The following is a 57,671-nucleotide window of genomic DNA, read 5'->3' on the forward strand; positions in this document are numbered from 1 at the left end:
TAGACGCCATCAGCAAAAGGGCGCTCTCCTCCCCATTGTGTCGGCACCCACTCTTCGTATTCTTGCTCGGTTAAGTTGGCGTATTGAGAAAGATCTAGCTTCAATGGCGAATCTGCATTCATGCCTGTCATCGCGGCATATTCCCTGAATACCGCCCGCTCAGAAGTAAACGCAAAGCCATTTTGTGTCTTTTCCAATGCACACAGAGCTTGCCCAACTTGGCTTATCGCCCACCAATCTGATTTTGCTTCACCGGGAGGCGTTTGAAACTGGCGCTGCCTTGAAAGTCGACGCTCAGAATTGGTCACCATGCCTTGCTTCTCCCCCCAGCCAGCGGCGGGTAGCAATAGGTCCGCGTAATTCGCCACATCCGAATCCGCTGTGATATCGGAAACAATCACAAACGGACAAATCTCTAGCGCACGTTTTACCAATTGGTTATCTGGTAAAGAGACAACGGGGTTGGTTGCCATGATCCACAGAACTTTAATCTCACCACGTTCTACCGCCTCAAACAGCTCAACGGCTTTTAAACCGGGCTGAGTGGCAATTTCTGGTGAATCCCAAAACGCCTGCACTTGCTTGATAGACTCCGCGTCAAAAGCACGATGAACCGCTAACTGGTTGGCCAATCCACCGACTTCTCGCCCACCCATTGCATTCGGCTGCCCTGTAATAGAAAACGGCCCGCAACCTGACTTGGCAATTTTGCCTGACGCCAAATGTGCATTAATAATGGCATTGCCTTTATCGACACCATTTTCGGCTTGGTTAACTCCTTGGCAAAACAACGTGATTGCGGTTGGGCTTTGCGCAAACCATTGGAAGAATGTAGTCAGCTTTTCTTCTGAAATGCCAATGGAAGACGTCAAATTAGTGACATCGTAACGCAAATCAGAAACTTCTTCTGTAAGTGCATTAAATCCGTCGGTATAGGAGTTTATGTATTGAGAATCAATGCATTGCTGCTCAATAAGAAACTTAAGCAGCCCATTAAACAGTGATACATCCCCATCGTTTTTAATTGGTAGATGCAAATCCGCTTGCTGTGCGGTGACCGTTTCACGAGGGTCAATAACCACCAGCTTGAGATTAGGATTGTTCTCTCTCGCTTGTTGAATACGTCGAAATAAAACAGGGTGCGTCCAAGCGGTATTAGCACCGCAAATGACCAACAGCTCAGTCTTATCAAGATCGTCGTAATTGACGGGAACGACATCTTCACCAAATGCTCGTACATGAGCCGCAACCGCCGAAGACATACACAAACGGGAGTTAGTATCGATGTTTGCGCTGCCAACATAGCCTTTCATGAGTTTGTTGGCGACGTAATAGTCTTCCGTCAACAACTGACCAGAAACATACATAGCGACGGAATCAGGTCCAAACTCCGCTTTCGCTTGATGAATCTTTTCTGCAATTAGATCTGTGGCTTGTTGCCATTGTACTTCTTGCCCTTGAGGTCGCTGCTTGGTGACAAGCTTTGGATACAGCAAGCGCGAAGGCATATTCAAGCTCTCTGCCAACGCGACGCCCTTTACGCACAGTGAGCCCGCATTTGCAGGATGACACGCATCCCCAACGATTCCTTTCGCATTGACCTCGACACCACATCCAACACCACAATAGGGACAAGTGGTTTTTTTGCATCCTTGCGACATAACACCTCCAGTGCGATTCAGCCCAACTTACTAGCAAAAAAAAGCCTCTCCCGAATCGAGAGAGGCAGCAATGCCTTTAACGCTGTTAGTACATTTTCAAAAAGTAATACCCTATACCGCTCTCGCCTGCTATTAAGAGCGGCGCATCGAGTTATCGATGAACGTTTATGTAAAGCAAGTGAGGTGCCAAGATTAAAAACCCTTACCATACAAAGGGTTAGCTTAAAACCAATTATAGCAACGTAATGCTACGCACTGATTGTGTGCAAATTTCGGTCATTATCGTGCAGTATTACTTTACTAATTCCATAACTAACCTGGATTCTTCGTCACCAAAATAATGCGCTTCTTCTTCTAACGTTTTAAAGCCAAGGGAGAGGTATAAAGACAATGCAGGTTGGTTCTTAGGATCGACAGTCAATTTCACGCTTGAGCCTAACGTCAACGGCGCAATAACGTTTTCTAGGAGGGAACGCGCAATACCTTTACCTCTATGTTGAATATCGACGGCCAATGACATGATCCAATATTGATGTGCATTTGTGCTAGTCGTTAGCAATATATACCCTGCGACCTGCTCTCCCTCTTTTGCTACCAGTAAGGTCTCTCCCCAACAATCAAAAGCTTGCCGAAAGAAAAATTGAGGATAGGCGTGTTCTCCAAATAAAGTATTTTCGAGCTTATATATGGCAAATAAGTCCTCTTTTTGCGCAGACAAGATGTCCATTCAATGACTCCTTCTTTAACATGAATGGCAGCAGTATACCTAAATCTCATCTAAATGACGGGACACAAACATCTCAATTAAGTGCTTAAGAAATGTAATATTCTTCCTGAAAATTAGGCCTAACTCACTTAGAACATACATCCGTGATTAAGTTTTAACCGCAAAATCAAAAACCACACAAGATGAAAATTTCAACACATACAACCATTAAACGCATTAAATTTAAGAACTTTATTCTGGTTTATTGAAAAATTCATAGTTGGATAATTTACAACCACCCCAAATTCACAGCATTATTCACCAAGCTTCGCGTGTGATAATAAACACTAAAACCTTTACCATTTTCAGCATTATTATTTTTATAAAAGCGAGTTTTAAAGTGAAAGAATCTCGAAATGCCTTAAATCCTAGTGAAATAAACACAACCACAGCTTGGTCAAAACATGATACACATTGGGTTCTTAGCCTATTTGGAACAGCCGTTGGCGCAGGCATCCTGTTTCTGCCAATTAACCTTGGGATTGGTGGTTTTTGGCCTTTAGTCGCGATGGCAGTACTTGCTTTTCCAATGACCTATCTTGCGCACCGTGGCTTAGCTCGTTTTGTACTATCTTCTAAGATCAAAAACGCAGACTTCACTGATGTAGTGGAAGAGCACTTCGGCGCAAAAGCAGGCCGTTCTATTTCACTGCTGTATTTTCTTTCGATCTTCCCGATCCTGTTGATATATGGGGTTGGAATAACAAACACAGTAGATAGCTTCATGGTAAATCAGGCTGATATGGCTTCTTTACCTAGACCTTTGCTTTCTGGCGTACTAGTGTTTGCACTAATTGCTATTATGATGGCGGGTGAAAAAGTAATGCTACGGGCCTTTGCCATTATGGTGTTCCCACTTGTTGCCATTCTTGCCTTTCTATCATTTTACTTAATACCGAACTGGACCATGCCTGTCATGGATGTGCCAGAAGCGTCAGCTTTTGCTAGCACTATGTGGTTAGCAGTTCCTGTAGTGATTTTCTCGTTTAGTCACGCAGCTGCAATTTCAAGCTTTGCAAATGTACAACGTCGCCATTACGGTAAGCAGGCAGATGCCAAATCCGAAGTTATTCTTCGTCGCACTAGCATCATGCTGATTGCCTTTGTTCTTATTTTTGTATTTTCCTGTGTGCTAACACTGTCACCTGAACAATTGGCTCAAGCAAAAGAACAAAACGTATCCGTATTGTCTTACTTAGCGAACGCAACCGATAATCCATTTATTGCAACACTTGGTCCTTTAGTAGCGTTTGTCGCTATCACTTCATCTTTCCTTGGGCATTTTTTAGGTGCGCGTGAAAGCTTAAATGGTTTAATTAACAAGCATTTTAACCTACCTGAGAAGCGTGTTGATCGTATCAGCGTGGCAGCACTGTTCTTCTCAATCTGGGCGGCGGCGATCATGAACCCAAGTATTCTTGGTATGATGGAAGCATTGTCAGGGCCTGTTATTGCAATGATCTTATTTATTATGCCAATGTTAGCGGTGTATAAAATCGAGGCGATGAAACAATATCGAGGAAATATCTCTACTTACTTTGTTCTAGCAGCAGGCATTGTGGCGGTAAGTGCATTGATTTTTAGCTTCTTCAGCTAATAACTAAAGACTAGCTTGGATTTTCAGGGGAATACCTTACACAAGGTTAAGGTGATTCCCTGAATTTTCTTACTCTTTAAAAGGTAATCATCGTTACCCTTGGCTCTTAAATAAGAGCGAAAACACCCGCAATCATAAGTACTGAAGCGATGCAGGTACGGCCGATAATGCCGAAGTGCGAAGGTTGAATCATTTCATTATGCATAGTTAATCTCCTATTTATTATAAAAGCCATTTTTTATTGGCTTAATAACACTATGTCTAATATCCAGTTTTTTAACAACCCATACAAACATTAAATATTTATGACAGAAACGTAATTTTTTACACTTCACCCTGATTTCGAGCGATGAATCCGCGGCTTAAATCATTAGATTGAGTCCACCGAGTATGCTCACTTACCTTCCATCGTTACCCTACCTATGCCATCTTCCAATCATTACATAAGTTTTCAATAGATTTTGTTTTTATAAATCATAATATTATAGAGATCCTTCTCGGCACTCACTCCCAAAGCACTTTGCCACTGGGAATCCATCCGCACTTAACCAACAAGAAATGGTAGACTTAACTGGTATTCGGTTAAGAGATCACATTTTATTAATACGCTCATGCACTTCTCAATTAAAAAACTGGCTTGCGCACTTTGTACTGCACTTGGACTTTTCTTGCATCCGACCAACGTACTGGCGAGTACCGAAAAGCAAGCTTATCTGGAAGAACACATTTCAGCAGAAAGCAAGCCCATGTTAAAACTCTACTTTCGCTCGATGGGTAAGCCGCGATCAATTCAAAAAGATGAGTTAAATACGCCACAGAATGCATCAGCGGAGTCTCTTGCTCTGTATTACTTTGCACGAAAGTACCTTAAGCGTTACGAAGGCGTTCCATTACCGAAAGATATGCCCGATTTAATCGAATTCGGTAAAAAGCACCATTTGGAATGGGTCGTCGCTGAAGCACAACTCAATAAGGCAGTAACAATGATTGAGCAAGACGATAACTGGAACGCAGAATTGTTACTCCATGACGTTGTTTCTACAGCCCGTGATCTTGGTTATCTAGCATTAGAAGGCCGTGCTTACCGCTGGTTAGGCAATCTAGAAGTATCTCGAAATCAACTACGCAGTGGCCTAAAATATTATCGCAATGCCTTTGAGTTATTAGAAAAAACAGTATTTGAAATACAAGTCGCGATGACACTGAACAACATTGGGACGGTCTACATCGACGCATCAGATTGGGCTCGGGCCAACAGTTACCTAACGCAAGCTCTCGACACTTACCTAGAGAGCGAATATCAATACGATAATAGCTTTTTTATGGGGGTTATCTACGCAAACCTTAGCATCGTTCACTCGAGCCTCGGAGATAACAAAAAAGCGGAATATTATTTCAATGAAGCCATTCGACTTTCAATGCAAACGGGGTCGGACACAGTCAAGCACCACTCTTTATCCAGCTTTTCACAAATGTTGAGCTCGGTAGGAAAAATTGATGATGCATTAATGGTCGCACAACGTTGCGTAGACCTGCCCATTCCAAAAAATCTAGAAATGCTAAAAACGTCTTGTTACGAGGCATTTGCAGAGGCTTACCTCGCAAACAAACAATACGATAAAGCTATTACAACAGCACTTAACGTTCTAGAACAAACCAAATCAACCAGTGAATTAGAGCTGCGTCAGCGTATTGATATGCTTTCGGTACTGGTAAACGCTCATCAAATTCTTAATGACTATGAAGCGGCTTTTCATTATTTAACCCAATTAAGAGAGCTAGAGGCTGAGTTTTCTCATCATATTCATGGTGAAGAGATGATTAACATTAAGTTTGACCTCGAAGCTAAGTTAGCCCAGAAAGAACTCAAATTGCTAGAAACAAAAAATGCGCTACAAGCCTCTGAACTGCGTTCACAGCGCTATCGAGAAATGTTCTACTTTATCGCTATTGCGGCAATTGGAGTCGTTGGTTTTCGTTACGTACTGCGCGTTAGACGTATTAATAAAGCACTCACTCAAGAAAATACTACCGATCCATTAACTCAACTGCATAACCGTCGCTATCTTCACATTTGGTTGGACAAAATGGCTCGTAGAAGCCCAGATAGAACATTTGCCTTAGCCGTTTTAGATGTCGATCATTTTAAAACCTTTAATGATCAATATGGACACGATATTGGCGATAAAATGCTGACTCATATTGCCACGCTATTTAATGAATCCACTCGCTCTGGTGACCTACTCATTCGTTGGGGTGGAGAAGAGTTTGTCCTATTATTCGAAGTACAGCGAGCCGAAGATTGCACTAAGTTTTTGGAGCGATTGAGATATACTGTTGAAAACACGCCATTGGTGGTTGACTCTAAACCATTAAACGCGACAATTTCCCTTGGAGCAGTGGACAAACTGTCGGCACAAATAATTAAACAAGAATGGGATCAATGGTTTTTCTTGGCAGACCAAGCTTTGTATGATGCGAAGCAAGCTGGCAGAAACCAGTTCGTCATTCATCCTACATCATAAAAAAGCACACATGAAAAAACATCTAATCATTATTACTTTTGCGCCTCTATTTCTTATGGCGTGTAGTAATCAGCAAGCATCTCAACTGGGAATGCGCAGCAGCAGTGTCAACGTGTATGCCCAGCAAATGAGTAACACTCAACTATGTGAAACTCTCTACTACAACCGTGCAACTAACCAAACCAAAGTGGCGATTGGTGCTGAGTTCAATCGACGTGGATTAAACAAAAAGTGGTGTGATAAAGAATTCGATAAGTTGTACATTAAAAAGTGGATTGATAACGTGCTGCCTAAGGAAAAAGCCGAACCCAAGAAACCAATAGCAACTATTCAACCCGCTTCAACTAAATAACTCCCCTCTTGAAGCAGACGGTACACTCGTATTTTCTGCTTTTCACTTTTTCATGCATGCTCGATGCGACATATAAAAACCTCATGGTTTCAGTAAATTAACAAAGACTTATGTTGTCCATCGAACTTTTAATGTAAACAAGTTGTAAATGGTTTTCGTCCTTATTCTTTGTCGTTAGCTTTGTTTGTTCCTGTTAGCGGAATATGAAACAGGAACTAAAAAATTCCAAACAAAGACATGAGGTCAAAAATGGAAATACGCATTAATCGCCTATTTGCTGCTATGTTGGCAGTAGGCATTGCACCTGCCGTCTCGGCGTTTGATCCACTCTATTCTGAACAATGGCACTTAGACAACACGGGGCAAACTGCGTTTGCGGCTAATCCTGCTGTTGCTGGAAACGACTTAAACACTAAGCTCACTCAGGCAATGGGGATTGCAGGTGTTGGTGTGAAAGTTGCCGTTATTGATTCTGGAGTGCAGATCGATCACCCCGACCTTGCAGGTAATATAGTTACAGGTAGCAGAAACTTCGTCGAAGACTCTTCATTCCCACCAAGTTATCCGGTTGATACTAATGGTCATGGCACTGCTGTAGCCGGTTTGATTAGCGCCGTCGGCAACAACGGTGAAGGCGGACGCGGTGTCGCTTCTCACTCTTCCCTCATCGGTTTTAACTGGTTAGCCAACCAGACATTAGAAGGCTGGTTAATCTCCCATGGCATGGACCCAGCAACACGCGATGTTCGCGTATTTAACCAAAGTTACGGTTTCAGCCCTATAAACCCGATTACTTTTGATGAAAGCGACCCTCAACTAAAACTTGAAATGGACGTGATGAAAAACGTCAGCAACAGTAACGCCTGGGGTCGAGGTGCTGTATTTGTAAAGTCAGCAGGTAATGGTTACCGCTATTTCAATGCAGGGCGATTCTTCGTATTGCCAAGTAACTTCTTTTCTGGTGGAGACAATCAAGGCTTACCGATGCACAACTCTGCTCAGTCTTATGATAACGCCAATTACTTCAATTTAGTCACTAGTGCACTACGAGCGGATGGTACGCGAGCGAGTTACTCATCGGTGGGTTCGAACGTGTGGGTTGCAGCACCAGCAGGTGAATATGGGCAAGATTTCCCTGCTATGGTCACCACTGATTTAATGGGTTGTGAAGAAGGGCAAAATACCAGTGAAGGCCTTGGCATTAATGGGTTACACGGCGGAACGGAGCTCGATCCGAACTGTAACTATACCAGTACGATGAACGGAACCTCATCGGCTGCGCCAAACACATCGGGTGCCATCGCGGCAATCATGTCAACCAACCACGCACTTTCTGCTCGTGATGTACGTGCTTTACTAGCGGAGACAGCAAAAGTAACGGATAAAGCGCATCCAGGCGTACAGCTTGAATTTACTAACCATAAAGGTGAACAGGTTAGCTACGAGGCCATTGCCCCTTGGCAGAAAAACGCAGCAGGCGTAGATTTCCATACTTTTTATGGCTTCGGCGCTGTAGATTTAGATGAAGCGATGCAACGTGCTCGCATGACGAATCGTGTTTTACCAGCTCAAGTCATTACGCCATGGGTTAATAACGCTACAGAAGTAAGTGTACCCGATGCAAGTCTAGTTGGTGGTTCTTCAAGTATCGCCATTGCCGATGAGCTGACAGTAGAATCCGTTCAAGTGACATTGACATTGGACCACGCTCGTCTGCCCGACTTAGCTATTGAGCTCATTTCGCCATCAGGGACTCGTTCCGTTTTGCAAACACCGCGCAATGGTCTTGTTGGCCAATCTCTTGATCCAACGATTACAGGCTACAAAGATCAATTAATGTTGTCTAACCAATTTTATGGCGAAGATGCAAAAGGCGAATGGACGTTGCGAGCAATAGATACGAACGGCGATGAAGTCTATTCTTACATTGCATATTTCAACTCTTCCACCATCTATGACGTTCCGATGGCAAACAACGCTCAGCCCGGTGTTATTAAGAACTGGTCGATGCGCATATTTGGACACTAAGGAGTCAATAACATGAAATACAAATCATTTTCTATGCTGGCTCTCGTTATCATGACGTCGAGTGTATACGCTGAGCAACAGCTCTCTCAACAACCTGCACCAGAACTGTTTGTGCCATCAGAAGCGGTTGAGATTAATGGCCAAGATTATCGAAAAGTGCAAACTGGCACTGTTAGAACCCTATCTGAAGACGTAAAACTTCAAGCGGGTGATGAGGTGTTTAAGAATGCGTTTAGTAACGTATCCAAAGCCACTGGACTGGTTTATATCACCGTAAACAATCCTAACGAAGCGAAAGCAGTCGCCAAAGAGTTAAAATTAGAAGTTATCTTCGCAGAAGGGGAATCAGCGGTGTTAAAAGCATCTCAAGATCAAGATCTGCTAAGTATTAGCGACTACCTAAACGCAGACAGCCGGGTAAAAGCGTCTAAAATTGAACTAAACAGCGGTAAATACCGTGCACAATAATTCTCTAACAAGAGAAGTTGGCCTGTAAAACCATGCCTCAGCGATTGCTGAGGCATTTTTATGGGTAGGAACAGATACGCTATTATTCTTTAGTAACATTTCGCATAACTAGTATGATACCTAAACACCCTACTCGCCTGCGCCTGTCATTTCTTAAACAAAATAATTTCCGTTCTTAGCTCTTCTTCCGTGGTTTCCTTCGGACTATTCAGATAGCGTTCGATTCCTAAAGGACTGGTTTTGACTTTCATACCACTCTGATGAACCAAGTTCATCGCTAAAGCCCATGCATTTCCCAAAAACTGATATTCACCTCGGTGTTCAACGACAAATGTTTCACTCTCAGGAATGGTACCGGTAACCGCCCCTTGAGGCGCTGGTACTGAGTTATGAAGAGGAAAGCAAGTGATAAACTCGAATGTACCTTTCTGCATATCCATCGACTGGTAATAACAAAACAATTCACCATTCACGGATAGGGTTTCGTCACTAATTAACTGTTCTAGTTGCTGAACATGCTTATCAATTACCGAACCTAATTCCTGCAAGCTAGCCACACCCTTGATCCCAATATAATGAATTTGAGGCAACGTTCGGTTCCCAATTTCGACTAAGTCTGAATGCACTCTTCCGGTTTCAAGCTTACTTTTAAGCATGCGTAACCCACGTTGATAATCCATCTCTATCATCGACTTAAACATACTTTTCAGAAAGAACAGATACCAAGGGACGCGAGATTGCATTTGCCATTCGACTAAACAGCCATTTTGTGACGGCGTCACGATTAGAGTCACCTTTCCATGGCTCTTGATTGGACGAAAGAAATGCAGCTCCATATCTAATCGATGCTCTTGAGTACTTTCCAGTACAATCGCGCCAGTCCCAATACGCTGACCATTCCATTGATAACCAGCTCCAACGTGGCCCTGATTATCACTGAATGTCAGCTCGCAGCTTGGTTCAAGAATGATCCATGGTGACCAGCTGGGCCAGTGTTTGAAGTTCTTGAGATAGCCAATAATTTCACTTTGATTCTTATTAATTTCAATACTTCGGCTGACCTGATAAGAGAGCATAACGGTTCCTCGAGTTTCCGCTTCACTAACTTCAGTCTAATTCAAATTCCAGTTTTTTCTTGTTTGACTGCGGGTTAGATGCGTACGACAAGAAAAAGCCAGAGCGTTAAGTCTCACTTGAATCAATACGCACAAAGCTAAGAGCAGAACTCCACTTTTGCACTAAATCGAACACCATCATCGTCCAGTACTAACGCCCACCCCATCCGTTCACATATTCGTTGTACGATAACAAGCCCACAACCATAACCAGCGTTGTACGTCTCGTTGCCATCGTGACGGTTTAGGATCTTAAGCGCATGACCTTTCAACTCAATTTCAATATCTCCCACACTATAGCTAAAGGCGTTTTTAATCAGATTGTTGATTACAATGGTCACAAAACTCTCCGGTGCATTCACGACACCACTATGTTGTTCGTGCAAAGCGTAGTTCGAATCTTGCTTGGCAAATAAAGGAGCCAGCTCTTCCAGTTGTTTTTGTAAACAAGTAAGAAGCTGATGCTCTCCGTAATGCTGAGGCTCTATTTTCTCTTTACCAAGTAAGAGAAACGCTTCTGTCAGTACACGCATCTCGTCACAAGCTGACTGCATCCTCGTGATGGCTTTTTGCGCAACTCGAGGTTGATCAGGAAGACGCGTCAGAATGTCTGTTGAGCCTTTAATCACCATGATTGGCGTTCTCAACTCATGCGATGCAAAACGGCTAAATTCTTGTTCTCGTTTGAAGTAGCCCGCGATATCGTTCTTATTATCCAGCAAAGTCTGCTCTATCTGGCGTGTTTCGCTGAACTTAGTTTCAACTTGGAAAGCGGGTTGATCCGGTGACATTTGGCTAATTTTGTCTTCAATTTGCGCTAATGGCCGAGACAATATTCGCACCATGTAAATGCCATACCCAACCATGACAAATGAAAACAAACCACCGAGCAGCAGCGTAAACTGATGCAGCGAGCTTTCGTATTCGTCCAAGTAATCATCTGAGTCATCTTGAAATACAATGTACATAAGCCCCTTCCCTGAGGGATGGTTCAATACAACAAAGTGTTTATCTTCTTCACCAAGCAGGTATTCGTAAAAACCAGGTGAAGTAAAAGAGAGCAACCAATCCGGTGTCGGAGCTTCACTCCAATATGAGTTGAACTCCAATACGTTTGGCAATGGCGCATCCCAGCCCTGTTTCTCGAAATTCTCACTATAAAGCGCAGCTTCAGTATCGAGCCAGTGATGTAAACTCAGCACTTCCAGTTTGTTTTCTGCCACATAAATCAGCGACCAAAAAAGAGTAAACATCACAAACGTCATGACCCCAAAACCCCAACGGATCTTGCGATAAATGCTTGGATATTCGTTATGCTTTAAGTCGGTAACCTTGTCCATGAATAGTCTCTAATCGTGATTCTTCAAAACCTTTGTCTAGCGCGGTTCTTAAACCGTAAATATGGCTACGAAGTGCATCACTTCCGGGTGGTTCGTCTCCCCACACACTATCGATCACTTCTGTGCGCGAGACCGCTGCTGGAGCACGTTGGAGGAGCAATTTTAAAATTTTAGTTTGAATTCGACTCAGCTTAATTTCTTTGTCTTTTCTCGTTACTTTTCCTGTACGCGCATCTAAACAAATATCTGCAAATTTGAGCGCTCCGATATCTTGTCTTGGACCACGATTAGCCAGAGCATGAACACGCAAACTGAGCTCTTCCATCGCAAATGGCTTCATTAAATAATCATCTCCCCCCGCTTTAAAAGCCGCGATTTTGTCATCTAGCGTATCTTTTGCCGTTAGGAAGAGAATTGGCGTTCCACATAACTTATCTTGTCGAAGCTTCTGTACCGTACTGATGCCATCGAGCTTCGGCATCATGATATCCATGATGATTACATCGTAATGATTTTCCTCGATTAACTTAATCGCAGCCTCTCCATGAAACGCACAATCGATAATCATGCCTTCTAGCTCAAGATAGTCTGCAATCGTCTCCGAGACGTTATGGTTGTCATCTACAATTAAAATTTTCATAAAATCACATTTCTTCACGATCTCTTCACGATATGCCCAATAAGATACAGGCAATTTCCTAAACTCGCTCGTAAATTGAGGTTAATACAATGAAAAAACTCGCTCTTATTTCTGTAGTAGGTTTGGCATTGTCTGGTTGTGGTGGTTCAGGTGGTGGCAGCAATAGCGATAGCACATCAACTCAACAAGCAGTGAAACCAAGTGTAGCGATTGGCTCTGTTGAAGCGGTCAACGCTGAAGAAAGCACGTTAACCGTCAATGGACATACGTATCGTGTGTCTGAGGTGGTTTATGACGACACACAAGTGCAATTGGCCGATGTAAAACCAAAAATGGTGGTTCGCGTGGGGTCAGATATTCAGCAAGCTTCGGACAATGGCGTCCGAGTCACACTTGAACCAACCATTACAGGACGTGTCACAGCGATTGATCATGTGAAGAAAACATTTACGGTAAACGGCGTAGAGCTGCAGTTTGACGATTTAAGTGATGATATAGAAGTCAACGACTGGGTAATGGTGTCATCATTGCCAACTGCTGATGCGGGTTATCGAGTGTTGTCTGTGGTCGAACTCGACGTAGATAACGATTACCCAGTACTTGATAACGACTACGAACTGGAAGGCCGTATTACCAGTATCGATGAAAATGCTGGAACATTTAAGTTAGGTGGAAAAGTAACGGTGGCATATAACAACATTAGCCAACTTAGCATCGGCCAATGGGTGGAAGTAGAAGGTGAAATGCAAAACGGCATCTTCATGGCAAATGAGGTAGAAGTTGAAGGCTACGACGTCATAAGCAATGACAGCGATGTGGAAGGTATCGTGACTTGGGTTGCAAATGACTACAGTGAGTTCTCACTAAACTACCGAGGTGCATTCTTCATCGATAACGCAACACGATTTGAAGATGGCAGCAAAGCGAACCTAAAACAAGGCCAAGAAGTGGAAGTAACGTCTGTCGTGAAAAATGGCAAACGCATCGCTACCGTTATTGAGTTTGAGCAACCAGACTTTGACGATAACAACCAATGGCAAGGTAAAGAATTTGAATGTGAAGGATACGTATCAAACTACGATGCTGAAGCAAGAACATTTGAAATCGAGCATTGTGAGAATGATGCTGATCAAGTACTAAGTAACACCACCGTTGTGATTGATGCACAAACACGCTTCCAAGGCATTGAAGAACTTAACCTAAATGGTGCTCGTGTCGAAGTCGAAGGTGTGATCATTAACAACCAAAATATTGCCCGTGAAGTGGAGTTAGACGTTTACGACAACTAATCCCTTCTACGCTTAAGAAAAAGTGTCACTTCGGTGGCACTTTTTCTTTTCACCTTACTTTGCTTCCCAAGCTCAAACCAACAAATTCTCAGCCAAAGCCTTTTCTCTCCGTTACACTTTACCTATGTTCCACAAAATTGGTGACAACTATGAAAAAACGCAACCTCATTTTGTTAATCTTGTTTTTTGGTTCAGCCACGAGCTTAGCTAGCGTTATGGATCCTGACTGCGATGCAGAAAAGGCAGCTAAAGCCGCTGCGACAAAAGCCGTGGTTGGTGTTGGTGGTCGCTGTACGCCTAAAGAGGCACTGAAAGATACCGCAGTTGATGCAGGAAAAGACAAATTGCCAGATGAAGGGATGGCGGGTAAAGCTGTTGATGCAATGACACCGGAAAAAGAGAAGAAAACGGTGAAAGACGTAACCAAAAAGCTCAATAAAGATTGATACGCTTTCTTGTAGTTAACTTTAATAGCGAAAATCCCCCCCAAAAAAAAGAGCGCCGATTGACGCTCTTTCCGAACTTTAATAGATAACCAATTATGCGGTCTCTGCTTCACCTATCCAATGATAATGGTGGTTGGCTTTTTTCCCCACTAAACCGAGCTCTGCCAATTCTTCAAATACCTTGTCTACCTCTTCCGCAGACAGCCTAAACTGTTTAGCAACGGCTTTTTTGGTGCACGTAATTTGATGCGTTTTAAGTGCATCGCTAACTTGCTCTAACAAGGTTTTCGGTTCCTTTGGTTCTTCTGGCTCCGGTGCAGCTGGTATTTCTTGCTCTTCTTCCTCTTTTATATGAGGAAGATAACCCGCAGGCGCTGGATCTATATCGCGAACTGTTTTCAATATCATGCCCTCATTTCTGCGATAGAAATATCGGAACCGTTGCTCTTCACCAATCAAGCCAACAAAAAATGCAGCAAAGAAGTCCAACAGAATCGAAAGAAATACAACCAAGCCAAGCTGAGCTTGCTGAGAGGTGGTACCAAATGCGTTGGCTAGGCTATCAATCAAACCAATCACTGAGCCTTGCGTGACCGGCGGTAAACTATCACGCTCCATAGCCAAGCGTTGCTGCTCTTCACGTAAGGCTTTGTTTTGATCCTGAATGCGAGTTACACCAGTCGCGATACGCTCCATCTCGATGTATTTCTGCGCTGCCATATTGTTGAGCTCAATCTGCTTATCGATTGCCGCAATCTGACGATTAAACGCTTCCACTTTCGCCTGCTCTATCGAAATATGACTTTGTGCACTATTGGTTGCACTATTAATCCCACCAATACTACCGCCAATGGAAATCGCAGCTAAGACTAAATAAAACACGAAAGCGGTTGCTGCTCCTGTGTAGTTGCGATGGGCTCGGCGCTCACCGTATTCATACCAAGCGTAAAATTTACCCGCTTCAAAAATGATCGCTAAACCACCAAATAAGGTTTGCATCATCGGGTTTTCGTCGATCGACAAAAACAGCAATAGAGAAAAAATAGTCGATGCTAAAATCGCAGCACCGGTGAATGCATATACACTCACCATGGCAAATCGACCTTTAGGGTATCGATATCCAATCTGTTGTTCGTATTTCATTTGAGAAATTTCTTAAGATTAATCGCCCCTCCGACTAAGTAGGACGGACGTTTCTGGCATGTACAAAGGAGCGCAGAATACCGTATCCTTTATTAAATTACTGTCATAATTCCGTTAATGGAAAACAAGTGAAGATTCGGTGTGCATTTTGAATCGATATCAGCCAAATCTAGCACGTAAAAACACCACCACGACACCCACTAACCGAAGCTTCAGTGGCATATAAGAGAGATTAATTCGGTATCTTCAAAAGCGACTAGGCAAGACTGACAAGTTGAATTGGAGGTTGTGAATGTCAGCAGAATCAAGATATTAAAGCGTTAAAAATAGGCAATAAAACAAATAACGCACACTTGCATCACCTTTTAGTAAACTGATAATTACATTGTTTGGTTAATTTGTTAGTATCCCGCGCCGAAGAAGATAAGCACTCAATTGTATGGAAAACACTCTAATACAGCACAAACACCATCGCTTGCACGCTATTGCGGTTATTATCGCGGTGTTGTTTCAGTTGTATTTAGCGTCCACAGCCGCTCTTAACCCTACACAAGTTCACAGCACAACTTGGCTCAACAAAGTCCAAAGTGAAAAGGTTTTACTGTGTACCGCAGATGGTTTCAAATGGGTGGATATCAATACGTTGATTGAGGCTAACGCTCAATCTTCTTCTAAGCTCATCCAAGATGTTAACTTACACGACGGCTTTCAGTTTGAATGTCCGCTTCTTCAAGCTGTTCAATTCTTTCTTCTGGTTGCGATTGGGCTTTACCTGACAACCATCCATTGGCTGCGCCGAGTAAAGTATGCACTGAAGACTTATCATTTTTCAAAATGCGATAAGCTCGTTTACAAACACATCGCGCCTAAGCACTCTCCGCCGAGTGTTTTTCCTGCCTAACAGGCATCTAATCATTGACAACTTTATTCAAAAATAACGATGACTCTGTTTGTTGTCCATTCAGAGAAGCTATTCATTCAAAAGGAAAAGCACATGCTTAAATCATTTAAAACCGCCGCTATCGCGCTTATTGCTGTCATCGCTAGCCCACTGAGTTTAGCGCACGATTATGAAGCAGGAAAAATTCATATCGACCATCCATGGAGCCGCGAAGCGCCACCAAACGCACCTGTTATCGGTGGTTTTTTTCAATTAACCAACCACGGTGACAGTGAAGATGCATTGATCGCAGCAGAAAGCCCAATCGCAGGGCATGTCGAAATTCACACGCATAAGAAAGAAGATGGTGTGATGAAAATGATTAAGATTGACGAAGTGCGCGTTCCAGCCAATGACTCAGTGTTGTTTAAGCCAGGCAGCTTCCATTTAATGATTTTTAACCCAACACAAACTCTTAAAGAAGGCGACCGCTTCCCTATGACGTTAACATTCAAAAACGCGGGTAAAGTGGAAGTAGAAATGGCGGTTGAAAAACAAGGTCACATGGAAAAACACATGCACCATTAATGACGTAAACAAAAGTGCCCGCTGATTTAGCGGGCATTTTTATCTCAGCTTAGTCAAAATCATTATTCCGGTAGATCCTAACTCGACTCTTCAGAATAATGGTGATGAATAACGCTCGGCGAAACGGGGTCACATATCATAACAGCGTGCTCGGGCAAGAGATTCTAAATCACGCTCGTCCCTCGCTATTCAGAATGACCTTGAAAGACTTAAGATCCTAAAAAGGTTCCCTACCCGCTTAAAACTCAACCTCTCGACAAAGTTCTCCAACCATCACTTGGCAAGCCTGAATGAAATCATAAGTTTGGCAACAAAGACCCACGGTTAATCAGCTTTCTTTCTACTTGAAACAAACCTCAGCCCAACGAGCTAAGCCGGCAGTTACTGAGCCAAAATAGTTTCCACTGACAACCGGAATACTTGGCAGTACGGTTTGCACCGCATCGCGCAAGATTGGCGAGCGTGCCGAACCTCCAGTCATAAAGATAGCATCGGGTTTAACTCCAGCTTGCTCTACCGCTTCTGTCACCAACGCCGTCATTTTATTCTTTGGCGACTGGATCGCTTCGATCATTTCGTCACGTTGTACATCAACTTCAATCGTTTCTGATAGTAAGTTGATGCCAGTTCGGTAAGAAGCTTGTTCTGAAAGTGCCACTTTTGCCTCTTCGGCACGGCGAACAATGTTGTAGCCTAAAGACTCATGATACACCTCTAGCAAACGAGCAAGTTTTTCTGGCTCTTGAGCCTGCTTTTGAAGCAACTTTAACGCTGATAGGTTCTCTCGCGAATAGAAGTCACTCTGCGCTTCTACATTATTGATTGCTATCGGGTTCCAGAATTGGGTAGTCGGCATCACAATGCCTGACTCCATTTTACTTCCCATGCCAAAAGGGAACATGAGCTGCTTAAATGCTAGCGCGATATCAAGATCATTCCCGCCGACACGCTGGCCACTGTGAGCTAACAAGCTTGCGGTCCTATCTGCTTTGCCGCGCCAAGACGGTCCCATTTGGATCAACGAACAGTCCGTTGTACCACCGCCAATATCGACTACTAGAATGATTTTATCTTCGCTGAGTGTCGCTTCATACTCTAGGCCCGCCGCGACAGGCTCAAACTGAAACTCCACATTTTGGAAGCCCGCACGTTTCGCTGCCCGCAACAAAATGCGTTCAGCCTGAATGTTAGCCGTTTCACCGCCACGCCCATGAAAGTTAATTGGTCTGCCGATCACAGCATCGGTAATACTTTGCTGCGCATCGTTTTCGGCTTGAGACTTAATATTGTCCATCATCGCGCAGACAAGGTCTTCGAAGAAAGCCAATTGCACATCACGCAAGCCAGATGCACCAAGAAAAGACTTCGGCGATTTCACATAATAGATATCGCGAGGATCTTCCAAATAGAGATTAAGTGCAGCCTGACCAAACGCGATGTCGTCGGATTCTAAGTCAATACTTTCTTCTCGGTTTAAATTGATTGCCCGGCGTAAAACCTGCTCACCAACTTGATCTAATGGTTTAATATCTCGATGGCGAAATAAATGCTCGGATACCGATTCACGAGTCGGTGCAGCAAGGGTGGAAGGAATAAAAGGGCTGTTTCCTTCTAGATTAAGCAGTACTGGATCACCCGATTCCATTTTAGCCACTGAACAGTTTGCAGTACCATAGTCAAAGCCGATAAACATTGTTTCTCCCACTGTCCCACTGATTAGTGGCCTTTTGACCGTTAAAAAGCTGGCAATGCTAACTTAATGGCATAAGAATTACTATCCCAAAATCAAGTGTAATTTAACGTGGAAAACCTATCTAAGGTACACTACTTTCTCTTTTTGCAGATGGCACAACAACCGCTACCAGTAAAGCTAACAACAGGAACACGGGGCTAAGCATTAATCCATGCCAGATTGAATACCCATCATGGAACAGCCAGAATATACCAAGCGTCAGTAGGTACGAAAAGTAGCTGCAAAACACCAAGCTAATCGCGACAAAGCGCTTTTGATTAATAATAAGAATCCGCACTAGATACTGGCTAAGAATACCAGAGCAGCGCATGGCAAGTTGCCAATTAATGATAAAGAAAGCAAGCGCAATAAACCCAGCTACGACCAGTGCATCATGCGTGCTTAAAATGAAGTAGCTACCAAATCGGCTTATGATGACCGGATAATCGCCTTCGTATATCGTTGACCAAGATATTGCGTTCGCTGCTGCTACGTAATTGGCAAAATAAGCAATGGCGTAGAAAGTCGTTTGAGAACTGAACGGCTGAAATACATCCGTACAAAATCCTCGCCACTCTTCTTTGTTGGCGGTAGGCCCAACCCAGTCACGTTTTTTTTGGGCGGTACGCCCGGCAAACTCAGGCCCGTTGCGAAACAACAGCCAAAATATATAGAGTGCAAGTATAACCAAGAGTATTGAAAACATACCCTTCCCCCTCAGAAATTATCGGCGCCACTGCCAATGGCGTTGGGGTCGTAAACTGCACTTCCCTGCTATACCTATTTGATTTATCAAAGACTTATTATTTTATTACCACCAAAATTCATTCAACGGCATACTAAACAGCGACATTTTCACGCTTTGTGTGAAGTTCGAAAGCCTACTTTTAGGTTTAGCACAAAAATAGCTACAGCAAAGCGTAAGAGAGGGATTCCGCACCCATCAATGAAGATGAGGCGTTAAGCAGAAGCTGTGACCGCAATGAGAAGAGAAGGATTCAAAGCGGCCATGCATGGGCAAGAGGAGCAACTATTTCTCTAACTTTTCTTCAAATACACCAATCTCTCTGCCCAACCAAATCGCGCGTTCTGTGTGATCGAGCAACTCTTCTTCGCTTACTGGGTGAATAAGCACAGAAAAATCGCCTCGAATCGTATCAAGCCACGCCAAGAACTCTTCACTCAATGATTCTAGGTGAATTTCAAACATCGGCATCTTGTGTGGGCCAACTAACCTTCCAACTAATGGAAACACACGCAGCACATCTTGACGCTCTTGACGGATGATCTCGTTCAAGGCTTGCGCTTTATCTTGTTCTCTTAGGGGAAAATAAACATGAGCGTGGTACATAACTTCTCCATAATCACTTCCACTTGAGCACCACCTACTTTGGATAAGCTCAAGGACTGCCGAGGGTATACATTTGTAATGCCGTCACCCTACCTTGATTCCACTCAGTTGGGAAGAAGTTATGCATTCTCATAAGGTCGAGGCTTCGAGCACAACAAAAATTTGCAATTCATCATCTAGCAACTGTTTGAGTTGATTCATTAATAATGACTCACTTTGTCAAATTTTACAGCCAAATTTTGTTGCAAATATGTTTCATTAACCAGTAATTAAATTCGAGTTTAAAAATACCACCAACAAAATAGCAGCATATTACTCTGCAAAATTAGGGTGTAAGCAAAACTTTACTACTGAGCGAAAGTCAAAATGAAGCATAATTTAACAATTTGTTTACACTTATTGTATCTGGCTATACCACGATTTAGTTAGAGGGTTAGATACAGAAAAGCCTTTCTCTGTATCTTGCGGTGAAATAATCGCAGCGATGTTATCGACAAATAGTTTAAGGGACGAACAGATGCCTACCGCTATCGAAAGCACACGCAACCTTAGGTATGGCCTTTGCGCTGATATCAGAGTTTGAGTACCCATACAAACTCTGGTTTTGTATGAATAGCTGCAGTCCAAAAGACCCGCAGCGTCAAAAGGAGCTTGAGATGAACGTTCAGGCATTACCCATGCATCGGTTTATCGACCATCGTGGGGACCTAGTCGGCCAACTACCCAACTGGGCTGACACTGAAACATTGGTCGGGTTTTACCGAGACATGGTATTAACTCGCACTTACGACAACAAAGCAGTTGCCTTGCAACGCACCGGTAAGCTAGGGACCTATCCCTCACACTTAGGCGCGGAAGCCATAGGCATTGCGGTAGGCAGAGCACTTAAAGCCGATGATGTTTTTGTCCCTTACTACCGCGATATGCCTGCGATGTGGTGTCGTGGCATTGGCATGGAAAAGAACCTTCAATACTGGGGGGGCGATGAGCGCGGGAGTGATTTTGCTCCTGAGGGCAGTCCGGTTCCTAGCCGAGACCTTCCCTACTGTGTACCCATAGCGACGCAATGTACGCATGCTGTCGGGGTGGCTTCCGCGCTAAAAATTCAAGGTAACCATGAAGCTGCGCTAGTCATGTGCGGCGATGGTGGTACATCCAAAGGGGACTTTCTTGAGTCAATAAACTGCGCAGGTACTTGGAATATTCCACTTGTTTTCGTCGTAAACAATAACCAGTGGGCAATTTCAGTGCCGCGTAGTCTCCAATGTGCCGCCGATTTCTTATCAGAAAAAGCGCAAGGTGCAGGTATACCGGGTATTACTGTCGATGGTAACGATGTCGTCGCCGTTTATGATGCAACTAAAACCGCCCTTGAGAGAGCAAGAAAAGGGAAAGGCGCAACACTCATCGAAGCGGTGAGTTACCGACTGAGTGACCACACTACGGCCGATGATGCGACTCGTTATCGTAAAGAAGATGATGTTCAAACCGCATGGCAATACGAACCTATCGCACGTCTTAAAACGTATCTCCTTAATCAAGGCGCTTGGAGCGACGAACAAGAACAGCAATGGCTAGATTACTGTAAAGAGCAAGTAGAGTTAGCTGTTGAACGCTATCTGAGCTTACCGCCACAAGCACCAGAAACCGGTTTCGATTATTTGTATGAATCGCTACCTCAAGAGCTTCATGCACAAAGAGATGAACTCATCAACAAGGCAATGAGAATGCAGGGAGGCAGACATGGCTGAGCTAACGTTGGTTGAAGCAGTAAACCTTGCCCTGCACCACGAAATGCAACAAGACCCCAATGTTGTCGTATTAGGTGAAGACGTGGGCGATAATGGTGGTGTATTTCGTGCCACTGTTGGACTCAAGCAAGAGTTTGGTCTTAAACGAGTCATCGATACCCCACTCGCTGAAGCCTTAATCGGCGGGGTTGCGGTCGGTATGGCAACGCAAGGATTACGACCTGTCGCCGAATTTCAGTTTCAAGGTTTCGTTTTTCCTGCGATGGAGCACTTAATGTGCCACGCGGCTCGAATGCGTAACAGAACTCGCGGTCGGCTCACTTGTCCCGCGGTTTTCCGTGCGCCATTTGGCGGCGGTATCCACGCTCCGGAACACCACTCAGAAAGCGTGGAAGCGTTATTTGCTCACACTGCTGGATTTAAAGTGGTGATTCCTTCTTCTCCACAACGCGCATACGGCTTACTTCTCGCTGCAATTAGAAGCAATGATCCCGTCATGTTCTTCGAACCGAAGCGCATATATCGCACCGTTAAATCTGAAGTCGTTGATAACGGCGAAGCACTCCCACTCGACACCTGCTTCACCTTACGCAAGGGGCGAGATATCACGCTCGTTACTTGGGGCGCATGCGTCGTAGAGTCACTTCAGGCCGCGCAAACCTTGTCTAGTCAGGGAATTGAAGTCGAGGTGATTGATTTGGCGAGTATTAAGCCAATTGATACCGCGACGATTTTCAGCTCACTAGAAAAAACTGGACGTTTACTCGTTGTTCATGAAGCGAGTAAAACTTGTGGTGTGGGCTCTGAGCTATTAGCTCGAACCGCTGAACATGCCATGTGCTTACTTAAAGCCCCACCTAAACGAGTAACTGGAATGGACACCATTATGCCTTATTACCGTAACGAAGATTATTTCATGGTTCAGGAAGAAGACATTGTGACCGCAGCGCGCGAACTCGTGGAGGATTGGAAATGAAGACGTTTAACTTACCCGATCTCGGCGAAGGCCTCGCTGAATCAGAAATTGTAAAATGGCACGTTAATGTCGGTGACATGGTTAAATTAGATCAAGTGATCTTAACTGTCGAGACAGCAAAAGCGACGGTCGACGTCCCTGCCCCCTATTCGGGCCGTGTGGTCAGCCGTCATGGTGAGGAAGGTGAAATCGTCAATATTGGTGCATTACTGCTAGAGATTGATGAAACAGGTGCCGGGAGAGAAGTAACGGCAGAGAAAAAAGCCACTGCTGACGCCGCAACCGTCGTCGGTAGCGTTTCTCACCAAGCGCATCATGTTAACGTTGATGATTTCTGGATTGGTGGCAACCACAACACGACAGAAAGTAACCTCGTTACCGCCCTGCCTTCGGCTCGCTTGTTGGCACAAAAACTTGGGGTAGATCTTAACCTCGTGTCAGGTAGTGGCCCGAACGGACTTATCGTTGATGCCGATATTTACGACGAAGCCGGAAAACAGCGTCCAGGCACCGAAGTTTTGAAAGGTGCTCGACGTACCATGGTATCGTCTATGACCGAATCGCACGAACATGTTGCTGCCGTAACTATTACGGAAGAAGCGTTGTTGGAAGATTGGCTGCCAAACGAAGATATCAGTATCCGCCTTGTTCAAGCGATTGTTCATGCGTGTCAAGAAGAGCCTGCTTTAAACGCTTGGTTTGATGCCGAAACCATGACACGCTGTGTACACACAACGGTCAATGTAGGAATTGCAGTAGATAGCCGTCATGGATTGTACGTACCAGTCTTGCGCCACGCAGATGAATACGAGCCACAAGATGTTCGTCGTTGGCTCGATCAAACCGTTGAAGGGATCAGAGAGAGAAAAATCGGTCGTGAGCAATTGCAGCACGCGACGATTACGCTTTCCAACTTCGGCGCGATTGCCGGTATTTACGCAACACCTGTCGTCACACCGCCACAAGTCGCTATTGTCGGCGCGGGCCGAATACTCGACCGAGTTGTGATAAGAAATGGTCAAGCAATTTCGGTGAAAGCAATGCCGCTATCCGTAACGTTTGATCATCGCGCTTGTACTGGTGGTGAAGCTGCAAGGTTTACGAAAGTACTTGCAGAGCACCTGCAACGTCCGAGCGAAAAGTAACTTATTAAAATCAAATGATAAAGGCTTCCAATTTGGAAGCCTTTTGTTTTAGGGAACAAGACTATATCTACAGCCTCTCTAACAGCTCAGGCATTACCACAAACAAATCGCCGACCAATCCATAATCTGCAATGTCAAAAATAGGCGCATCAGGATCGCTATTAATTGCAACAATCACCTTGGAATCTTTCATTCCCGCCAAATGCTGGATCGCTCCAGAAATTCCGACGGCAATGTATAACTCCGGTGCAACAATTTTGCCGGTTTGCCCGACTTGATGGTCATTAGACACATAGCCCGCATCGACCGCCGCTCGTGACGCCCCTACCGCTCCACCTAGCTTGTCCGCCAATTGTTCTACTAAAACAAACTTCTCTTTACTCCCGAATGCACGCCCCCCCGACACCACTACTCTAGCCGCTGGCAATTCTGGTCGCTCACTTTCTGGCGTTTGTTGCGAAACAAACTCACTAAGTTTATTGATAATCACCGTGTCGACTTGAGTAAGCTTAGGGACAACTGGCGTGTCAGATAGCTCTGCGGCATCAAAAGCCGTACTTCTTATGGTCATCACTTTATAGAGATCATTCGACGTGACTCTCGCCAATGCATTTCCAGCATAAATTGGACGAATCACCGTATCGATAGACTCGATTGTCATCACGTCAGAAAGTTGACCAACATTAAGCAACGCCGCCACACGAGGCATCACATTCTTACCAAATGTACTGGCAGGAGAAAGAATGTGTGAGTAGTTTTTGGCTACTTGTGAGATCAAAGGTGCGATATTTTCCGCTAAGCCATGTTCATATCCCTTCGCATCAACCCAGATAATTTCTGCAACACCCTGAACGCAATTCAACTCATCCGAAACTGATTGGCACTGATAACCAATAAGCAACACAGAAACAGGAAGCGATTTATCATCATCCTTAATCTCAAATGCCGCTTTAATTGCACACAGCGTCCCTACAGCCAACGATTGGTTGTCATGCTCTGCGAGCACAAGTGTTGCTAATGGTCGGTCTTCCATGGTCATGCCTCATATAACACGTCAGATCCATTACTTGAGCTTAGTCCACTTCACGTTAACGTCAACTGAGCTATAGTTTTCTGTATAGAAACCAAAACCTGTCACGCAGATGACGATAATAGAAAGGAAGCATAAAGATGGAACGAGAATGCATGGAGTTTGATGTCGTGATCGTGGGGGCCGGACCTGCGGGCTTAAGCGCAGCTTGTCGACTAGCTCAACTCAACCAAGACAGTGAAGATGACGCACTTTCAATTTGCGTTGTAGAAAAAGGCTCAGAAGTGGGTGCACATATTTTATCTGGCGCTGTTTTTGAAACTAGTGCCTTGGATGAGCTTTTCCCCAATTGGAAAGAAATGGACGCCCCGCTAGCAGCCTCAGTTCAACGAGATGATTTCCTTTATCTTACTACTAAACAAAACCATATTCGCGTTCCCCACTTCCTTACACCGCGTCCAATGATAAATGGCGAGAATAATTACGTAATTAGCCTTGCCAACCTTTGCCGTTGGCTCGCTAACCAAGCAGAAAATCTTGGGGTGGAAGTTTTTCCGGGCTTTGCCGCTGCAAGCATCAATTATGATCAGACTGGCGCAGTGACAGGCATTAACACGAGCGATATGGGACTAGATAAGAACGGCCAGGCCAAACCTAACTTTGAACCAGGTATCGAGCTAAGGGCAAAATACACCCTTTTTGCTGAAGGTTGTCGCGGACATCTGGGTAAAGAACTTATTCAAAGGTTCGACCTAGACGCAGGAAAGCAACCACAGCACTACGCGCTTGGCCTAAAAGAGATATGGGAGTTACCCACTGACAGTAAGGATGTATCTGGCAGTGTTATCCACTCCGCTGGCTGGCCCTTGAGTGAAACAAATACCACAGGCGGCGGTTTTCTCTATCACATGGAGAACAACCAAATCGCCGTGGGGCTTATTGTCGACTTGAATTACAGCAATCCTTACTTGAGTCCGTTTGACGAATTTCAACGCTTTAAACACCATCCTGCTATTGAACCACATTTGAAAGGTGCTCAGCGCATCGCTTACGGCGCAAGAGCCATTGCGAAAGGTGGACTTTCCTCTCTGCCGAGACAGCAATTCCCTGGCGGTTTATTGATTGGTTGTGATGCGGGGACTTTGAACGTTGCTAAAATTAAAGGCAGCCACACAGCAATGAAATCCGGAATCATTGCAGCAGAAGCGGTACATACGGCCCGACAAACTGGAGCTTCTGAGCCAGACTACCAGTCGTTGTTCGAATCATCATGGTTGTATGACGAACTCGCTGAAACGCGTAACTTTGGTGCGAACATTCATAAGTTTGGCAGCATACTGGGCGGTGCTCTTTCGACTTTTGAACACAACCTGTGGCAACCACTGGTTAAGAGGCCGTTACCTTGGTCTATCAAGGACTATTCGCACGATCATGAGCAGTTAAAACCTAAACAAGAGTGCCACCCAATTGCATACCCAAAACCAGATGGTGAAATCAGTTTTGATAAGCCTTCGTCGGTATTTTTGTCGGGAACACAGCACGAAGAGAATCAACCTTGTCACCTTGTTCTGACTTACCCTCACATTCCAATTGATGTGAATTTAGGCATGTATGACGAACCAAGTCAGCGCTATTGCCCCGCAGGGGTTTACGAAGTGGTGGAAGTGAACAATATGTTGAAGTTTCAGATAAATGCCGCCAACTGTGTGCATTGCAAAACCTGTGACATCAAAGATCCTTCGCAAAACATCACGTGGAAAGCACCAGAAGGTGGCGGCGGACCAAGCTATCAAAACATGTAGATACGTTAGTATGTTGACGATCTAACAAATGGATAAACAAACCGATTGGCAGAGCCTCATTACTCCTGCCAATCGACAAAATGATCAAGCAAGAAGTCGATAGCCAATCGCGCTCGTAGTGGTAGAAAGTGACGATTCTGATAAACAATCCAGCTGCTGTTGCCGCTTCCCCAATACGGCTCTAGTATTGGCACCAAACGACCAGACGAAATAGCATCGTTGAAACTACTCTTCGGTAAGTACGCCACACCTAATCCTTCTGCACAGGCTTGCAAGACCGTGTGTGCGTTATTGCTCTTCCATCTGCCCTGCACTTTTACGCCATCTAAAGGCTTGCCGTCTTTTTCAAACAACCAAACGTCCTTATTGGCAATAATGCAGCTATGACGCTTGAGTTGCTCTGGGTGCGTTGGTAAACCATGTTCATCGAGATAACGCTGACTGGCTGCCGCTGCCATGGGACGATCCACCAGCTTTCTCGCAACCAAGCCTGAATCACTCAACCTGCCGTAACGAATGGCAAAATCGAAACCATCTTCAATAAAGTTGACCATGCTGGTGTTGAAGTTAATTTCAACCGTGAGATTAGGATGTTGCTTGGCAAACGCCATCAAGGCAGGCGCTACATGGTTCTCAGAAAACGCACCAGCGGCACTCACGCGTAACGTACCACTCAACTGAGTTTGCTGCGTGGTGAGCTGTTCATTGGCTTGCTGAAGCCCAATCACCAATTCTTTACACTGCTGATAATACGCTTGCCCCGCTTCCGTTAGACTCACCATTCTTGTCGAACGGGCTAACAAAGCGACACCTAATCGCTCTTCTAATCTTGTGACTTGGCGACTGACATGACTGGTACTGCAACCTAACTGTTTTGCCGCTGCAGAAAACCCTAAGCTCTCAGCAACCGTAACAAACTCATTGATGCCTTCAAAACTGTCCATACTTACCTTTGCTATATAGCAATAATGTTTTGCCAATTAATCATATTATCACTTATTTGTTTAGCAATTAGTATGAAGGTGTTCAACAAATACACGTAAGCCAAAAAGGAAACCATCATGAAGAAAGTACTCATCATTGTGACGAACCATGCGACTCTTGGTGAAACTGACCAAGCAAACGGAACTTACGCGCCAGAGCTCACTCATGCCCTTAGCGAGCTACTAGGTGCAGGCTTCGATTACGACATTGCCTCTATCAAAGGTGGACAAGCACCACTGTACGGAACCGACATCGAAGGCGACGCAGTGAACGAGAAAATTTTGGCGGATGATGATTTCCAGAACCGCATCAACAACACGATTCCAGTGTCACAAATCAACGGTGACAACTACGATGCGATCTTCTATCCGGGTGGTTTTGGTCTTCTTTCAGACCTAGCGAGCAACGAAGATTTTGCCAAGATTTCTGCAAAACACTATGAAGATGGCGGTATTGTGGCTGCAGTTTGTCATGGTCCGGGCGCTCTTCTACCTATCACGCTTAGCAATGGCGAAAAGCTACTTTCGTCTAAATCAGTAACAGGCTTCACTCGTGAAGAAGAGATCGACTTCGGCACCATCAACGATATCCCATTCCTATTGGAAGAATCTCTTGCACGCAGCGCAGCGCGCTACTCTAAAGTGCAACCATGGCAAGAGTTTGTAATTGTGGATGATCGTGTCATCACAGGTCAAAACCCAACGAGCGCACACGGCGTAGGCAGAGCGATTGTTGAACACCTAGCTTAAACGCGCCGGAAACTACAACTATCCCAGAAGAGGAAAGCGTGCTTTGTCATGCTTTCCCTTGCTACAGGCGATCGCAATATGCGCTTATACTTCTACCCCTGCTTCATCTTCTTCTACGATATCCGTTTCTTGGTTCGCCTCTTCCAACCATTGCTGTAAAGATTCACTTGCTAGCACCTTTTGTTGGTAAGCTTTGGCACCTTCCGATAACTCGATGCCATAAGTTTGGAAACGCAATGCCACAGGTGCATACATAGCATCCGCTATCGACCATTCTCCAAATAGCCAACCGTTTGGATGCAGTTCTGCTTGCTCTGCCCAAATGGCGTCAATACGAGCAATATCTTTAAGCGCACCCTTCGTTAAGTCGACTTTTCTGTGTGCGCGGATGTTCATTGGGAGTTCGTTTCTTAAATCAAAGAAACCCGAATGCATTTCTGATGCAATGGCGCGTGCTTTAGCTCGTTCTGCGGAGTTGCTTGGCCAAGCTTTACCTTGTAAGTATTGCTCGTTAACGTATTCCAAAATCGCTAATGAATCCCACACGGTTGCGTCACCATCCACCAAGGTAGGTACTTTCGCGGTTGGTGTAATACCTTCCAAGGTCTTATAAAAATCTTCTGTGAATAATTTGAGCTTGGTGACTTCGACATCTAGTTTGAATTGAGAAAAGATCAACCATGCGCGCAGTGACCAGCTTGAGTAGTTTTGGTTAGCAATAAACAGTTTCATGACGCCTCCATGCGGTTTGTGTTTTGAGTACCCATTCACAATATCTGATTGTATTTAAGGGCACTAACGGATAGTTTTGATGGAACACTTCAACAAAAACGATGGATGAGTTTTAGATATGGATATCGATGCGTTGCGCAGCTTTCTTGCTTTTGTCGAAACGGGCAGTTTCACTCGTGCAGCCAAGCAGATCAATCGCACCCAATCCGCGTTCAGTGCACAAATGCGTAAGCTAGAAGACGAACTCAGCGTCAGCTTGTTTGAAAAAGAAGGCCGTAACCTCGTATTGAGTGAAGCGGGACTGGCACTGCGCTCTCACGCCGAGCAATTGGTCAGCTTGCACAATCAAGCACTGAAACAAGTGAGGCGCTATGAAAACAAGCGCCCTCTTCGCTTAGGTTGCCCAGAGGATTACAACGACAATATCTTGCCTAAAGTCATCCGCGTATTACAGCAATCTGAGCCCACATGTTCGATTCAAGTCTTTAGTGAGCCAAGCATCACCTTGAGAGAAAAACTCGATGAAGGAAAGCTAGACGCCGCTATTGTGACAAGAGCACCGGACAGTGAGGAAGGTTACTGGCTAGCAAGCGACAAAGGCGTGTGGATTGCTCATCCTGATTTTGACATTGAGAACGCCCAACCTCTCCCTCTCGCCCTATTCCAAACCGACTGTAAATACCATGCGGCAGCAGTAGACGGATTAACCAAACGTGGCACTCCTTATCAACTACTGGCATGTTGCAATACGGCTTCTGCACAACGAGCAATTGTACGTTCAGGCATGGTTATCGGTGCGATGGGCAGTGTTAGCGTTAGCGAGGATCTTAAGATCTTAGGCGATATGCCATCGCTGCCTTCCGTGGATATCGTTTTGGTCACGGGCGTCGAGCCTCATCCGATACTGGATAAAGAATGCTTGGCGCAATTGGTTAAGTTAATGGCTTAACTGAATTCGCTAACCAATCACAAAGTTGAATTCGCCCGTTAATCGCCCGTCGATTCGTATGGTTTCAAACTGTAGATAATCACGGGCTTTGCCACCCCACCATTCATCACCAGTATTGCCTTTTAAGTACAACTGAGTGGTCAGAAGCTCTTGGTTATCCCGCCACAACTTAACGTGAATGTGCGGAGGACGAGAGGCATAAGGCACAGGATACAAAGTCTGGAATAAGTAGCGACCATCCGATTGAGTTTCGAATGCGCCAAAGCCTGCAAAGTGAGCATCAAACTTATCATTATTTGGCTGCTTAGGATGATCGTAAATCCCCTGCCCATCGCATTGCCAGGTTTCTACTTTGATGCCTGAGACAGGGTTTCCCGATGTATCTACTACTCTGCCTTGCAACACGATAGGTTCACCGACCAAGCCTTCTGATTGCAGAATCAAGTTTTGACGAAGAGGAATATCCACTACTGGATAAAATGGCCCTTCAGTTTGTGCTGGCGTTGGCCGCATTGGTGTTTTCGCTTTTAAAGAGGGGGCGAACAACAATGTCCACAGCGCTAAAAAGTGTCTTCTTTCCATGGTGCCACCAATACAATTGCGTTGAATTAAGTTTGGGGGAACTTAAGGAATTTGCCATGACGAATATAAAAAATGCCCCTGCAAGAGAGCCATTCGCAGAGGCACTGTGGAACTAAATGATGAGTGTTGATTGAAGGATTATGCGGCTTCGAACGCCAATGCTTTCTTCTCTACCTGACGGAAAATGAGAGTTAGCACACCATTTACCGTTAAATAAAATGCGCCTGCAATACCAAATACCGTCAACGTATCGTAGGTTTGTGCGTTAATGCGCTGCGCATAACCCATCAGATCCATGATCGTAATCGTGCTTGCTAGTGACGTGCCTTTGAAGACCAAAATCACTTCGTTCGAGTAAGCAGGAACAGCACGACGAATAGCGTATGGTAGCAGCACTTTTAGCGTTGCGGTTTTGTTCATACCCAGAGCACGACACGCTTGCCATTGACCGGAAGGAATCGCGTTAAACGCTCCTTTGAACAACTGAGTGCTGTATGCAGCGGTATTCAACGCTAACGCCAACATCGCACAGAACCAAGGTTGGCTTAACCATGTCCAGAATACACTTTCTCTTACTGCGTCAAACTGACCAGGACCGTAGTACACCAAAAAGATCTGTACCAACAAAGGCGTACCAGTGAACAAGGTGATGATGCCACGACTTACCCAATGCAAACCCGGAGTACGCAGGATCAGAGTCAGCGTCATCATCAAAGCTAAAAGACAGCCCACAACCAAGGAAGCGGCGGTCAATTGAAGGCTAGTGCTTAAGCCATCCAGCATTTGCCAAACGTGTTGTTCGTTCATGCGGTGGCCTCCTGTCCCATGCTCATACCTTGAATTGAGAACTTCTTATCAATCAGTTTGACGGCACGTTGTGTAATCAAAGTAATGCCTAAGTAAATCGCCGCAGCGGTCGCGTACCATGTAAACGCTTCATGCGTCGCTGCAGATGTTAGCTGCGCTTGCTTCAACAAATCCGTTACGCCAATCAGTGATACAAGCGCGGTGTCTTTCAGCAGAACCAACCATTGGTTAGTTAAACCTGGTAGTGCGTGTCTTACTGCTTGTGGTAAAACAATGCGAACGAAAGCGTGTGCTTGACTGATGCCGAGTGCACTTGCTGCTTCTCTCTGCCCTCTTCCAACGGCTTTTAATGCGCCACGTAGAGTTTGAGAAGCGTAGGAAGCGAAGATCAATGACAACGCCACCACGCCAGACAAGAACGGGCTAACTTCAATAAAGTCGCCGGTGATTAAAAACAGAACCTGCGTCGAACCAAAATAGATGAACAACACGACAAGGATTTCTGGCAAGCCACGTACAATCGTCACAAACGCCGTCATTGGCCATTTAACGAAAACGCGGCGAGACATTTCACCACTGGCGAATACCACTGCCAGAATCAAACCGACTAAGAGGCTTGTGAAGGCTAGCTGGACAGTCATCCAACTAGCTTGAACAAGCGATAAAGAGTAACCCGTTAGTGCCATATTACTTACCGAAGTATTTGTTGTAGATTACGTCGTATTCGCCGTTTGCTTTCACTGTTTTCAGTGCTGTGTTCAGCTTGTTCACTAGCTCGTCGTTACCTTTATTTACTGCGATACCGAAACCGTTACCGAAGTATTTAGGGTTAGTGATGTGCTCACCCACGTAAGCTAGGTTGTCTTCTTTCTTGAACCATTCTGCTACGACTGCTGTGTCACCGAATACAGAATCAATACGGCCATTTTTCATATCGATGAACGCGTCTTGGTAGCTTGAGTAAGGAACCGCGGTTACGCCCGGCATTTGCTCAATCAGGTAGCTTTGGTGTGTTGAGCCGTTTTGAACACCAACACGCTTACCTTCTAGTGCTTTTTGATCAGCCACTTTTTCTTTGATAGAAACAAACGCTGCTGAGTTGTCATAGTATGCATTCGTGAAATTCACTTGCTCCAAACGCGCCTCAGTAATGTCCATTGCAGAGATTGCCGCATCGTAGCGCTTGAATTTTAATGCTGGGATCAGGCTGTCAAAAGATTGGTTGTGGAAGGTGCATTTTGCTTCGATTTCTTTACATAGTGCATTCGCCAGATCCACATCAAAACCTTGGATTTGGTTGTTTTCATCCATGTATTCGAATGGGGCGTACGTCGCTTCCATCGCAAATTTGATCTCTTCTTGTGCTGCTGCGTTCGCTGAGACAAGTCCGATTAGTGAAGCTAGTAGAATCTTTTTCATTGCAATACTCCGTGTGTACTTAGTGGGCTGACACTCGCAATGACAGCCGAGCTTATCTGTTAAATAGACTGAACTTTAAAAACGTGATTTAGTGATTTAAGTAGTCAGCAAACTGGGCGGTTTGCGGGTTAGAAAACGAATCATTTGTGCCGTGCTCAACGATGTGTCCTTTTTCTAAATACAGTACGTGACTAGCGATTTTCTTGGCGAAATCCACTTCGTGCGTCACAACTACTTGTGTAATTCCGGTTTCGCTTAAATTTTTAATAATCTTAACGACTTGGTTAGTAATTTCCGGATCAAGCGCAGCGGTCGGTTCATCAAAAAGCAAGACTTCCGGTTTCATCATCAATGCACGAGCAATCGCCACACGTTGTTGCTGACCACCAGAAAGTTGCATCGGCCATGCATCCGCTTTGTCTGCCAAATGCAGCGTCGCGAGAATTTGCATTGCCTGCTTCTTCGCTTCTTCTTTATCCATGCCAGCGACTTTTACCGGAGCCTCAATCAGGTTCTCCATCACTGTCATATGCGGCCATAGGTTGTACTGTTGGAACACCATGCCCACTTTACGACGAAGCGCTAAACCTTGCTTCTCTTTGATTTCAGTTGAAAAGTCGAATGCGTCATTAGCGATGTTTAACTGGCCGTTATCCGCTCCTTCAAGAAGGTTAAGAACACGTAGTAGAGAGCTCTTCCCTGCACCACTCGGACCGAGTAACACCAGTGTTTCCCCGCTTTCACACTTAAAGCTGACATCGTGAAGCACTTGTGTCTCACCGTAGGATTTATTGATTCCGCTTACCTGAATAGTCATGCTGACATACCGCATTAATTGTCACTTGGTATTTATATTACTCAACTGGACTTTTTATGCAATAAAAATGTATAAAAATTTAATTTGTTAATTTTTTGTATGATCAGCTACCACCAAGACAGAGTATCTGACTGGTTTGAAGAGTTAGTTTTAACTGAATTTGTTGAAGAAAAATCCAACAACATGGTGACGACCGAAACAAGGTTAAAATGGTGGTTATTTTTGTGCTGACGTGTAGAGGAAGTTTTGAGTCTATGAGGATGATCTATTCCAAGTACACCTTCTCATTTTTGCCGGGCTTCCCCCCTCGATTTCCGGTAAAGCCTTTTATCGGCGGGTTCCTGATTAGGACTTTGTGAATGGACTATAATTTCTCTTTGTATTCTAGCCCTTAATTCGAGTCATCTAAGTATGAGTGAGATAACCCCATGTTGAAGTCGCATTGTTTTTCTCTCATTGCACTTGCTTCTCTGAGCTTACTTTCTATACCCAGCGTTTGGAGTAGAACATCAATCGTGTTACCTGGATTGCATGAACAGGGTATTGATCTTCAAGATAAGCCTATATCTGCTGCCGCTGCACTTGAATGGGAGTTGGATAATGCCGATATCGTGTTTGGAGCTTACAAAGATAAGAGTGATAACGAGCGTGTAAAAGCGCTTGGTTACATGTACAACCAAAAGCTGGAACTTAACTCAGGTTGGCTGGAAAACGATATACGTAACCAAGCAGAACTGAATGGAATTGACTACGAAGATTTCTTTCTCCACTTTTCTGAAGACACTATCCTAGCTGAAGTCGACTCAAGCCATGGTGAAAATACCTTACTCAATCGAAAACCGATGATCGTTGGCTATACCGCCAGCGCTGACCACGCCGGCTTTTGGCTATATCAACCACCGCCATGGGATGCTGATGTATTTGGCCAGGCGAATAATGGTGGAGCCCTCTATGTCTATCACTCAGAGAAGTTCGACCGCTTAGCCTTTACGTTCTCTCAGTTTGCTCAAGGCGGCAGCTTCACGATTGAATACCCTTCTGCTATCGACTCGTTTGGTCGGGTAACAGAATGGAAACGCTTCGCGATTAAAAAAGACAAAACTGAGAACATGACTAAAAACCAAACAGTAAACTGGTCTGTTCCTTCGGATTGGGTTCGCGCTACAACGCATGATGGTAGCGGAAAAACTTATGGTGGCGGTCAGTACTTTGGCTCCACCTTTTTACGCGACGGCGGCCGCCTTTACGTTGCGAAAATTACTTGGCATGACGACAACATAGAAAACCGCCCACGTCTCGAAAACATTCAACTCAAAGATAGCTTCCCTGCCGTCAATGTCTCAGGAGCACCAACGGAGACACCTGAAGGTCAAACCATTCAACGCTGGCGTAAAATTCGTGGCTTTGACAAATCTGCAGATCGAAACCAAGACAATTATCTTTCTTGGAATGAATACAAAAACCGTTCGAATAAGAATGCAACGGCACGATTTCGTTGGGAGTCACGGGTTATTCCATTTGGTCGTATGTGGAATCAAACTTCTTCATGGGCATTGACCAATCTCGGTAATCCCGTTTTTACCAATACAATGCGCCACTATTACCAAGCTGAATGGGCGAAAGAAGGTTTAAATGGTGCGTACAACGACGACACGAATAAGTTACTCGGAGAAAATCAGTTCTACGTTTATTCCGGTGGTACGGTGGATGAGCTTGGTTTGGTGGCGGGTAGCCAAGCTGCTGACGATGCGTACAAAGCGCAATTCTCGGCGTTCTTGAATAAACTGGCAACGCTGGATGAAGATGCGTTAATTGGCCTCAACATAGGTACGGCAAACTTATTCGGTCGTAATGGGCAAAACCACTTGGTTAACGCTGGCTCCTTGTACTTGCGCGAGCACTACCTTTTCCCTTCTACCGGCTTTAGTGGCTATGCTGGGTTAGCTAAGTTTTGGGATAACTCTGCACTCGCCAAAGCTGGCCAGAAAGTGATTTATCAAGCGACAACGCGTTATGGTCGCGTTCAATACTTTGGCAACACAGAAGACAATTGGAAACAGGACCAATACTCTGCACTAGCGGTGTTCTACTTAAACTATCACCCTGAGCGCAGTTACTTTAATCAGTGGAACAATGGCTATTTATATGGAAGTAATAACACAACAGGTGACAATTTCTGGAAGGCAGGCGTACCAAAGAATATTGCTTATCAACCTAGCACCTTGCTTGCCGTTGATTTGGGAGAGCCTGCCAATCAAATACCAGAGGGGTATCAGGCGACTCCGGTAATGATGTCCACCAGCACGCCCTATCCTGCCGATTACACGGTGATTGGAGATGCTTCTATGAGCAAAGTGGCTCACCCTGACTTGCCTAATGGCGCTATCGATTTGTTACCAACCCATACGTACTTTGCGTATCACTCAGACGATACGGTAGTGATGCATGGCCCTACAGAGATGGTGTTAGCCCGCGAATTCACCAAAGGCCGAGTGCTGTATCGGACTGATTTCTTTGGCAAAAATATCGATTACTTCTCCTCACCGAAGATAACTATCGCACTTCCAGAGCCTATGCGACCTGTAGATCAAGACGGTAACATCGGCGACTATGTTTCTCATATTGAGATTGGCGGCTACGAAGGAGTGTTCTTGCTGTATTAACTCCCTTTCAACACGCCTCACCAAACGCTTCATAAATCGCCGTTTTTATGCTTAACGTCACTGAAAAAAACTTGTTCACTGAATCTTTATAAACCGATGTATATACTGAAGTAAATGACAACGACAAGGAAATTCAGTCACATGAAGACGACACCTTCAATGCTCTCTGTTCTGCTGCTATCAGCATTATCTACTCATGCAAATGCGGACGAATGCGGAAAAATAACCATCGCAGACATGAATTGGAATTCGGCCAGCTTAATGGCGCACATCGACCAATTTGTCTTAAATGAAGGCTACCAGTGCGATGCGGAATTGATCCCTGGTGATAGCGTTCCTACAGGCACCTCTATGATTGAAAAGGGACAGCCTGACGTTGCGCCAGAGTTATGGACAAACGGTATTAAAGAAGCACTTGATAAAGGGATTGCGGATAAACGCTTGCGCATCGCTAGTGAATCGCTTGTCAATGGTGGTGAAGAAGGGTTTTGGGTTCCCGCCTATCTGGTAAAACAGTATCCAGAACTCGCGACGATAGAAGGCGTCATCAAGCACGCCAAACTATTTGAACACCCAGAGGATGATGACAAGTTCGCGTTTTATAGCTGCCCTGCTGGTTGGACATGCCAAATCACCTCCGGTCACTTGTTTAATGCATTAGGGTTAAGTGAGCACGGCTTTGAGATGGTTGACCCAGGATCTGGCGCAGCATTAGCTGGCACCATCGCCAAAGCCTATGATCGCAAAATGCCTTGGTTTGGTTACTACTGGTCACCGACCCCCGTATTGGGCAAGTATGATATGGTCAAAGTGGATTTTGGTAGCGGAACAGATTTAGAAGAGTATCGCAACTGTACCACTCAGCCTGATTGCGCTTCACCAAAAGTAACAATGTACCCACCTTCTCCAGTTCGCACAGTAACAACTGAGGCGTTTGCGAGCAAAGAACCCCAAGCATTCGCGTACTTGCAGAAACGCGGATTTACCAACGAGCAAATGAGTGAAATGCTGGCCTGGATGGAAGATAACTACGCGGACGGTGAAGAAGCGATGTTTTACTTCTTTAATACCTACCCTGACTTGTGGAAAGGCTGGGTATCTGAAGACGTCGCGGTGAGAATCGAAAAAGCGCTTTGATGATTAATACTTAAAGTGCCACAAATCATTTAACCTCCCATACCGTTTGAATAAACGGCATGGGAGACTCGTCAACGACTCGTTAATACATGGTGTGACCATTCAATGTTTCTTTAGGAATCTCTTGCAGAGCGTCCCAATGTTCGACGATCTTCCCATTGTGATCAAAACGAAAGAAATCCATTGTCACGTATTCAATATCATTAGGCCATGTTTGGTGAGTGTGTAGTGCCACCAAGTTCCCTTCAGCAATGGCTCGCACAAACGTAATGTCTTTATTGGGATACTCATTTTGCATCCGCTCAAAATACTCGATAAAAGCCTCGGGGCCATTTCCAACTAATGGATTGTGCTGAATGTACTCATCGCCAACATAGTCTTCAACCGCTTTTCTTGGATTACCTCGATAGGCGGTTTCGTAAAACGCAATGGCATTTCTTTTATTCTCTTGCAGATCCATTTTTCTTACCTGTGTTGCTCCATCTTGCGGATAACGGTAATCATAGTCTTTGAACTTCAGAAGTGACCAAACTTCGCGCACAAAAAAGGCCGCTAAAGAGCAGCCTTCATCACTTCTACTTGGAATCATCGCCTTTCATCGCTTAAACCACACCGCCAGCACCGAGCATAGAACGCTCACTGTTCTCCACCAGCAACGCGGTTGCGGTTTGTTTCAGTGTTTCCCATTCTTGGTCTTCGACAAAGATACCATTTTGCCAAGAAGCTTGTTGCGTGCGGCTTAACTCATCACCTTCAATGTGAATGGTATACCCTTGTGCACTTTTCTCGATATCGAAATCGTTCACGGAGAGCTCGATAACCATACTATGCAAATCCGTATCATGCCCATCAAACTGATCCGAGAAAAAGACTTCTGGCGCGATTCGTCCACGGTTTAACACATAAAGCGTTCGCTTGGGACTAGAGCCATTGACCCATTGTGCACGGCACGCAATGCCTTTTGCAGAGAGCTTCAACAACTCACTAAAACCTAGCCAACGGTTATGGCACTGCGTCAACGTGATAGTAATCGACTTACGGTTAATCATTTTCTCAAGTGCGAAATCCAACACAGCGGGTAAATGACACGCTACACTCCCGTTGTGCAGTTCTACCTCTATGTTTGACGGCGTACTGTTGGTCACCGATACGGCGCAGTCTGAATCTAACCCAAGAAACAGACTGGCGTTATTAAAATGACGAACTCCATGTAAGCCAACCATTTGCAAGTCCGCCACCATGTTCGCAATGACATCCGCCTCACCACAGTGACGGCGCATGCCAAGAAATGCCTTATTAACCGCGGCCACCAATTCGTTGTGAGAGACGATCATAATGCAAATCCTCCACTGATTTTTTGATTATCACTTTGCGCAATTTCGTCACGTGGCGGCATGCTAGGGAAAATCCATGTGTCTGCCAGTTTAGGATCGTGAATTTCATCTAACAACGGCGCACCTTGGAAGAAAGTTACTCGAACCCAACGATCCGAGCGCGGATCAAACTTAGTCGCGCCAAAGATCGCCAATTTACAGCGCAGTAAGTGCATTGGTAACGCATCTTTACGCAGCACATTCATTTGAATATCCCCCATCGCACGGTTGCCTAGCGTCCATACGCGACGTGTGATCGAACGATAAGCCGGTTTTTGCAATAGAAACTCTGCTACGGACATTTCTACATCACAGTCAAGCAAGGCCTGGTACAAGCGATTCACTTGTCTGCCGATATCAAGCGGCAGTTCTTTTTCTTCTCCAGCCTCTTCCCCGCGAACACCAAGCCTTGGCTCTTCTTTATCTTGTGAGCGATACCAGAACCAGTAGTTGTTCTCGGCTAGTGAGTAATCCGCATCAATCGCCCAGCGGTACTTGCTTTGCAACACTTCCAGTAAATCTTGGATCTTTTTCCCGCCCGGAATAGATAACGTTTCATCCGTATTCATTTGGCTAGCAAATTCATCCACTAAAGATGGGTAGAGTTCGATCAAGCAAGAGGTGAGGATTTCTTGGGCTTCCACACTCATTGTTTTCTTATGCTCGACCAAACTCGCCCAATTCGGATGTGATGCCATTAACGTTGTTAGCTCTGATAGCAGTTGTTTGATGTCTGATATCGCTTGATGATTGAGCCTGTCTTGATGTTCATTGATGGTGATGACTTGCTCTAAATGACGCTGTGCTTTTTGTAGTAATCCTTGCAAAGGAGCATGGAATGAAGCTTCACATGGCATCGCAAAGACTCGCGCTACCGCACGTTCGCGAGAGGTCATCCATTGGTCAACGATGCACGGGTGATTAATCAAGTATGGAGCCATGCCTAAGCCAGTCGCATTGCCGACACCAAGGTAGCGCTGCAAGCCACGATGCAAAGCCACCGCGTTGTCGCCACCTTGTTGAAGTGCCAGATAGTGCACCCAATCTAGGCTGAATTCACGCAACATATATACGGCACACATTTGCGCACTAAAAGACTGGCTGAAATCTGAGTTGTTCTCTAACAGTTTGAAATCGGCGATACCAAACTTTCCGTTACCATAAACTGCTGTGGTACGCAGGATATAACCCACTTCCGCTAACTCTTTCGGCTCAGGCTGCTCGCCTTGAGAAAGCGCGCTAACAATGTGCTCAAACACGCGCACACTTTTATTTGCGCGAGCAAGAACAAGTACGTTGTTTGGATTACGTCCCGCTTCTTGCAGCGGTACATTTTCTCGCAATCTTTCCAACAAAGTAACATCAACATCGCCTTGAACCAGTGCAAATGTGACGTCCCACTTTTCAGCAATTACGCGATCATTACGCTCGTCGTCGGCAATTTCATCACAGAATACCACCAAATGATAAACGTGCTCTGGCGTGGTCAATTTGTAAATCACATGACCATAACCACGAGGACAAAGCTGCCACTCATGCTTGGTTACTTGCCAGTTTTGGCTTGCCATATTACGAATCAGACTGCGAACAAAGCTGATTCGGTTTTGGTGCATTGCGCCAAGCCTTTCGGCTGCCATGACAATCGCTGCATCGCGCATAGTTGCTTCCGTATAAGTAGAACGATGTGCATCCATTTTGCTCACCACCTATTTGTTATTGTAAGAATACTAGGGTTTGTGCGGATGCAGGAGGAAAACACCCGCACAAGCTCCACGTTGTTTGAATTGGATAATTGTTATAGCCCTTGCTCTTTCGCCATTTTGATTGCAATTTGTGGCGCATTCCAAAGTGACGGTAACAGAATCAACGAAACCGGAACCGCGGTAATAACAATGAAAGATTGCAGAGCAGAGATGCCGCCAGAGCCAAGGGAAATTAGGATCAATGCCGTCACACCCATCATTACTCCCCAGAAGGTACGGATGATCGCATTCGGCTCCGTTTCACCACTGATCACGACACTGATTGTGTAGGTCATTGAGTCGCCCGTCGTGACGATGAAGATCGTGGTTAAAATCAGAAATAGAATTGAAGTCAGCATTGGCATTGGTAGTTGCTGAGTCACTGCAAGCAAAGCACCTGGCAAGTTAAAGCCCTCAAACGCCGCACTCACGCTACCCGGTTCAGCAATTTCAAACGCAAGGCCTGAGCCGCCCACAATCGTGAACCAAAAACAGGTGGTTAACGGAGCCACAATACTGATGGTGGAAATAACTTGGCGAATAGTTCGACCACGGGAAATACGCGCAATAAAGATTGCCATCATCGGACCATAACCCAGGAACCAGCCCCAGAAAAATACTGTCCACCAACTTAGCCAACCTTCGTCACCGCGATAGGTCGCCATTGGGATAAAGTTATCCAACATGCTTCCTACACCTTGAATGTATCCGTTAAAGATAAAATTTGTCGGACCAAAAAACAGGATGTAAACCATCAATGCCATTGCCAGAATCACATTGTAACGACTAAGCAGTTGCATGCCTCGGCTTAATCCACTGAGTGCTGACAAGGTGTAAAGCGCAATCGCAAACAAGATGATGATAAGCTGAGTGGTAAAGCCATCAGGAATATCAAACAGCGCATTTAACGCGTAGCTAACCTGCAAGCCTAAAAACCCAATTGGTCCGATGGTGCCCGCGGCTACCGCGATAATGCAGCACGCGTCAATCAATGCACCGAGTTGGCCTTTAAGTGCTCGTTCGCCCAAAACTGGGTAAAGCAAAATACGGGGTTTTAGTGGTAAACCTTTGTCGTAATGCAGGTGCATCACCACGATGGAAGTTAAGCTACCTACAATCGCCCAAGCCAGAAAGCCCCAGTGCATAAAGGATTGCGACAACGCATTCACCGCACCTTGCTGCGGGTTATCTTGCGCGCCGTACAAAGGGGGTGGGCTAACGTAATGCGCGATAGGCTCAGCCGCGGCCCAGAAAACACCACCACCAGCCAATAAGGTACAGAAAATAATCGCCATCCAGCGGAAAGAATCCATTTCTGGTTTTGCAATCCCGCCCAACATCACCTTGCCTGTTCGCCCTGCAGCCAAGCCAAGACCAATAAGAAAAGTGAGAAGCAGCAGTAACTGCCAGTATGGACCAAACACCTGAACTGCCCAGCTAAAACCGGCGTTAACGATCGTAGATAACAGCTCGCCGTCATAAAGTGCAATAGCAACGAACAACGCGATGAAACCACCGCTATACCAAAAGGCCGGGTTATTCAGTCCTAATTTGTCCATCGTGTTTTCTGTTGTTGATGTGTTGTGTTTTACTTTTGACTTGCCCGATGACACGCTCATCGTGGAAGCTTTCATGCTATTGGTTAAATCAGACATACTCTGGCTCCAGAGGTTCTTTGCAGCAGCCAAAGACTGGCTACAAATGTGAGTTTTACGCCTACCGTATTGTTATTATGTGGGCAGGCGGTTCCTACTTTGGGGAATGCTATGAAATAGGCTCTAATCCTTCTTTAAGGAAGTTGAACCAGTTTTCACCCAATATTTTTCCAGCCTCAGATTCACTGAATCCGTGACCCATTAATCCGTTGTAGATGTTCTCCATCCCTGCGCTGCCGCAGAACCATGGCAGCGCATCTGGCCATCCCGAGTTACTTGCTGAACCTTCGCCGTAATCCATCGCTTTTGACCAACGCCCGTTGCGCATCCATTCCAATACTTGTTGCGGTTGGTTTAAGCACAGATCACTACCGATGCCTAAATGGTCGACGCCAAACATGTCTGCGGTTTTCGCAACCATCTGGCAGAAATCATCCAGCGTGCACTGGCTGCCATTTGGTAAATGGAACGGATATAAACTGAATCCAATCAAACCACCGCGCTCCGTCAGTGCTTTGATCACGGTGTTGGACTTGTTGCGCAGTGCGTCATGCGCAAACGTCGGGTTAGCATGGCTGATACAAATTGGACGCGAAGAGAGCTCGATAGCTTCCAACGTTGAACGCTCTGCGCTGTGGGACATATCAATGATCATCCCGACTCGGTTCATCTCTTCAATCGCTTGCTTACCAAAGCGAGTTACGCCGGAATCATTTTGTTCGTAACAACCTGTCGCCAGTAAGCTTTGGTTGTTGTAGGTCAGTTGCATGATCAGCAGACCTTGACGGCGCATCACTTCAATCAGGCCAATTTCATCATCGATTGGTGAGCAATTTTGCGCGCCGAAGAAGATGCCGACTTTGCCTTCTGCTTTGGCTTTTTCTACATCTGCCATTGAATAAATAGGCATGATGAGGTCTGCATTTTGCTCGAAGCGCAAGTTCCACTCAGCAAAACGCGTCAAGGTTTCGCGCGCAGTTTCGTGGTAGACGATGGTGGCATGAACGGCGGTAATGCCACTCGCCTTAAGCGTTTGGAAATACTCTCGATCCCAATTGCAGTACTGCAATCCGTCAATCACAATCCGTTGTTGGTACATAACCACTCCTTAAACAATTTCTTAGCCTTTTCGTGCGGGTAACTGACACCATCAGTTACCCTGCCGATCTTAGTAAGGACGCTGATAAGCGGTTTTCACTACGGTGTAGAACTCTTTGGCGTACTGACCTTGCTCACGAGGACCAAAGCTAGACTCTTTACGGCCACCAAATGGAACGTGATAATCTGTACCCGCAGTTGGCAAGTTAACCATGACGCAGCCCGTTTGGACTTGCTGTTTGAAGATCGCGCTATTACGCAAGCTTTGCGTGATAATGCCGCCTGTCAGGCCAAAGCGCGTATCGTTCGCGACTGCAATTGCCTCATCCAGATCAGAAACGCGAATCACGCTCGCCATTGGCGCAAAGACTTCTTCTTGGTTCACTTCCCAGCCATTCTGTGTATTTAAAAACAGAGTTGGTGACATGTAGTAACCGTCATGCTCTAGGCTCAGACGCTCACCACCGAAAGCCAGCTCCGCGCCTGCTTGGCGTGCGTTTTCGATCCACTCAAAGTTCGCATTCAGCTGGTTACCATCAACAACAGGGCCCATGAACACGCCCTCTTCTAGAGCGTGACCCACTTTAAGTTCGCTCATGCGTTTGATTAGCGCTTCAACATACGCGTCGTGAACTCCGTCCATAACGACAAGACGAGAAGACGCGGTGCACTTTTGACCTGCACCCGAGAATGAGCCTGCGATTGTTGCTTCGACAGCAATCTGAATGTCTGCATCATCTGCGACTACGAGCGCATTTTTGCTACCCATCTCTAGCTGACAACGCACAAAATTTGGTGCCGTTGCCGCTGCAACTTTACGGCCTGTGTCCACAGAACCAGTGAAGCTCACGCCGTTCACATCCTTCGAATTGATAAGGGTATTACCTACTTGCGAACCGCTACCCAAAACGAGGTTAAACGTGCCAGCAGGTAAACCTTGGCGATGGATAATCTCTGTCAGCGCAACGGCACTTGCTGGGGTTAGGTTGGCAGGCTTCCAGACGACGCTGTTGCCAAACGCAAGTGCTGGCGCGATTTTCCAAGCCGCTGTTGCTGTTGGGAAGTTCCAAGGAGAGATAATGGCGATAACGCCGACGGCTTCGCGAGTAACTTCAACGGAGACACCTGGACGGACGGAAGCAGCGCTATCGCCAATTTGACGCAGAACCTCAGCAGCAAAGTATTGGAAGAATTGGCCAGCACGGTATATCTCACCTCGACCTTCAGAAAATGGCTTGCCTTCTTCACGCGAAAGCAAGGTGCCCAATTCGTCACATCGTGCAATGAGCTCATCACCAATCGCTTGTAGCACTGCTTGCTTGCGCTCGATTGGTGTTTTTTCCCACTCTGGCTGCGCTGATTTAGCCGCTTGAATCGCTTGCTCTACTTGCGACACACTCGCTTGTGCGAAATCGCCAATGTTTTCGCTGATATCAGAAGGGTTAATATTGGCGATGGTGTCCATGCCCGATTGCCATTCACCTGCTATATAGAGGGATTTTTCTGCTTGAACATTGTTAATAAAAGTCATGGTTCTTTCCTTGTTCTTCCGATTTGTGATGGCAAGCCACTCACTGATCTCTAATTATTCTCGTTGGATTTATTCTGGTTGGCTTGCCGACGCGTAGACAACAAACTCCACCAACATCTCTTCTCGCGCTAACCCTGCAACCACCATGGCGGCGCGATTTGGGTACGGCGCTTCAAAATATTCCGCGTACACTTGGTTAACGGTCTTTAAGTATTCTCTGTCAGTCACATAAATCAGGACCTGCAACACCGAGTCCAAAGACTCCCCTGCACACTCCAGGGTGTGAATGAGATTGTTAAAGGTTTGACGTGTTTGTACTTCGATACCGCCTTCCACAACCGCGCCTGTGTCATCAATAGGAATTTGAGCCGTATACAGGGTTCCGTTGTTGACTATCGCCCATTCAAGCGGCGCTTTAGAAGCAAATAGACTGGTTTTAACTGGGTGTTTTTTAGTAGGAGTGTTCACGTGCCTTTCAACCTTTGTAACAGCTTTGTTTCAATATGGTTAAATGATGCACATTGACAGGCGATAAATCTAACGGTAAATTTTTGACATTTGATAAATTAAACTTATCACTCTGTTTAAAATAACGTAAATAAAGGGATTAAGAGGCATTAGGGATGAGTATTAAGCTTCAACAATTAATGCATTTTGTGATGGTAGTCGAGGAAGGAGGCTTTCGAGCCGCTTCACATCGTGCAAATCGTTCTCAGGCGGCACTGTCCACATCGATAAAAGAGCTTGAAAAAATTCTAGGGCAAACGCTGTTTGAACCCGGAAACAAAACCAAATTGACCCCGTTTGGTGAAATTTGTCTGCCCAAAGTGGTTCAGTTTCTCAATATCTACAGTGCACTAGACAACGATCTCAAAGCAGCCGCTGCCGGACAGCAAGGGAGAGTGCGAATTGCGAGCGTTCCTTCTGTTGCAGCGAAGCTCATCCCTAGCGTGTTGGGTGCCTTTTGCGAACAGTATCCAAATGTAGAAGTAAGCTTGATAGACGATAATGCCGCTGGCGTCGAGGCTCGCCTACTCTCCGGTGAGGTCGACTTAGCGCTCGGTAACCCCTCTCACCTCGATGAGGGCGGCATTGACTTTACGCCACTGTTAGCCGATCCAATAGGCGTGGTATGTTTAAAGGATAACCCTATTGCGAGTCATCCAGAAGGAATCGAGTGGCAAACTTTGTTGGAACAACCCTTTATCCGTAACGGCACTTGTACACTTCTCGATCCAACCCCAGCAAGAGCTCTGAGTCAGCAAGCGCTCTATTCGGTCGAAAATATTACTTCGCTGTTTTCTGTCTTAGAACTTGGGATTGGTGTCACGACCCTACCGAAGCTTGCTTTCCCAACCAATGAAACACGCTTGGTTTGGATTCCGCTTATCGAACCACCGCTTGAAAGGCAAATTGGTATATTTACGCTAACCGATCGCACGATCTCGCCTCAAGCTAAAGCATTTCACGATCTTTGTGTGCATTATTTAAACTACCAAAAAGAAGATAAATAATGGTTCGATTAACATGCGGATAATTAAAAGCCTCCATATTCAGAGTGGAGGCTAATTTGTATTTGTGTATCGCTTCGTTCTATTTTTTGCGACGATTTCGGTTTTTATACACCACGCAAAAGTTACCACGCTTGGTACGACACTTTGAGCAACGTTCACAATCTACTGGTGCGCGATTGCCTTCTTTCCAACGTTTGATCAACTGCGGCTCAGCCAATAAAGGGCGTGACACAGCAAAAAATTGGATATCTGTGTTTTCTGCAATTTTCTCAATCGCATCAATGTCGCTCAGCCCGCCGACAGTAATCACCGGTATGCTAACGTCCTGACTGATCACGTGACCATATTCGTTAAAGTAACCTTCTTCTTGTAGTGTGTAACCATCGAACGTTTGACCAACAAGTTCGTTTGCTTTGCCGTGAACATTGCCAGATACGATGATCGCATCAACGCCTACTTCTTCAAGTTTCTTACAGACGACGCGAGTTTCATCGAACGTTAAACCGCCGTCAAAGAACTCAGTTGCCGTCAGTTTAACGAGGATGGGAAATTCGCTTCCAACCAGCTTTCTGGTTTCAGAATAAATTTCTAAAAGAAAGCGCATGCGATTTTCTAAGCCACCACCATATTCGTCTTCGCGACGATTATAGTACGGGCTTAAAAACTGGTTAATTAAATAAGTGTGCGCCGCATGAATCTCTACGCCGTCAAAACCAGCGTCTTGAGCACGTTTGCTCGCCAATGCGAATGCCTTTACGATGTAGTCGATTTCGTCCTTTGTCATCGCTTTGCCTTGCGTATTTGTACCACGCTCAGGCACGTCACTCGGAGCGAAGATGACACGCTCACCGACGTTATGGGTGGTTTTGGTGCCACCGTAAGCAATTTGCATCACGATTTTAGAATCTTGTTGATGTACTAGCTCTGTTAGCTTTTTGTATTCTTCAATAAAAGAGTCGTTGTAGATCCCCATCATACCTGCGTTGGGTTTCTCTTCTTCAACGATATTGGCATAACCCGTGACAATAAGCCCAACTTCCCCTTTCGCAAGCGTTTCGTAAATATCGTAAAGCTTTGCCGTCATGTGACCATCTTCGGTCGCCATGTTCTCCCACGTTGCGCTTCTCACAAAACGGTTCTTTAGGGTCATGTTGCCAATGCGGGCTTCGGAAAACAAAATGCTCAAAACCAGTCCTCTTAAAGTTGTCTTTATGTTTTATCTTTTCGCAAGTAAACAAGAACGAAAAAGGAACAGCGATACACGATGTATGGCTGTTCCTTCTCTGAATCCTTGAGACCTGCAAACTACAGGCGCACCTTAATGCCTCGGAGACGACAAAACTTTAATCTGGGTTAAGGTTTAGTGAGTTTTTAGATTATGTAAAAGGATGATTCTTAATCGTGTTCATTTCACTGGAGTTAAGATGCTTCCTCACCCACTTTCAGTCGTAAAACTTGTGTATTTCGCTAGCTGGTGATTCAACTCAAACATTCACATTGTTAGTTTGTATGCTGCTATGGGAACTAGCACTACCCCAAATGTTTACATTACAAACTATCGATATTGAATTCTCATATGGTAAATAGAGTTATTGCGCTGTTTATACTTTTTAGCTTAATAGTCGCTATCTCTTGGCATTATTACGCGTCAGCGGAAACGCGCGACCCACTATGTTTTACAAACTGGTTGTTTTTGCTTTTAGATATGAATACGTGATAGTGAAGCTAGAGGAGGAACAGGAAAAACAGTGAAAATAAAGGATAATAGAAAGCTAAATGACCTTACTTCTAGGTAAGGCCATTCATGCATTCAGCAGCAAAAGATATTGGCGCTTAGCAAACGCTTAGGTCTGGTTGTTACAGAGCTAGAGGAATCAACTCGACACCAAGCACACCACTAATCCCCATCACCACTAGCAGTGAGACTTTAAACACCGACTTTGACCAAGCGATGTAGTTGTTGTCATCAATGCTGCGAAAGGTTACTTTCGTCCACATAAAGCAAACAACCGCTGCAACCGCTAAGTATTCATACCCGGCTTCACCTAGTAAAAATAACCCCAATGATGCTGCCCCAAAAGCCACGACATACGCTTTCATGTGTCGATGCGCTTTATGAATACCGTCTTTAACTGGCAATACGGGAATCCCGGCTTCTCGGTAGTCTTGCATGCGGAACATGGCAATGGCATACGAGTGCGGCATTTGCCAGAGACAGAACATGGTAAAGAGTAAAATCGCTTCCAAGCTAATGAAGTTTGTTACCGCTAAGTAACCCACCAATGGCGGAACTGCGCCTGAGATACTTCCCACTAAGGTTCCATACACCGAGTTACGTTTGTACCACATCGTGTAAAAGAACACGTAATACACGTAGCCAAGCAACACGACGACAGCGGATAGTGGGTTCACTCGGATAAATAACAGTGCGGTTCCTACCAGCAATAAAGCAAGTGCATAAACAAACGCAATATCGATATTGATGTTGCCTTTCACTGTTTCACGATTTCGTGTACGTGCCATCTTTTGGTCGATATCACGATCGAAAATATTATTCACCACACAACCTGAAGCGATGACTAACCCAACACCAACTAACGTCGTAACGAACAACATTAGACTGGCTGGTTCTGTTTTTGCGGCGAGGAAGAACCCCGCCGCAACAGAAATCAGGTTGCCGAAAATAATGCCCGGTTTAGTGATAGACAAATAACTTTTCAGCATACCTTGGCCTACAACTTCATGTTGACGTTCATGTTGTAGATGATCCATACCGAGCCAGCGATAAGGATAAGTACAACAATGGCGGTAAACATCAGTGATACAAGGTTCCAACGTCCGTCGGATGTTTTTGTTTCCATGTGCAAGAAGTATTTAAAGTGAACAAATATCTGCACTAATGCACATCCAAATAGAATCGCATAGGTCGTTGTATCTGGTAATGATTTCGTCCAAACAAAGTAGAACGGAATTACCGTCAGAATCAGTGAGGCAATAAAGCCTTTCACGTAATCTGACGAACTGGTTTCTACATGTTGATCCATTACATTACCCCCAGTAAGTAAACGATGGTAAAGACACAAATCCAAACGATATCTAGAAAGTGCCAGAATAGGCTTAAGCAGTTAAAGCGCATTGCCATATTGTCGTTCAGACCTTTCGTCGACAGTTGATGATACGCTACCGCTAACCAAATCAGACCAAAGGTTACGTGCAGGCCGTGCGTACCAACCAACGTAAAGAATGCCGATAGGAATGCACTTGTTTGTGGCCCATAGCCTTCTTCAATCAGGTGATGGAACTCATAGACCTCCATACAGATAAAGCCAAGACCAAGCGCGAACGTGACTAACATCCAACGTTTGAGACCAGCAACGTTGTTGCGCTTCATCGCGATAATGCCAAAACCAAATGTGATACTGCTAAACAGCAGCAGCATGGTTTCGACAAACACGAATGGGAGTTCGAAAATGTCTTTACCTGTTGGGCCCGCAATTGAATTGCTCGACAGCACAGCGTAAGTCGCGAACAAGGTCGCAAACAATACACAGTCACTCATCAGGTAAACCCAGAAGCCAAATAGCTTGTTGCCATTCGTGTCATGGTGGTGATCATGGTCGTGATATGCTGCGATATTAGTTTGCATACGTCACCTCCAGATCATCTTTACTTTCGCTGTCTTTCACTGAGTTTTTCTTCGCTTCTTCAAGCTGAGCTCGACGTTCGGCCTCAATTGCTTTGATCTCTTCAACTTCCACGTAGTAATCCACATCATCGTTATAGCTATGCTGAATACACGTCACGATAATACCGACCAAACTTGCCGCCGCTAGCCACCAGATGTACCAAATCATGCCGAAGCCAAATAGGAGCGACCAAGCCGACACGTAGATGCCTGTTGCCGTGTTTTTTGGCATATGAATACGTTCGTATTCCACTTCTTTAGTTGGATCGAACTCGCCACTTTGTTTCTGGTACCAGAAGGCATCCAGCACATCACCTTTTGGTAGGTGCGCAAAGTTGTAGAACGGCGGTGGAGACGATGTTGCCCACTCAAGAGTACGTCCACCCCACGGGTCACCAGTTAAATCACGATTTTGCTCGCGGTCACGGATACTCACGTAAATTTGGATGAACTGAGACAATACGCCCAGCGCAATCACAACCGTACCTGCTGCGGCAATCGACAACAGTGGGAAGTATTCTGGGTTGATGTCTTGGCTTAAACGACGAGTCATCCCCATAAAGCCCAGCGCATAAAGCGGTAGGAACGCCATTAAGAAACCAATAATCCAAAGATAGAACGCGCGTTTGCCCCAAGTTTCATTCATGGTGAAACCGGTCGCTTTCGGGAACCAGTAAGTGATCGCAGCGAAACATCCAAACACCACACCACCGATGATAACGTTGTGGAAGTGAGCAATTAGGAATACTGAGTTATGCAGAACGAAATCTGCACCCGGAACAGCCATTAGTACGCCCGTCATACCACCAACAGTAAAGGTGATCAGGAAACCCACCGTCCACATCATTGGCGTCGTAAAGCGGATGCGGCCTTTGTACATGGTGAATAGCCAGTTGAAGATCTTCACCCCTGTTGGGATAGAAATGATCATCGTGGCAATACCGAAGAAGGCATTTACGTTCGCGCCAGACCCCATCGTAAAGAAGTGGTGTAGCCAAACGACAAAGGCAAGAATCGTGATAACTACGGTAGCCCAAACTAGCGATGTGTAACCGAACAACTTTTTACGTGAGAAGGTTGCGGTGACTTCTGAGAACACACCAAAAATTGGCAAGATCAAAATGTACACTTCTGGGTGGCCCCAAGCCCAAATCAGGTTGACGTACATCATTACGTTGCCGCCAAGATCATTGGTAAAGAAGTGCATGCCTAGGTATCTATCCAGCGTAAGCAGAGCGATAGTCACCGTTAGGATTGGGAATGAAATGATGATCAAAATGTTTGCACATAGAGATGCCCAAGTGAAAACTGGCATCTTCATCATTGGCATAGACGGTGTACGCATACGCAAAATGGTCGCGAAGAAGTTCACGCCTGTTAACGTCGTACCAACACCTGATATCTGCAGCGCCCAAATCCAATAGTCGACCCCGACTCCTGGGCTAGCCTCAATACCTGAAAGCGGCGGATACGCCAACCAGCCGGTACGACCAAATTCACCTAAGCCGAGAGACATGTTTGTTAGGATGACACCTACAACAAACAGCCAGAAGCTCAAGTTATTCAGATACGGGAAAGCTACGTCACGCGCACCAATCTGCAATGGCACGATAATGTTCATCAGACCAATGACCAATGGCATCGCTACGAAGAAGATCATGATCACGCCATGGGCAGTAAAAATTTGATCGTAGTGATGCGGTGGTAAGTAACCTGCTTCACCCGCAGAAGAAAGGAGTTGCTGACTACGCATCATGACTGCGTCAGCAAAACCACGAACAAGCATCACCATCGCTACTGCGATGTACATGAAGCCAAGTTTTTTATGGTCTACTGAAGTAAACCATTCATTCCACAAATATTGCCACTTTCCGGCTTTGGTCACCGCGTAAACTACGGCTAAACCAACCAGCGCCACAACCGCTAGGGTGATGACAATAATAGGTTCGTGGAATGGAACTGAATCAAGAGTTAATCTTCCAAACATTACGATTATCCTTGGTTTTCAGGCAAACAGTTCATTGAACCAGGATGCTGAGTCACAACGTCGGTGAACAAGAACGGAGGAACGCTAGAGAACAAAGTGACTGGCTCTGCGATACTTGGCGCTGCCAGTGAGCTGTATTGCTCCCAATCTTCAATACGATCAGGGCTCGCCTTCACTTTCTGCACCCAATTTAGGAACGCAGCACGATCAGACATTGCTGAAGCTGTGAACTTCATTTGCGAAAAGCCTTCGCCGCTGTAGTTCGATGCAAAACCCTTGTAGTCACCTTCGTGGTTCGCTATGAGGTTGAGCTTGGTTACCATGCCTGGCATCGCGTAGATCTGTGTACCTAAGCGAGGGATGAAAAACGCGTTCATGATGTTGTCCGAAGTCAGTTTGAACTGCACTGGCACGTCTTTCGGGAACGCCACATAGTTCACCGTCGCAATGTTTTCTTCTGGATATATGAACAACCATTTCCAATCGAGTGACACCACTTCGATGGTCATTGGTTTAACATCACTTTCCAATGGTTTGGAGGGCTCTAGTTCATGAGTCGAACGCCATGTGATCGTCGCAAGAATCGCAATGATGATGATTGGAATTGTCCATACCACCACTTCGATTTTGGTCGAGTGTGACCACTCGGGTGCGTACTCTTCTTCAGTGTTAGAGGCGCGGTATCGGTAAGCGAAGTAAATCGTCATTAAAATCACAGGGATTACAACGATCAACATCAGCAAAAGAGCAGTAATAATTAACTCTTTTTCTTGCACACCAATGGCACCTTTGGGGTCAAGTAAAGCTGAATTACATCCTGAGAGCATAAGTATGACGGACGCCAAACTTCCCCTCGACAAGATGCGTTTATATCTTGAGGCTTCCATTAACTTTCTCGATGGTTGTCTGGTTTCAAAGCAGATGCCAATCAAAGTAAATAAAAGCTCACAAATAGCGCAGAGGTAATGTATGAGAACAAGAAAAAACTTCGATAAGTAGTTATTCTACTTACAATTTTTCAACTTCGTCATCAAGCATTTAACCAGCTAGAATGAACCGTTATTTGCTACGATACGATTGGTATCAAGCCAAGAACCAGTTGTTATAGTCATTAGAATGTTTATGTGTTGAGCATGAGTAACGTCGGGCTCAGAGCGAAACAAAACGGAATTGAGTGGAGATCAAAACCACACTCTTAGTGTGAGTTTATTGTTACACTTTGAAGCACTATGTTACATTTGGCGCATTATGAGGAGTAAAAAGTTAAAGCTCATTAGCCACAACTGGAAACTAACCTTCCATTAATGGAAGTTACACACTTTAAATCGAATATTAACCTCAACACGAATTTCTCGTGCTTCAACAATTAATTATTTAAAAACAAATAGTTGAAACTTAAAATTGATGAGACTGACTATCAACTTCATTTACGCAGATAGCCTTAATGAGAAGCGGAAACTAAAAAAACAAAAGTGTGATCAACATCAAATTAATGATTTCACTTAATATTTGAGTGGTATTTACATCTCTTTATTGGATTGTGAGAAATCATTCTCAAGGTAAATCCAAACATAAGTTGTAAATACATTTGGGTTGCGCAGAATTAGCACTCCACAACATAGAAAATGTTGAAATGGAAAGAGACTTATTATTCAGGTCTATCAGAGCCTTATTTCAGTGGTCACTTACATACGAATGCCGCCATCCACTTCTAAAACCCTGCCAGTAAAGTAATCACTCTCAATAATGTATTTTACTGCATGCGCGATTTCGCTTGTTTCGCCCATCCTGCCAACTGGGATCATCTTTTCTAATCGCTCTATGGCTTCGGGTTTCATTTGCTCTGCCATCGCGGTGTGTACTACACCTGGTGCAACCGCCGCCGCACGAATACCGTATCTTGCGAGCTCACGGGCCCATGTTGTCGCCATGGTCGCGACCGCCGCTTTAGATGCAGAATAATTGGTTTGTCCGATATTCCCTGCTCTCGCAACACTAGAAATATTGATGATAACGCCTTGGGAGCCACTCTCAATCATCTTGACGGCAGCTTCACGTCCACACAAAAATGTTCCTGTCACGTTAACGTTCATGACCAAATTGAATTGATCCAAAGACATCTTACTGATCACGCCATCTTTTGCTTTTACAAGTAACCCATCTCTTAACACGCCAGCGTTATTGACTAACCCATTGAGTTGACCAAAATCTTGGATAATCGCTTCAAACGTGGTTTCAACGTCGATTTCGTTGGTGACATCCACTTGATATGTCAACGCTTTCGCACTCAGCATTCGACACTGCTCTTGTGTTTCCATTAAGCCACTGGCGTTTACATCCAACAACGCTAAATCAGCGCCAGCTTGAGCAAAGGTAATGGCCATCATTTGCCCAAGCCCCTGCCCTGCTCCTGTAATGGCAATAACACTACTTTTTATGTCCATATTGGTGCACTCCATAGCTCGTAATGTTCTCTATCTCAACCAGTCTAAGTTGGCCGAAATGATGCGCGTTTTAGGTCACCATCTCGGGCTGGTTTGTCACAAAACTCGGTCTAGCCTTTCTTACTCTTGTATAACTCAAATAAGCTTGAGAAATCGAGTTCGCCGTGGCCGCTCGCGTTGTGGAAAGAATATAAGTTGCGCGCTAACGACCCCATCGGAACCGAAGAATGTGTTTGTAACGCCGCATCTAACCCCAAGCCGAGATCTTTCAGCATGAGTTTGCTCATAAAGCCCGGTTGGTAATCGTGACTGGCTGGCGCACTGTCCATCACGCCTGGGCAAGGATTGTAAAGCTCCAATGCCCAATTTCGGCCAGAGCTTTGCAGCATGATGTTTGATAGCACTTTTGGATCGAGTCCATGATCGATACCTAGGTTTAATGCCTCGCACGTACCAGACATTAAAATGCCGAGCATAAGGTTGTTACAGATTTTCGCCATTTGACCATCGCCTGCTTTGCCAGCATGGAAAACATTTTTTCCCATATACTGCAAAATGGCATTGGCTTTAGAAAACGCTTGATCCGAACCACCAACAATAAAGGTTAATGTCGCCGCTTTAGCGCCAGCAACGCCCCCCGAAACGGGTGCGTCGACAAACAACACGCGTTTATTTGCCGCTTCATTGGCGACTAATCGCGCGGAGTCCGGATCAATGGTTGAACAATCAATCATCAAGGTACTTGGCGAGACAAGATTGAGGACACCTACGCCACCGTGTAAGTCACCAAGATACACGGAACGAACGTGAGACCCTGCTGGTAGCATCGTGATGACTGTGCTAGCACCATCTACTACCTCTTCGATAGAGCTCGCCACCACCGCACCAAAAGGTACTAGTTGCTTTGCGGCTTCGCTATCGACATCGAATACTTGCACGTTAAATCCAGACGCGAGTAAGTTTTGCGCCATAGGATGCCCCATTCTTCCTAAACCGATAAATGCGATGGTACTCATGATCATTCTCCTTATTGACCTAGTGTTTGTTCACCCAAATTAGCAAGCGGATGCTCGTTATCTGACCAAAGAGAGGTAAACAAAGTATCGATAACATCTTCATCGACTTCACTGACACTGTTAAATATCCAGATCGGCTCGCCATCCCGGTCAATGAGCCGAGAACGGACGCCCTCTTTAAACTCACCTAATAAGGCACTGCGAACCGACAAACTCAACTCTAAACGGAAGCAATCTGCAAGCGGTAAGCTGTGGTACTCTTTCACTTGTCTAAAGCAAATATGCGCGGTGATCGGGCTGCCCGATGCGAACGTTTGTTTCGCGTTTTCTATCCACTGGCTATTCCCTTCGATAGTCATGATTCGCTGTGCTATCGCATTAAGATCAAAGCCTTTGCACGCTTCCTCTATCTGATCTAAGTATGGACAAATTTGCGTGGTTGGTTTGCTATCAATAACCTGTTCTTCCATTAATTGTAGTCGCGCAGTTACCAACTCTTTCGCATCTTCTTTGCCCCACTGGAGCCGCTTTAGCTCATCCAGTAAGGTGGGATACTGCTCTTCCAACAGTAACCAATCGGCCAAACCAATAGTGACAGCGTCACTTGAATTTACCATTGAACCTGTCAATCCGAGGAATAAGCCCACTTGCGGATCTATCTGGCTTAAAAACCACGTACCTCCCACATCAGGATACAGTCCGATATTGATTTCTGGCATAGCAAGGCGTGATGTTGTTGTCACAACTTTATGGCTGGTTCCCATAAAAAGCCCCATCCCACCGCCCATGACAATACCTTCTCCCCAACCGATAATGGGTTTGTTGTAAGTGTGGATGAGATAGTCACACTCATACTCCAACGAGAAATAGTTCGTACAGAACTCTACGATTTTTTCTTTACTCTCGTTATGCATGACGTGATACATAGCTCGAACATCACCACCAGCACAGAATGCTTTTTCTCCAGCGCCAGTCAGTACCACACAAGCCATATGTGGATCATCTTGCCACTTGATAAGCTGATCGTTGAGTTGGACCAACATGTCATACGTCAATGCATTCAATGAAGCGGTGTTGTCTAACGTTGCGATACCAATGCGGTGCACGCCATCTAAGCACTCTATTTCACTAATGGTTACCATCCCTGCCATGTGGCCTCCTATCGGTTTTTCCATTGCGGTGGGCGTTTTTCTAAAAAGGCGCGAACACCCTCAACTTGATCTTCCGTATCAAAAAGATTCAGAAACAACTCTCGCTCTTTCATTAAGCCGTGCTGAAGTGGCGCAGAGCGCATATTTTGAATGAGCGCCTTACATGCGGCGACAGAAGATGGCGACTGGTTCGCAACAGATTCAGCAAGCTCCATCGCTTTACTTAAAGCTTCGCCTTTGGGAACCAACTCCTCAACTAGGCCTAGTTCTTTTGCTTTGTCAGCGCTGACTTGCTCTCCACATAAAATGATGCGCTTTGCCCAACCTTCCCCCACTAACGCTGTGAGGTTTTGGGTACCACCAGCACAGGGCAAAAGTCCGACTTTGGCTTCTGGTAAAGCAAGTACCGCTTGCTCTTCAACGACTCGAATGTCACAAGCTAATGCCACTTCTAACCCTCCGCCCATGGCGTAACCATTAATGGCGGCAATGGAAACACCACGGAATTCAGAGAGCGTTTCAAAAGCTTCACCAAAGCATCGAGCCATGTCTAACGCAACCACTTTGTCACCATCAGAAAATAGCTTGAGATCCGCACCAGCAGAGAAAAACTTTTCTCCACTGCCGGTTAAAACCAATGAATAGACCTGCTTATCATCGTTAAGTGTGAGTATCAGCGATTTCAGTGCCTTGAGACTCTCTGCTGTCCACGTATTGGCTGGCGGGTTGTTCATCGTCACCACCGCAACATGATTAGCGATCGTATGTTGAATGGCTGCTTGGGTTAATGGCATATCTGAATCCTTTATCAATGAGCAAATACAATACTTTGCTAAAGCAAAGCCGAATCCTCAGAGAGCAAACGACGTGCGATGATCAAACGCATAATTTCGTTCGTTCCCTCCAGAATTTGATGCACACGTACATCTCTGAAATGACGCTCCATTGGATACTCTTTGATGTAACCATAGCCGCCATAAAGCTGCAGCGCGTGGTCGCAAACCTGAAAGC

The 57,671-nt window shown here is 45.3% G+C and carries 54 protein-coding genes (2 of these 54 cut by a window edge); 18 read left to right on the forward strand and 36 right to left on the reverse strand.

Annotation, left to right across the window (positions count from 1 at the left end):
* Both R7P36_RS11550 and R7P36_RS11555 read right to left on the reverse strand, forming a co-directional pair.
* Positions 1 to 1,661, reverse strand: the 5' portion of a protein-coding gene (locus tag R7P36_RS11550; RefSeq protein ID WP_213899571.1) for a nitrate reductase. It extends 1,003 nt beyond the left edge of the window; only the first 1,661 of its 2,664 coding nucleotides appear in the window; the start codon lies at positions 1,659 to 1,661; its stop codon lies off the left edge, out of view.
* Between the two features lie 292 nt (positions 1,662 to 1,953).
* Positions 1,954 to 2,388, reverse strand: coding sequence for a GNAT family N-acetyltransferase (locus tag R7P36_RS11555; protein WP_054574324.1), 435 nt, complete (start codon positions 2,386 to 2,388; stop codon positions 1,954 to 1,956).
* A 379-nt stretch (positions 2,389 to 2,767) separates the two neighbouring features.
* Between R7P36_RS11555 and R7P36_RS11560 the strand changes: the two genes are divergently transcribed.
* From R7P36_RS11560 to R7P36_RS11580, 5 genes are all read left to right on the forward strand, one after another.
* Positions 2,768 to 4,024: an aromatic amino acid transport family protein gene (locus tag R7P36_RS11560; protein ID WP_158155229.1), complete on the forward strand. Its 1,257-nt coding sequence runs from the start codon at positions 2,768 to 2,770 to the stop codon at positions 4,022 to 4,024.
* A gap of 611 nt (positions 4,025 to 4,635) precedes the next feature.
* Positions 4,636 to 6,549: a tetratricopeptide repeat-containing diguanylate cyclase gene (locus R7P36_RS11565; RefSeq protein WP_213899572.1), complete on the forward strand. Its 1,914-nt coding sequence runs from the start codon at positions 4,636 to 4,638 to the stop codon at positions 6,547 to 6,549.
* A gap of 10 nt (positions 6,550 to 6,559) precedes the next feature.
* Complete coding sequence (locus R7P36_RS11570; RefSeq protein ID WP_167415989.1) at positions 6,560 to 6,901, forward strand: hypothetical protein; 342 nt, start codon at positions 6,560 to 6,562, stop codon at positions 6,899 to 6,901.
* Between the two features lie 249 nt (positions 6,902 to 7,150).
* On the forward strand, positions 7,151 to 8,929 hold the full coding sequence (locus tag R7P36_RS11575; RefSeq protein WP_213899573.1) for a S8 family peptidase: 1,779 nt from the start codon (positions 7,151 to 7,153) through the stop codon (positions 8,927 to 8,929).
* A gap of 12 nt (positions 8,930 to 8,941) precedes the next feature.
* The gene (locus R7P36_RS11580) at positions 8,942 to 9,397 is read left to right on the forward strand and encodes a hypothetical protein (protein ID WP_025767689.1); all 456 of its coding nucleotides are present in this window, start codon (positions 8,942 to 8,944) and stop codon (positions 9,395 to 9,397) included.
* Positions 9,398 to 9,543: 146 nt separating this feature from the next.
* Here the strand turns inward: R7P36_RS11580 and R7P36_RS11585 are convergent, their stop codons facing one another.
* From R7P36_RS11585 to R7P36_RS11595, 3 genes are all read right to left on the reverse strand, one after another.
* Positions 9,544 to 10,473, reverse strand: coding sequence for an SRPBCC family protein (locus tag R7P36_RS11585; protein ID WP_115386685.1), 930 nt, complete (start codon positions 10,471 to 10,473; stop codon positions 9,544 to 9,546).
* Positions 10,474 to 10,610: 137 nt separating this feature from the next.
* Positions 10,611 to 11,852, reverse strand: a complete 1,242-nt coding sequence (locus tag R7P36_RS11590) for a sensor histidine kinase (protein ID WP_054576761.1) — start codon at positions 11,850 to 11,852, stop codon at positions 10,611 to 10,613.
* Positions 11,824 to 12,492, reverse strand: a complete 669-nt coding sequence (locus R7P36_RS11595; RefSeq protein WP_053303698.1) for a response regulator transcription factor — start codon at positions 12,490 to 12,492, stop codon at positions 11,824 to 11,826. Before R7P36_RS11595 ends, R7P36_RS11590 begins: the two co-directional genes overlap by 29 nt.
* An 89-nt stretch (positions 12,493 to 12,581) precedes the next feature.
* Here R7P36_RS11595 and R7P36_RS11600 point away from each other — a divergent pair, with 89 nt between their 5' ends.
* Together R7P36_RS11600 and R7P36_RS11605 are read left to right on the forward strand one after the other, a co-directional pair.
* Entirely contained in the window at positions 12,582 to 13,781 is a 1,200-nt protein-coding gene (locus R7P36_RS11600; RefSeq protein WP_318099182.1) for a DUF5666 domain-containing protein, read from the forward strand.
* A 149-nt stretch (positions 13,782 to 13,930) separates the two neighbouring features.
* Positions 13,931 to 14,227 carry a hypothetical protein gene (locus R7P36_RS11605; protein WP_017634219.1) on the forward strand — a complete coding sequence of 99 codons (297 nt, stop codon included), beginning with the start codon at positions 13,931 to 13,933 and terminating at the stop codon, positions 14,225 to 14,227.
* A 93-nt stretch (positions 14,228 to 14,320) separates the two neighbouring features.
* On the opposite strand, the gene R7P36_RS11610 is transcribed toward R7P36_RS11605, so the two are convergent.
* Entirely contained in the window at positions 14,321 to 15,370 is a 1,050-nt protein-coding gene (locus R7P36_RS11610; protein ID WP_213899575.1) for a Preprotein translocase subunit SecY, read from the reverse strand.
* Positions 15,371 to 15,809: 439 nt separating this feature from the next.
* Between R7P36_RS11610 and R7P36_RS11615 the strand changes: the two genes are divergently transcribed.
* Both R7P36_RS11615 and R7P36_RS11620 read left to right on the forward strand, forming a co-directional pair.
* Positions 15,810 to 16,271 carry a hypothetical protein gene (locus R7P36_RS11615; protein ID WP_213899576.1) on the forward strand — a complete coding sequence of 154 codons (462 nt, stop codon included), beginning with the start codon at positions 15,810 to 15,812 and terminating at the stop codon, positions 16,269 to 16,271.
* A 93-nt stretch (positions 16,272 to 16,364) separates the two neighbouring features.
* Positions 16,365 to 16,838 carry a copper chaperone PCu(A)C gene (locus tag R7P36_RS11620; RefSeq protein WP_042521048.1) on the forward strand — a complete coding sequence of 158 codons (474 nt, stop codon included), beginning with the start codon at positions 16,365 to 16,367 and terminating at the stop codon, positions 16,836 to 16,838.
* A gap of 340 nt (positions 16,839 to 17,178) precedes the next feature.
* Here the strand turns inward: R7P36_RS11620 and yegD are convergent, their stop codons facing one another.
* From yegD to R7P36_RS11640, 4 genes are all read right to left on the reverse strand, one after another.
* Complete coding sequence (yegD, locus tag R7P36_RS11625; protein ID WP_005375838.1) at positions 17,179 to 18,531, reverse strand: molecular chaperone; 1,353 nt, start codon at positions 18,529 to 18,531, stop codon at positions 17,179 to 17,181.
* A gap of 121 nt (positions 18,532 to 18,652) precedes the next feature.
* Positions 18,653 to 19,276 carry a hypothetical protein gene (locus tag R7P36_RS11630; protein WP_005375837.1) on the reverse strand — a complete coding sequence of 208 codons (624 nt, stop codon included), beginning with the start codon at positions 19,274 to 19,276 and terminating at the stop codon, positions 18,653 to 18,655.
* Between the two features lie 324 nt (positions 19,277 to 19,600).
* Positions 19,601 to 19,921: a DOPA 4,5-dioxygenase family protein gene (locus R7P36_RS11635; RefSeq protein ID WP_005375836.1), complete on the reverse strand. Its 321-nt coding sequence runs from the start codon at positions 19,919 to 19,921 to the stop codon at positions 19,601 to 19,603.
* 396 nt (positions 19,922 to 20,317) lie between these two features.
* Positions 20,318 to 20,512 (reverse strand): hypothetical protein, encoded by a 195-nt coding sequence (locus R7P36_RS11640; protein WP_152560954.1) that lies wholly within the window; start codon positions 20,510 to 20,512, stop codon positions 20,318 to 20,320.
* Between the two features lie 65 nt (positions 20,513 to 20,577).
* Here R7P36_RS11640 and pdhA point away from each other — a divergent pair, with 65 nt between their 5' ends.
* The 3 genes from pdhA to R7P36_RS11655 are packed head-to-tail and all read left to right on the forward strand — an operon-like array spanning position 20,578 to position 23,793.
* Positions 20,578 to 21,672 carry a pyruvate dehydrogenase (acetyl-transferring) E1 component subunit alpha gene (gene pdhA, locus R7P36_RS11645; RefSeq protein ID WP_025998586.1) on the forward strand — a complete coding sequence of 365 codons (1,095 nt, stop codon included), beginning with the start codon at positions 20,578 to 20,580 and terminating at the stop codon, positions 21,670 to 21,672.
* Positions 21,665 to 22,648 (forward strand): alpha-ketoacid dehydrogenase subunit beta, encoded by a 984-nt coding sequence (locus tag R7P36_RS11650; protein ID WP_017634235.1) that lies wholly within the window; start codon positions 21,665 to 21,667, stop codon positions 22,646 to 22,648. Before pdhA ends, R7P36_RS11650 begins: the two co-directional genes overlap by 8 nt.
* Complete coding sequence (locus R7P36_RS11655) at positions 22,645 to 23,793, forward strand: dihydrolipoamide acetyltransferase family protein (protein ID WP_005375831.1); 1,149 nt, start codon at positions 22,645 to 22,647, stop codon at positions 23,791 to 23,793. Before R7P36_RS11650 ends, R7P36_RS11655 begins: the two co-directional genes overlap by 4 nt.
* A gap of 67 nt (positions 23,794 to 23,860) precedes the next feature.
* Here the strand turns inward: R7P36_RS11655 and R7P36_RS11660 are convergent, their stop codons facing one another.
* Entirely contained in the window at positions 23,861 to 24,826 is a 966-nt protein-coding gene (locus R7P36_RS11660) for an electron transfer flavoprotein subunit alpha/FixB family protein (protein ID WP_318122160.1), read from the reverse strand.
* A 137-nt stretch (positions 24,827 to 24,963) separates the two neighbouring features.
* On the opposite strand from R7P36_RS11660, the gene R7P36_RS11665 reads away from it, so the two are divergent.
* Complete coding sequence (locus R7P36_RS11665; protein WP_213899577.1) at positions 24,964 to 26,625, forward strand: electron transfer flavoprotein-ubiquinone oxidoreductase; 1,662 nt, start codon at positions 24,964 to 24,966, stop codon at positions 26,623 to 26,625.
* A gap of 59 nt (positions 26,626 to 26,684) precedes the next feature.
* Here R7P36_RS11665 and R7P36_RS11670 read toward each other — a convergent pair whose 3' ends face one another.
* On the reverse strand, positions 26,685 to 27,569 hold the full coding sequence (locus R7P36_RS11670) for a LysR family transcriptional regulator (protein WP_042521059.1): 885 nt from the start codon (positions 27,567 to 27,569) through the stop codon (positions 26,685 to 26,687).
* A 117-nt stretch (positions 27,570 to 27,686) separates the two neighbouring features.
* Between R7P36_RS11670 and R7P36_RS11675 the strand changes: the two genes are divergently transcribed.
* Positions 27,687 to 28,358: a type 1 glutamine amidotransferase domain-containing protein gene (locus R7P36_RS11675; protein ID WP_005375824.1), complete on the forward strand. Its 672-nt coding sequence runs from the start codon at positions 27,687 to 27,689 to the stop codon at positions 28,356 to 28,358.
* A gap of 84 nt (positions 28,359 to 28,442) precedes the next feature.
* Here R7P36_RS11675 and R7P36_RS11680 read toward each other — a convergent pair whose 3' ends face one another.
* On the reverse strand, positions 28,443 to 29,090 hold the full coding sequence (locus R7P36_RS11680) for a glutathione S-transferase family protein (RefSeq protein ID WP_065275366.1): 648 nt from the start codon (positions 29,088 to 29,090) through the stop codon (positions 28,443 to 28,445).
* A gap of 118 nt (positions 29,091 to 29,208) precedes the next feature.
* On the opposite strand from R7P36_RS11680, the gene R7P36_RS11685 reads away from it, so the two are divergent.
* Positions 29,209 to 30,039, forward strand: coding sequence for a LysR family transcriptional regulator (locus tag R7P36_RS11685; protein ID WP_213899578.1), 831 nt, complete (start codon positions 29,209 to 29,211; stop codon positions 30,037 to 30,039).
* A 9-nt stretch (positions 30,040 to 30,048) separates the two neighbouring features.
* Here the strand turns inward: R7P36_RS11685 and R7P36_RS11690 are convergent, their stop codons facing one another.
* From R7P36_RS11690 to artP, 5 genes are all read right to left on the reverse strand, one after another.
* Entirely contained in the window at positions 30,049 to 30,621 is a 573-nt protein-coding gene (locus tag R7P36_RS11690) for a protocatechuate 3,4-dioxygenase (RefSeq protein WP_054578999.1), read from the reverse strand.
* Between the two features lie 138 nt (positions 30,622 to 30,759).
* Positions 30,760 to 31,428: an arginine ABC transporter permease ArtM gene (artM, locus tag R7P36_RS11695; RefSeq protein ID WP_053303703.1), complete on the reverse strand. Its 669-nt coding sequence runs from the start codon at positions 31,426 to 31,428 to the stop codon at positions 30,760 to 30,762.
* Positions 31,425 to 32,114, reverse strand: a complete 690-nt coding sequence (gene artQ / locus R7P36_RS11700) for an arginine ABC transporter permease ArtQ (RefSeq protein WP_005388570.1) — start codon at positions 32,112 to 32,114, stop codon at positions 31,425 to 31,427. Before artQ ends, artM begins: the two co-directional genes overlap by 4 nt.
* A gap of 1 nt (position 32,115) precedes the next feature.
* The gene (locus R7P36_RS11705) at positions 32,116 to 32,847 is read right to left on the reverse strand and encodes an arginine ABC transporter substrate-binding protein (protein WP_054579000.1); all 732 of its coding nucleotides are present in this window, start codon (positions 32,845 to 32,847) and stop codon (positions 32,116 to 32,118) included.
* 88 nt (positions 32,848 to 32,935) lie between these two features.
* The gene (gene artP / locus R7P36_RS11710) at positions 32,936 to 33,664 is read right to left on the reverse strand and encodes an arginine ABC transporter ATP-binding protein ArtP (protein WP_114139536.1); all 729 of its coding nucleotides are present in this window, start codon (positions 33,662 to 33,664) and stop codon (positions 32,936 to 32,938) included.
* Positions 33,665 to 34,092: 428 nt separating this feature from the next.
* On the opposite strand from artP, the gene R7P36_RS11715 reads away from it, so the two are divergent.
* On the forward strand, positions 34,093 to 36,327 hold the full coding sequence (locus tag R7P36_RS11715; RefSeq protein ID WP_213899579.1) for a hypothetical protein: 2,235 nt from the start codon (positions 34,093 to 34,095) through the stop codon (positions 36,325 to 36,327).
* A gap of 141 nt (positions 36,328 to 36,468) precedes the next feature.
* The gene (locus R7P36_RS11720) at positions 36,469 to 37,464 is read left to right on the forward strand and encodes an ABC transporter substrate-binding protein (RefSeq protein WP_005375798.1); all 996 of its coding nucleotides are present in this window, start codon (positions 36,469 to 36,471) and stop codon (positions 37,462 to 37,464) included.
* 82 nt (positions 37,465 to 37,546) lie between these two features.
* Here the strand turns inward: R7P36_RS11720 and R7P36_RS11725 are convergent, their stop codons facing one another.
* The 7 genes from R7P36_RS11725 to R7P36_RS11755 all read right to left on the reverse strand — a co-directional run bounded on the left by R7P36_RS11725 (position 37,547) and on the right by R7P36_RS11755 (position 45,331).
* Positions 37,547 to 37,924, reverse strand: a complete 378-nt coding sequence (locus R7P36_RS11725) for a nuclear transport factor 2 family protein (protein WP_005390944.1) — start codon at positions 37,922 to 37,924, stop codon at positions 37,547 to 37,549.
* 142 nt (positions 37,925 to 38,066) lie between these two features.
* Positions 38,067 to 38,798: a DUF3726 domain-containing protein gene (locus tag R7P36_RS11730; RefSeq protein ID WP_085568963.1), complete on the reverse strand. Its 732-nt coding sequence runs from the start codon at positions 38,796 to 38,798 to the stop codon at positions 38,067 to 38,069.
* The gene (locus R7P36_RS11735) at positions 38,795 to 40,531 is read right to left on the reverse strand and encodes a hypothetical protein (RefSeq protein ID WP_085568962.1); all 1,737 of its coding nucleotides are present in this window, start codon (positions 40,529 to 40,531) and stop codon (positions 38,795 to 38,797) included. Before R7P36_RS11735 ends, R7P36_RS11730 begins: the two co-directional genes overlap by 4 nt.
* Positions 40,532 to 40,632: 101 nt before the next feature.
* Positions 40,633 to 42,234 (reverse strand): BCCT family transporter, encoded by a 1,602-nt coding sequence (locus R7P36_RS11740; RefSeq protein WP_005375792.1) that lies wholly within the window; start codon positions 42,232 to 42,234, stop codon positions 40,633 to 40,635.
* Positions 42,235 to 42,343: 109 nt separating this feature from the next.
* Positions 42,344 to 43,333 (reverse strand): membrane dipeptidase, encoded by a 990-nt coding sequence (locus R7P36_RS11745; RefSeq protein WP_053303711.1) that lies wholly within the window; start codon positions 43,331 to 43,333, stop codon positions 42,344 to 42,346.
* Positions 43,334 to 43,402: 69 nt separating this feature from the next.
* On the reverse strand, positions 43,403 to 44,863 hold the full coding sequence (locus R7P36_RS11750) for an aldehyde dehydrogenase family protein (protein ID WP_213899580.1): 1,461 nt from the start codon (positions 44,861 to 44,863) through the stop codon (positions 43,403 to 43,405).
* A 69-nt stretch (positions 44,864 to 44,932) separates the two neighbouring features.
* Entirely contained in the window at positions 44,933 to 45,331 is a 399-nt protein-coding gene (locus R7P36_RS11755) for a RidA family protein (RefSeq protein WP_017634254.1), read from the reverse strand.
* Positions 45,332 to 45,486: 155 nt separating this feature from the next.
* Between R7P36_RS11755 and R7P36_RS11760 the strand changes: the two genes are divergently transcribed.
* A complete protein-coding gene (locus R7P36_RS11760; RefSeq protein ID WP_086047324.1) occupies positions 45,487 to 46,377 on the forward strand; it encodes a LysR family transcriptional regulator in 891 nt (296 codons plus the stop codon).
* Positions 46,378 to 46,456: 79 nt separating this feature from the next.
* Here R7P36_RS11760 and R7P36_RS11765 read toward each other — a convergent pair whose 3' ends face one another.
* From R7P36_RS11765 to R7P36_RS11815, 11 genes are all read right to left on the reverse strand, one after another.
* Entirely contained in the window at positions 46,457 to 47,563 is a 1,107-nt protein-coding gene (locus R7P36_RS11765) for an NADH:flavin oxidoreductase (protein WP_213899581.1), read from the reverse strand.
* Between the two features lie 671 nt (positions 47,564 to 48,234).
* On the reverse strand, positions 48,235 to 49,149 hold the full coding sequence (cyoE, locus tag R7P36_RS11770; RefSeq protein ID WP_213899582.1) for a heme o synthase: 915 nt from the start codon (positions 49,147 to 49,149) through the stop codon (positions 48,235 to 48,237).
* Entirely contained in the window at positions 49,110 to 49,421 is a 312-nt protein-coding gene (cyoD, locus tag R7P36_RS11775) for a cytochrome o ubiquinol oxidase subunit IV (protein ID WP_005375783.1), read from the reverse strand. Before cyoD ends, cyoE begins: the two co-directional genes overlap by 40 nt.
* Positions 49,421 to 50,023 (reverse strand): cytochrome o ubiquinol oxidase subunit III, encoded by a 603-nt coding sequence (gene cyoC / locus R7P36_RS11780; protein ID WP_213899583.1) that lies wholly within the window; start codon positions 50,021 to 50,023, stop codon positions 49,421 to 49,423. Before cyoC ends, cyoD begins: the two co-directional genes overlap by 1 nt.
* Positions 50,013 to 52,049, reverse strand: coding sequence for a cytochrome o ubiquinol oxidase subunit I (cyoB, locus tag R7P36_RS11785; protein WP_005375781.1), 2,037 nt, complete (start codon positions 52,047 to 52,049; stop codon positions 50,013 to 50,015). Before cyoB ends, cyoC begins: the two co-directional genes overlap by 11 nt.
* Before the next feature lie 5 nt (positions 52,050 to 52,054).
* On the reverse strand, positions 52,055 to 52,936 hold the full coding sequence (gene cyoA, locus R7P36_RS11790) for a ubiquinol oxidase subunit II (protein ID WP_005388604.1): 882 nt from the start codon (positions 52,934 to 52,936) through the stop codon (positions 52,055 to 52,057).
* Between the two features lie 798 nt (positions 52,937 to 53,734).
* Positions 53,735 to 54,493 carry an SDR family oxidoreductase gene (locus R7P36_RS11795; protein WP_053349980.1) on the reverse strand — a complete coding sequence of 253 codons (759 nt, stop codon included), beginning with the start codon at positions 54,491 to 54,493 and terminating at the stop codon, positions 53,735 to 53,737.
* A gap of 110 nt (positions 54,494 to 54,603) precedes the next feature.
* Entirely contained in the window at positions 54,604 to 55,509 is a 906-nt protein-coding gene (mmsB, locus tag R7P36_RS11800) for a 3-hydroxyisobutyrate dehydrogenase (protein ID WP_005375775.1), read from the reverse strand.
* 11 nt (positions 55,510 to 55,520) lie between these two features.
* On the reverse strand, positions 55,521 to 56,660 hold the full coding sequence (locus R7P36_RS11805; RefSeq protein WP_033906951.1) for an enoyl-CoA hydratase/isomerase family protein: 1,140 nt from the start codon (positions 56,658 to 56,660) through the stop codon (positions 55,521 to 55,523).
* 8 nt (positions 56,661 to 56,668) lie between these two features.
* Complete coding sequence (locus R7P36_RS11810; protein WP_033906950.1) at positions 56,669 to 57,454, reverse strand: enoyl-CoA hydratase; 786 nt, start codon at positions 57,452 to 57,454, stop codon at positions 56,669 to 56,671.
* A 38-nt stretch (positions 57,455 to 57,492) separates the two neighbouring features.
* Positions 57,493 to 57,671: the final stretch of an acyl-CoA dehydrogenase family protein gene (locus tag R7P36_RS11815; RefSeq protein ID WP_213899584.1), read on the reverse strand. It continues 976 nt past the right edge of the window; only the last 179 of its 1,155 coding nucleotides appear in the window; its start codon lies off the right edge, out of view; the stop codon is at positions 57,493 to 57,495.

It is taken from the genome of Vibrio sp. 397, assembly GCF_033339395.1.
Taxonomy (GTDB): domain Bacteria; phylum Pseudomonadota; class Gammaproteobacteria; order Enterobacterales; family Vibrionaceae; genus Vibrio; species Vibrio alginolyticus.

Excerpts from the sequence above, each read along its gene's own strand:
- R7P36_RS11730 (WP_085568963.1), bottom strand. The coding sequence starts at position 38,798 with ATGATCGTCTCTCACAACGAATTGGTGGCCGCGGTTAATAAGGCATTT.
- R7P36_RS11590 (WP_054576761.1), bottom strand. The coding sequence starts at position 11,852 with ATGGACAAGGTTACCGACTTAAAGCATAACGAATATCCAAGCATTTAT.
- R7P36_RS11715 (WP_213899579.1), top strand. The coding sequence starts at position 34,093 with ATGTTGAAGTCGCATTGTTTTTCTCTCATTGCACTTGCTTCTCTGAGC.
- R7P36_RS11705 (WP_054579000.1), bottom strand. The coding sequence starts at position 32,847 with ATGAAAAAGATTCTACTAGCTTCACTAATCGGACTTGTCTCAGCGAAC.
- R7P36_RS11555 (WP_054574324.1), bottom strand. The coding sequence starts at position 2,388 with ATGGACATCTTGTCTGCGCAAAAAGAGGACTTATTTGCCATATATAAG.
- R7P36_RS11740 (WP_005375792.1), bottom strand. The coding sequence starts at position 42,234 with ATGTCTGATTTAACCAATAGCATGAAAGCTTCCACGATGAGCGTGTCA.
- R7P36_RS11690 (WP_054578999.1), bottom strand. The coding sequence starts at position 30,621 with ATGGAAAGAAGACACTTTTTAGCGCTGTGGACATTGTTGTTCGCCCCC.
- R7P36_RS11630 (WP_005375837.1), bottom strand. The coding sequence starts at position 19,276 with ATGTTTTCAATACTCTTGGTTATACTTGCACTCTATATATTTTGGCTG.
- R7P36_RS11750 (WP_213899580.1), bottom strand. The coding sequence starts at position 44,863 with ATGACTTTTATTAACAATGTTCAAGCAGAAAAATCCCTCTATATAGCA.
- R7P36_RS11810 (WP_033906950.1), bottom strand. The coding sequence starts at position 57,454 with ATGCCATTAACCCAAGCAGCCATTCAACATACGATCGCTAATCATGTT.
- pdhA (WP_025998586.1), top strand. The coding sequence starts at position 20,578 with ATGAACGTTCAGGCATTACCCATGCATCGGTTTATCGACCATCGTGGG.
- mmsB (WP_005375775.1), bottom strand. The coding sequence starts at position 55,509 with ATGAGTACCATCGCATTTATCGGTTTAGGAAGAATGGGGCATCCTATG.
- cyoA (WP_005388604.1), bottom strand. The coding sequence starts at position 52,936 with ATGGAAGCCTCAAGATATAAACGCATCTTGTCGAGGGGAAGTTTGGCG.
- R7P36_RS11670 (WP_042521059.1), bottom strand. The coding sequence starts at position 27,569 with ATGGACAGTTTTGAAGGCATCAATGAGTTTGTTACGGTTGCTGAGAGC.
- R7P36_RS11725 (WP_005390944.1), bottom strand. The coding sequence starts at position 37,924 with ATGGATCTGCAAGAGAATAAAAGAAATGCCATTGCGTTTTACGAAACC.
- R7P36_RS11745 (WP_053303711.1), bottom strand. The coding sequence starts at position 43,333 with ATGTACCAACAACGGATTGTGATTGACGGATTGCAGTACTGCAATTGG.
- artM (WP_053303703.1), bottom strand. The coding sequence starts at position 31,428 with ATGAACGAACAACACGTTTGGCAAATGCTGGATGGCTTAAGCACTAGC.
- R7P36_RS11665 (WP_213899577.1), top strand. The coding sequence starts at position 24,964 with ATGGAACGAGAATGCATGGAGTTTGATGTCGTGATCGTGGGGGCCGGA.
- R7P36_RS11610 (WP_213899575.1), bottom strand. The coding sequence starts at position 15,370 with ATGAAATACGAACAACAGATTGGATATCGATACCCTAAAGGTCGATTT.
- R7P36_RS11600 (WP_318099182.1), top strand. The coding sequence starts at position 12,582 with ATGAAAAAACTCGCTCTTATTTCTGTAGTAGGTTTGGCATTGTCTGGT.
- R7P36_RS11735 (WP_085568962.1), bottom strand. The coding sequence starts at position 40,531 with ATGGATGCACATCGTTCTACTTATACGGAAGCAACTATGCGCGATGCA.
- R7P36_RS11660 (WP_318122160.1), bottom strand. The coding sequence starts at position 24,826 with ATGGAAGACCGACCATTAGCAACACTTGTGCTCGCAGAGCATGACAAC.
- R7P36_RS11650 (WP_017634235.1), top strand. The coding sequence starts at position 21,665 with ATGGCTGAGCTAACGTTGGTTGAAGCAGTAAACCTTGCCCTGCACCAC.
- cyoB (WP_005375781.1), bottom strand. The coding sequence starts at position 52,049 with ATGTTTGGAAGATTAACTCTTGATTCAGTTCCATTCCACGAACCTATT.
- R7P36_RS11575 (WP_213899573.1), top strand. The coding sequence starts at position 7,151 with ATGGAAATACGCATTAATCGCCTATTTGCTGCTATGTTGGCAGTAGGC.
- R7P36_RS11570 (WP_167415989.1), top strand. The coding sequence starts at position 6,560 with ATGAAAAAACATCTAATCATTATTACTTTTGCGCCTCTATTTCTTATG.
- cyoC (WP_213899583.1), bottom strand. The coding sequence starts at position 50,023 with ATGCAAACTAATATCGCAGCATATCACGACCATGATCACCACCATGAC.
- R7P36_RS11595 (WP_053303698.1), bottom strand. The coding sequence starts at position 12,492 with ATGAAAATTTTAATTGTAGATGACAACCATAACGTCTCGGAGACGATT.
- cyoE (WP_213899582.1), bottom strand. The coding sequence starts at position 49,149 with ATGGATCATCTACAACATGAACGTCAACATGAAGTTGTAGGCCAAGGT.
- cyoD (WP_005375783.1), bottom strand. The coding sequence starts at position 49,421 with ATGGATCAACATGTAGAAACCAGTTCGTCAGATTACGTGAAAGGCTTT.
- R7P36_RS11635 (WP_005375836.1), bottom strand. The coding sequence starts at position 19,921 with ATGTACCACGCTCATGTTTATTTTCCCCTAAGAGAACAAGATAAAGCG.
- R7P36_RS11565 (WP_213899572.1), top strand. The coding sequence starts at position 4,636 with ATGCACTTCTCAATTAAAAAACTGGCTTGCGCACTTTGTACTGCACTT.
- R7P36_RS11675 (WP_005375824.1), top strand. The coding sequence starts at position 27,687 with ATGAAGAAAGTACTCATCATTGTGACGAACCATGCGACTCTTGGTGAA.
- R7P36_RS11655 (WP_005375831.1), top strand. The coding sequence starts at position 22,645 with ATGAAGACGTTTAACTTACCCGATCTCGGCGAAGGCCTCGCTGAATCA.
- R7P36_RS11580 (WP_025767689.1), top strand. The coding sequence starts at position 8,942 with ATGAAATACAAATCATTTTCTATGCTGGCTCTCGTTATCATGACGTCG.
- artQ (WP_005388570.1), bottom strand. The coding sequence starts at position 32,114 with ATGGCACTAACGGGTTACTCTTTATCGCTTGTTCAAGCTAGTTGGATG.
- R7P36_RS11685 (WP_213899578.1), top strand. The coding sequence starts at position 29,209 with ATGGATATCGATGCGTTGCGCAGCTTTCTTGCTTTTGTCGAAACGGGC.
- yegD (WP_005375838.1), bottom strand. The coding sequence starts at position 18,531 with ATGTTTATCGGCTTTGACTATGGTACTGCAAACTGTTCAGTGGCTAAA.
- R7P36_RS11720 (WP_005375798.1), top strand. The coding sequence starts at position 36,469 with ATGAAGACGACACCTTCAATGCTCTCTGTTCTGCTGCTATCAGCATTA.
- artP (WP_114139536.1), bottom strand. The coding sequence starts at position 33,664 with ATGACTATTCAGGTAAGCGGAATCAATAAATCCTACGGTGAGACACAA.
- R7P36_RS11585 (WP_115386685.1), bottom strand. The coding sequence starts at position 10,473 with ATGCTCTCTTATCAGGTCAGCCGAAGTATTGAAATTAATAAGAATCAA.
- R7P36_RS11615 (WP_213899576.1), top strand. The coding sequence starts at position 15,810 with ATGGAAAACACTCTAATACAGCACAAACACCATCGCTTGCACGCTATT.
- R7P36_RS11795 (WP_053349980.1), bottom strand. The coding sequence starts at position 54,493 with ATGGACATAAAAAGTAGTGTTATTGCCATTACAGGAGCAGGGCAGGGG.
- R7P36_RS11680 (WP_065275366.1), bottom strand. The coding sequence starts at position 29,090 with ATGAAACTGTTTATTGCTAACCAAAACTACTCAAGCTGGTCACTGCGC.
- R7P36_RS11760 (WP_086047324.1), top strand. The coding sequence starts at position 45,487 with ATGAGTATTAAGCTTCAACAATTAATGCATTTTGTGATGGTAGTCGAG.
- R7P36_RS11805 (WP_033906951.1), bottom strand. The coding sequence starts at position 56,660 with ATGGCAGGGATGGTAACCATTAGTGAAATAGAGTGCTTAGATGGCGTG.
- R7P36_RS11605 (WP_017634219.1), top strand. The coding sequence starts at position 13,931 with ATGAAAAAACGCAACCTCATTTTGTTAATCTTGTTTTTTGGTTCAGCC.
- R7P36_RS11640 (WP_152560954.1), bottom strand. The coding sequence starts at position 20,512 with ATGGGTACTCAAACTCTGATATCAGCGCAAAGGCCATACCTAAGGTTG.
- R7P36_RS11620 (WP_042521048.1), top strand. The coding sequence starts at position 16,365 with ATGCTTAAATCATTTAAAACCGCCGCTATCGCGCTTATTGCTGTCATC.